54 protein-coding genes, 3 tRNA genes and 1 riboswitch (1 of these 58 running past the window's edge) are annotated in these 55,370 nt (G+C 73.0%); of the genes, 40 read left to right on the top strand and 17 right to left on the bottom strand.

What is annotated here, in order from left to right:
* A protein-coding gene (locus AB0F62_RS22100; RefSeq protein ID WP_361801505.1) for a TIGR03619 family F420-dependent LLM class oxidoreductase crosses the window boundary here: on the top strand, positions 1-462 show its 3' end. 501 nt of this gene lie to the left of the window's left edge; the window shows 462 of its 963 coding nt (coding positions 502-963); its start codon lies off the left edge, out of view; its stop codon occupies positions 460-462.
* A 146-nt stretch (positions 463-608) separates the two neighbouring features.
* Positions 609-2,105, top strand: a complete 1,497-nt coding sequence (locus AB0F62_RS22095; RefSeq protein WP_361801502.1) for a cellulose binding domain-containing protein — start codon at positions 609-611, stop codon at positions 2,103-2,105.
* A 96-nt stretch (positions 2,106-2,201) separates the two neighbouring features.
* On the opposite strand, the gene AB0F62_RS22090 is transcribed toward AB0F62_RS22095, so the two are convergent.
* Positions 2,202-2,885: a TetR/AcrR family transcriptional regulator gene (locus AB0F62_RS22090; protein ID WP_361801499.1), complete on the bottom strand. Its 684-nt coding sequence runs from the start codon at positions 2,883-2,885 to the stop codon at positions 2,202-2,204.
* A 260-nt stretch (positions 2,886-3,145) separates the two neighbouring features.
* Here AB0F62_RS22090 and AB0F62_RS22085 point away from each other — a divergent pair, with 260 nt between their 5' ends.
* The 7 genes from AB0F62_RS22085 (at position 3,146) to AB0F62_RS22055 (ending at position 9,298) form a co-directional block, all read left to right on the top strand.
* Entirely contained in the window at positions 3,146-4,030 is an 885-nt protein-coding gene (locus tag AB0F62_RS22085) for a phosphatase PAP2 family protein (protein WP_361801496.1), read from the top strand.
* Positions 4,031-4,079: 49 nt separating this feature from the next.
* The gene (locus AB0F62_RS22080) at positions 4,080-5,204 is read left to right on the top strand and encodes a hypothetical protein (RefSeq protein ID WP_361801493.1); all 1,125 of its coding nucleotides are present in this window, start codon (positions 4,080-4,082) and stop codon (positions 5,202-5,204) included.
* Entirely contained in the window at positions 5,195-6,739 is a 1,545-nt protein-coding gene (locus tag AB0F62_RS22075; protein WP_361801490.1) for a hypothetical protein, read from the top strand. The genes AB0F62_RS22080 and AB0F62_RS22075 overlap by 10 nt, the downstream gene beginning before the upstream one ends.
* The gene (locus tag AB0F62_RS22070; RefSeq protein WP_361801487.1) at positions 6,736-8,061 is read left to right on the top strand and encodes an AAA family ATPase; all 1,326 of its coding nucleotides are present in this window, start codon (positions 6,736-6,738) and stop codon (positions 8,059-8,061) included. The genes AB0F62_RS22075 and AB0F62_RS22070 overlap by 4 nt, the downstream gene beginning before the upstream one ends.
* Positions 8,062-8,139: 78 nt before the next feature.
* Positions 8,140-8,511 (top strand): hypothetical protein, encoded by a 372-nt coding sequence (locus AB0F62_RS22065; RefSeq protein ID WP_361801484.1) that lies wholly within the window; start codon positions 8,140-8,142, stop codon positions 8,509-8,511.
* A 112-nt stretch (positions 8,512-8,623) separates the two neighbouring features.
* Positions 8,624-9,172, top strand: a complete 549-nt coding sequence (locus AB0F62_RS22060; RefSeq protein ID WP_361801481.1) for a bifunctional DNA primase/polymerase — start codon at positions 8,624-8,626, stop codon at positions 9,170-9,172.
* Positions 9,173-9,225: 53 nt separating this feature from the next.
* Positions 9,226-9,298 (top strand) — tRNA-Lys (locus AB0F62_RS22055).
* A gap of 90 nt (positions 9,299-9,388) precedes the next feature.
* On the opposite strand, the gene AB0F62_RS22050 is transcribed toward AB0F62_RS22055, so the two are convergent.
* Both AB0F62_RS22050 and AB0F62_RS22045 read right to left on the bottom strand, forming a co-directional pair.
* On the bottom strand, positions 9,389-10,621 hold the full coding sequence (locus AB0F62_RS22050) for a M6 family metalloprotease domain-containing protein (RefSeq protein WP_361801478.1): 1,233 nt from the start codon (positions 10,619-10,621) through the stop codon (positions 9,389-9,391).
* Between the two features lie 3 nt (positions 10,622-10,624).
* The gene (locus tag AB0F62_RS22045) at positions 10,625-11,794 is read right to left on the bottom strand and encodes a M6 family metalloprotease domain-containing protein (RefSeq protein ID WP_361801475.1); all 1,170 of its coding nucleotides are present in this window, start codon (positions 11,792-11,794) and stop codon (positions 10,625-10,627) included.
* A gap of 396 nt (positions 11,795-12,190) precedes the next feature.
* Here AB0F62_RS22045 and AB0F62_RS22040 point away from each other — a divergent pair, with 396 nt between their 5' ends.
* The gene (locus AB0F62_RS22040) at positions 12,191-14,029 is read left to right on the top strand and encodes an EAL domain-containing protein (protein WP_361801472.1); all 1,839 of its coding nucleotides are present in this window, start codon (positions 12,191-12,193) and stop codon (positions 14,027-14,029) included.
* Between the two features lie 66 nt (positions 14,030-14,095).
* Positions 14,096-15,190 (top strand): LLM class flavin-dependent oxidoreductase, encoded by a 1,095-nt coding sequence (locus tag AB0F62_RS22035; protein WP_361801469.1) that lies wholly within the window; start codon positions 14,096-14,098, stop codon positions 15,188-15,190.
* A 179-nt stretch (positions 15,191-15,369) separates the two neighbouring features.
* Here AB0F62_RS22035 and AB0F62_RS22030 read toward each other — a convergent pair whose 3' ends face one another.
* Positions 15,370-16,854 carry an NAD-dependent succinate-semialdehyde dehydrogenase gene (locus tag AB0F62_RS22030; RefSeq protein WP_361801466.1) on the bottom strand — a complete coding sequence of 495 codons (1,485 nt, stop codon included), beginning with the start codon at positions 16,852-16,854 and terminating at the stop codon, positions 15,370-15,372.
* Positions 16,855-16,995: 141 nt separating this feature from the next.
* On the opposite strand from AB0F62_RS22030, the gene ehuB reads away from it, so the two are divergent.
* The 5 genes from ehuB to AB0F62_RS22005 all read left to right on the top strand — a co-directional run bounded on the left by ehuB (position 16,996) and on the right by AB0F62_RS22005 (position 21,044).
* Positions 16,996-17,913, top strand: coding sequence for an ectoine/hydroxyectoine ABC transporter substrate-binding protein EhuB (gene ehuB / locus AB0F62_RS22025; protein WP_361801463.1), 918 nt, complete (start codon positions 16,996-16,998; stop codon positions 17,911-17,913).
* 78 nt (positions 17,914-17,991) lie between these two features.
* On the top strand, positions 17,992-18,639 hold the full coding sequence (ehuC, locus tag AB0F62_RS22020; protein WP_361801630.1) for an ectoine/hydroxyectoine ABC transporter permease subunit EhuC: 648 nt from the start codon (positions 17,992-17,994) through the stop codon (positions 18,637-18,639).
* On the top strand, positions 18,639-19,274 hold the full coding sequence (ehuD, locus tag AB0F62_RS22015) for an ectoine/hydroxyectoine ABC transporter permease subunit EhuD (RefSeq protein WP_361801460.1): 636 nt from the start codon (positions 18,639-18,641) through the stop codon (positions 19,272-19,274). The genes ehuC and ehuD overlap by 1 nt, the downstream gene beginning before the upstream one ends.
* Positions 19,264-20,073: an ectoine/hydroxyectoine ABC transporter ATP-binding protein EhuA gene (ehuA, locus tag AB0F62_RS22010; protein WP_361801457.1), complete on the top strand. Its 810-nt coding sequence runs from the start codon at positions 19,264-19,266 to the stop codon at positions 20,071-20,073. Before ehuD ends, ehuA begins: the two co-directional genes overlap by 11 nt.
* Before the next feature lie 215 nt (positions 20,074-20,288).
* Complete coding sequence (locus AB0F62_RS22005; RefSeq protein ID WP_361801454.1) at positions 20,289-21,044, top strand: IclR family transcriptional regulator C-terminal domain-containing protein; 756 nt, start codon at positions 20,289-20,291, stop codon at positions 21,042-21,044.
* A gap of 63 nt (positions 21,045-21,107) precedes the next feature.
* On the opposite strand, the gene AB0F62_RS22000 is transcribed toward AB0F62_RS22005, so the two are convergent.
* From AB0F62_RS22000 to AB0F62_RS21980, 5 genes are all read right to left on the bottom strand, one after another.
* Positions 21,108-21,180, bottom strand: a tRNA-Lys gene (locus tag AB0F62_RS22000).
* 11 nt (positions 21,181-21,191) lie between these two features.
* A complete protein-coding gene (locus AB0F62_RS21995) occupies positions 21,192-21,497 on the bottom strand; it encodes a hypothetical protein (protein WP_361801451.1) in 306 nt (101 codons plus the stop codon).
* Between the two features lie 152 nt (positions 21,498-21,649).
* Positions 21,650-21,799 (bottom strand): hypothetical protein, encoded by a 150-nt coding sequence (locus AB0F62_RS21990; RefSeq protein WP_361801448.1) that lies wholly within the window; start codon positions 21,797-21,799, stop codon positions 21,650-21,652.
* Positions 21,800-22,091: 292 nt separating this feature from the next.
* The gene (locus AB0F62_RS21985) at positions 22,092-22,463 is read right to left on the bottom strand and encodes a hypothetical protein (RefSeq protein WP_361801445.1); all 372 of its coding nucleotides are present in this window, start codon (positions 22,461-22,463) and stop codon (positions 22,092-22,094) included.
* A gap of 111 nt (positions 22,464-22,574) precedes the next feature.
* Positions 22,575-22,844, bottom strand: coding sequence for a hypothetical protein (locus AB0F62_RS21980; RefSeq protein WP_361801442.1), 270 nt, complete (start codon positions 22,842-22,844; stop codon positions 22,575-22,577).
* On the opposite strand from AB0F62_RS21980, the gene AB0F62_RS21975 reads away from it, so the two are divergent.
* The 6 genes from AB0F62_RS21975 to AB0F62_RS21950 all read left to right on the top strand — a co-directional run bounded on the left by AB0F62_RS21975 (position 22,762) and on the right by AB0F62_RS21950 (position 30,818).
* The gene (locus tag AB0F62_RS21975; RefSeq protein WP_361801627.1) at positions 22,762-23,160 is read left to right on the top strand and encodes a helix-turn-helix transcriptional regulator; all 399 of its coding nucleotides are present in this window, start codon (positions 22,762-22,764) and stop codon (positions 23,158-23,160) included. The genes AB0F62_RS21980 and AB0F62_RS21975 overlap by 83 nt on opposite strands.
* Positions 23,123-23,195, top strand: a tRNA-Lys gene (locus tag AB0F62_RS21970). The genes AB0F62_RS21975 and AB0F62_RS21970 overlap by 38 nt, the downstream gene beginning before the upstream one ends.
* Before the next feature lie 135 nt (positions 23,196-23,330).
* The gene (locus AB0F62_RS21965) at positions 23,331-25,451 is read left to right on the top strand and encodes a SpoIIE family protein phosphatase (RefSeq protein WP_361801439.1); all 2,121 of its coding nucleotides are present in this window, start codon (positions 23,331-23,333) and stop codon (positions 25,449-25,451) included.
* Between the two features lie 109 nt (positions 25,452-25,560).
* On the top strand, positions 25,561-26,685 hold the full coding sequence (locus AB0F62_RS21960; RefSeq protein ID WP_361801436.1) for a PP2C family protein-serine/threonine phosphatase: 1,125 nt from the start codon (positions 25,561-25,563) through the stop codon (positions 26,683-26,685).
* A 405-nt stretch (positions 26,686-27,090) separates the two neighbouring features.
* On the top strand, positions 27,091-28,893 hold the full coding sequence (locus AB0F62_RS21955; RefSeq protein ID WP_361801433.1) for a cellulose synthase catalytic subunit: 1,803 nt from the start codon (positions 27,091-27,093) through the stop codon (positions 28,891-28,893).
* Positions 28,890-30,818, top strand: coding sequence for a kelch motif-containing protein (locus AB0F62_RS21950; RefSeq protein WP_361801430.1), 1,929 nt, complete (start codon positions 28,890-28,892; stop codon positions 30,816-30,818). Before AB0F62_RS21955 ends, AB0F62_RS21950 begins: the two co-directional genes overlap by 4 nt.
* Before the next feature lie 21 nt (positions 30,819-30,839).
* Here the strand turns inward: AB0F62_RS21950 and AB0F62_RS21945 are convergent, their stop codons facing one another.
* Positions 30,840-31,874, bottom strand: coding sequence for a glycoside hydrolase family 6 protein (locus tag AB0F62_RS21945; RefSeq protein WP_361801428.1), 1,035 nt, complete (start codon positions 31,872-31,874; stop codon positions 30,840-30,842).
* Between the two features lie 173 nt (positions 31,875-32,047).
* On the opposite strand from AB0F62_RS21945, the gene AB0F62_RS21940 reads away from it, so the two are divergent.
* The 3 genes from AB0F62_RS21940 (at position 32,048) to AB0F62_RS21930 (ending at position 33,965) form a co-directional block, all read left to right on the top strand.
* Positions 32,048-32,788: a GAF and ANTAR domain-containing protein gene (locus AB0F62_RS21940; RefSeq protein ID WP_361801425.1), complete on the top strand. Its 741-nt coding sequence runs from the start codon at positions 32,048-32,050 to the stop codon at positions 32,786-32,788.
* 146 nt (positions 32,789-32,934) lie between these two features.
* Positions 32,935-33,288, top strand: a complete 354-nt coding sequence (locus AB0F62_RS21935; RefSeq protein ID WP_361801422.1) for an STAS domain-containing protein — start codon at positions 32,935-32,937, stop codon at positions 33,286-33,288.
* 128 nt (positions 33,289-33,416) lie between these two features.
* Positions 33,417-33,965 carry a hypothetical protein gene (locus tag AB0F62_RS21930; protein ID WP_361801419.1) on the top strand — a complete coding sequence of 183 codons (549 nt, stop codon included), beginning with the start codon at positions 33,417-33,419 and terminating at the stop codon, positions 33,963-33,965.
* Positions 33,966-34,042: 77 nt separating this feature from the next.
* Here AB0F62_RS21930 and AB0F62_RS21925 read toward each other — a convergent pair whose 3' ends face one another.
* The gene (locus tag AB0F62_RS21925; protein ID WP_361801416.1) at positions 34,043-35,113 is read right to left on the bottom strand and encodes a Gfo/Idh/MocA family oxidoreductase; all 1,071 of its coding nucleotides are present in this window, start codon (positions 35,111-35,113) and stop codon (positions 34,043-34,045) included.
* Positions 35,114-35,160: 47 nt separating this feature from the next.
* Here AB0F62_RS21925 and AB0F62_RS21920 point away from each other — a divergent pair, with 47 nt between their 5' ends.
* Positions 35,161-36,312, top strand: a complete 1,152-nt coding sequence (locus tag AB0F62_RS21920) for an ROK family protein (RefSeq protein WP_361801624.1) — start codon at positions 35,161-35,163, stop codon at positions 36,310-36,312.
* A gap of 56 nt (positions 36,313-36,368) precedes the next feature.
* Positions 36,369-37,313, top strand: coding sequence for a hypothetical protein (locus AB0F62_RS21915; RefSeq protein ID WP_361801413.1), 945 nt, complete (start codon positions 36,369-36,371; stop codon positions 37,311-37,313).
* On the opposite strand, the gene AB0F62_RS21910 is transcribed toward AB0F62_RS21915, so the two are convergent.
* Complete coding sequence (locus AB0F62_RS21910) at positions 37,297-38,703, bottom strand: hypothetical protein (RefSeq protein WP_361801410.1); 1,407 nt, start codon at positions 38,701-38,703, stop codon at positions 37,297-37,299. The genes AB0F62_RS21915 and AB0F62_RS21910 overlap by 17 nt on opposite strands.
* 168 nt (positions 38,704-38,871) lie before the next feature.
* Positions 38,872-39,651: an HAD-IIA family hydrolase gene (locus tag AB0F62_RS21905; protein ID WP_361801407.1), complete on the bottom strand. Its 780-nt coding sequence runs from the start codon at positions 39,649-39,651 to the stop codon at positions 38,872-38,874.
* 193 nt (positions 39,652-39,844) lie between these two features.
* On the opposite strand from AB0F62_RS21905, the gene AB0F62_RS21900 reads away from it, so the two are divergent.
* Positions 39,845-40,819 (top strand): hypothetical protein, encoded by a 975-nt coding sequence (locus AB0F62_RS21900; RefSeq protein WP_361801404.1) that lies wholly within the window; start codon positions 39,845-39,847, stop codon positions 40,817-40,819.
* 4 nt (positions 40,820-40,823) lie between these two features.
* Positions 40,824-41,477 carry a class F sortase gene (locus AB0F62_RS21895; protein WP_361801401.1) on the top strand — a complete coding sequence of 218 codons (654 nt, stop codon included), beginning with the start codon at positions 40,824-40,826 and terminating at the stop codon, positions 41,475-41,477.
* Positions 41,478-41,501: 24 nt separating this feature from the next.
* On the opposite strand, the gene bcp is transcribed toward AB0F62_RS21895, so the two are convergent.
* Positions 41,502-41,969, bottom strand: a complete 468-nt coding sequence (gene bcp / locus AB0F62_RS21890) for a thioredoxin-dependent thiol peroxidase (RefSeq protein WP_361801398.1) — start codon at positions 41,967-41,969, stop codon at positions 41,502-41,504.
* A gap of 100 nt (positions 41,970-42,069) precedes the next feature.
* On the opposite strand from bcp, the gene AB0F62_RS21885 reads away from it, so the two are divergent.
* From AB0F62_RS21885 to AB0F62_RS21875, 3 genes are all read left to right on the top strand, one after another.
* A complete protein-coding gene (locus AB0F62_RS21885; RefSeq protein ID WP_361801395.1) occupies positions 42,070-42,393 on the top strand; it encodes a DUF3618 domain-containing protein in 324 nt (107 codons plus the stop codon).
* Positions 42,394-42,403: 10 nt separating this feature from the next.
* Positions 42,404-42,742, top strand: coding sequence for a co-chaperone GroES (locus AB0F62_RS21880; protein WP_361801392.1), 339 nt, complete (start codon positions 42,404-42,406; stop codon positions 42,740-42,742).
* Between the two features lie 5 nt (positions 42,743-42,747).
* Positions 42,748-42,811: riboswitch (guanidine-III (ykkC-III) riboswitch) on the top strand.
* Positions 42,812-42,843: 32 nt separating this feature from the next.
* Complete coding sequence (locus AB0F62_RS21875; RefSeq protein ID WP_089225959.1) at positions 42,844-43,164, top strand: multidrug efflux SMR transporter; 321 nt, start codon at positions 42,844-42,846, stop codon at positions 43,162-43,164.
* Positions 43,165-43,227: 63 nt separating this feature from the next.
* Here AB0F62_RS21875 and AB0F62_RS21870 read toward each other — a convergent pair whose 3' ends face one another.
* Positions 43,228-45,447, bottom strand: a complete 2,220-nt coding sequence (locus tag AB0F62_RS21870) for a transglycosylase domain-containing protein (protein ID WP_361801388.1) — start codon at positions 45,445-45,447, stop codon at positions 43,228-43,230.
* 272 nt (positions 45,448-45,719) lie between these two features.
* Here AB0F62_RS21870 and AB0F62_RS21865 point away from each other — a divergent pair, with 272 nt between their 5' ends.
* From AB0F62_RS21865 to AB0F62_RS21855, 3 genes are read left to right on the top strand one after another with little or no spacing between them, the layout of a single operon-like run.
* Positions 45,720-46,520 (top strand): ABC-2 family transporter protein, encoded by an 801-nt coding sequence (locus AB0F62_RS21865; protein WP_361801385.1) that lies wholly within the window; start codon positions 45,720-45,722, stop codon positions 46,518-46,520.
* Positions 46,513-47,316 (top strand): ABC transporter permease, encoded by an 804-nt coding sequence (locus tag AB0F62_RS21860; RefSeq protein WP_361801382.1) that lies wholly within the window; start codon positions 46,513-46,515, stop codon positions 47,314-47,316. The genes AB0F62_RS21865 and AB0F62_RS21860 overlap by 8 nt, the downstream gene beginning before the upstream one ends.
* Before the next feature lie 7 nt (positions 47,317-47,323).
* Positions 47,324-48,292: an ATP-binding cassette domain-containing protein gene (locus AB0F62_RS21855; RefSeq protein ID WP_361801379.1), complete on the top strand. Its 969-nt coding sequence runs from the start codon at positions 47,324-47,326 to the stop codon at positions 48,290-48,292.
* A 45-nt stretch (positions 48,293-48,337) separates the two neighbouring features.
* Here the strand turns inward: AB0F62_RS21855 and AB0F62_RS21850 are convergent, their stop codons facing one another.
* Both AB0F62_RS21850 and AB0F62_RS21845 read right to left on the bottom strand, forming a co-directional pair.
* Positions 48,338-49,450 carry an aminotransferase class V-fold PLP-dependent enzyme gene (locus AB0F62_RS21850; RefSeq protein ID WP_361801376.1) on the bottom strand — a complete coding sequence of 371 codons (1,113 nt, stop codon included), beginning with the start codon at positions 49,448-49,450 and terminating at the stop codon, positions 48,338-48,340.
* A gap of 26 nt (positions 49,451-49,476) precedes the next feature.
* A complete protein-coding gene (locus tag AB0F62_RS21845; protein ID WP_361801373.1) occupies positions 49,477-50,802 on the bottom strand; it encodes an SGNH/GDSL hydrolase family protein in 1,326 nt (441 codons plus the stop codon).
* Positions 50,803-50,975: 173 nt separating this feature from the next.
* Here AB0F62_RS21845 and AB0F62_RS21840 point away from each other — a divergent pair, with 173 nt between their 5' ends.
* The 5 genes from AB0F62_RS21840 (at position 50,976) to AB0F62_RS21820 (ending at position 55,299) form a co-directional block, all read left to right on the top strand.
* Entirely contained in the window at positions 50,976-52,283 is a 1,308-nt protein-coding gene (locus AB0F62_RS21840; RefSeq protein ID WP_361801621.1) for a DUF445 domain-containing protein, read from the top strand.
* Positions 52,284-52,429: 146 nt separating this feature from the next.
* Complete coding sequence (locus tag AB0F62_RS21835; RefSeq protein ID WP_361801370.1) at positions 52,430-53,254, top strand: class E sortase; 825 nt, start codon at positions 52,430-52,432, stop codon at positions 53,252-53,254.
* A gap of 47 nt (positions 53,255-53,301) precedes the next feature.
* Positions 53,302-53,628 carry a DUF6412 domain-containing protein gene (locus AB0F62_RS21830; RefSeq protein WP_361801367.1) on the top strand — a complete coding sequence of 109 codons (327 nt, stop codon included), beginning with the start codon at positions 53,302-53,304 and terminating at the stop codon, positions 53,626-53,628.
* A gap of 96 nt (positions 53,629-53,724) precedes the next feature.
* Positions 53,725-54,396, top strand: a complete 672-nt coding sequence (locus AB0F62_RS21825) for a YidC/Oxa1 family membrane protein insertase (protein WP_361801364.1) — start codon at positions 53,725-53,727, stop codon at positions 54,394-54,396.
* 45 nt (positions 54,397-54,441) lie between these two features.
* Positions 54,442-55,299, top strand: a complete 858-nt coding sequence (locus AB0F62_RS21820; protein WP_361801361.1) for a fumarylacetoacetate hydrolase family protein — start codon at positions 54,442-54,444, stop codon at positions 55,297-55,299.
* The last annotated feature ends 71 nt before the right edge of the window (positions 55,300-55,370 follow it).

Below are 55,370 nucleotides of genomic sequence, written 5' to 3'. Positions count from 1 at the left end.
CCGTCGCAGGTGAACCCCAAGCCGGTCCAGACCCGCATTCCGGTGCTGCTGGCCGCGAATGCGCCGGCCGCCGTCAAGCGCGCGGGCCGCATCGCGGACGGCCTGATCCCGATCGCCTCCTCGGCGCGGGAGCTGCGCGGCATCGTGTCCGCGTTCCACGACGCCGCCCGGGAGGCGGGCCGCGACCCCGGGGACCTCATGGTCGTCGACCAGGTGCCCTGGCCGACCCCGGTCACCCGTGAGCCGATCGGGGAGGGCCGGCCCTTCCTCGGCGGATCGCCCCGGCAGATCGCCGAGGACCTCATGGCCGCCCGCGAGAGCGGTGTGACCCAGGTGTACCTCGCCGGCGGCCAGGGCCTCGGGCTCGACGTGGGCCTGCACGCCGCCGACGTGGACGAATGGCTCGGGCTGCTCGGTGAGGTGATCGAGGCGGCCGACCGGCTCGGCGTCCTCGCGCCGTGAGGACGAGCCGGCGGTGGGCGCCGGCGGCCGCCGCGGAGCGCCGGCCTCATCCCGCGCTTAGCGTGATCTTAAGTGCGCCATAAGAAATCGAACGCCCGAACACCTCACGGCATTTGTCCGCATCGGCATCGCTAGCGTGCCGCCCCATGAGGAACTCACATCGTCGTCGTCCCACCCGCAAGGTCGCGCTCCTCGGGGGTGTGACCGCGGGCGCGGTCGTCGCGGCCGGGGCCTTCGCGCTCGCGGGTTCGGCCCAGGCCGCCACCGTCGGTGCCGCGTACAGCAAGACCAGCGACTGGACCACCGGTTACACCGGCCGCTACGAGATCGGAAACTCCTCCGACACGACGCTGTCCGGCTGGACGCTGACGTTCGACCTGCCCGCGGGCACGACCGTCAGCTCGCTCTGGAACGCCGCTTACACGGTGTCGGGGCAGCACGTGACGGTCCGTCCGGCGAGCTGGAACAAGGAGATAGCCGCCGGGAAGACGGCCGAGGTGGGCTTCGTGACGAAGTCCGCGGTGAAGGCGGGCGCCCCCGTCAACTGCCGGATCAACGGGGTGAGGTGCTCCGTCGACGACGGCGCGACCGCCTCCCCCGGCGGGCGCCCCACCGCCACCGCGAGCCCGACGGCGACCGCCACCCCCACGAAGACGCCGACCGCCACCCCCACGAAGACGTCCTCGCCGACGGCCACCGCGAAGCCCACCCCGACCGCGAAGCCGACCTCCGGTGCCGGCTTGCCGGCCTCCGCCGGCTTCGCGCCGTACGTCGACACCTCCCTCTACCCGGCCTTCGACCTGCTCGCCCACGCCCGGGCGACCGGCGTCAAGCAGTACAACCTGGCCTTCGTCACCGACGGCGGCGGCTGTACGCCCAAGTGGGGCGGGGTCGGCGACCTGGCGAACGACGGCGTCGCGGCCCAGATCGGCGACCTGCGCAAGGCCGGCGGCGACGTCCGGGTCTCCTTCGGCGGCGCGTCCGGGGCGGAGCTGGCGACGACCTGCTCCTCGGTCTCCGCCCTGACCGAGGCCTACGCCAAGGTCGTCGACACCTACCGGCTCACCAAGGTGGACTTCGACGTCGAGGGCGGTGCGATCGCCGACGCGGCCGCCAACACCCGCCGCGCGCAGGCCATCGCGCGACTCCAGGCGAGCCACAGCGGCCTGGAAGTCTCCTACACCCTGCCGGTGATGCCGACCGGACTCACCCAGGCCGGCGTCGACCTGCTCGCCGACGCCGCGTCCCGTGGCGTGCGGATCACCGCCGTCAACATCATGGCGATGGACTACGGCCCGGCCTTCAGCGGCGACATGGGCGACTACGCGGTCCAGGCCGCCACCGCCACCCAGGGGCAGCTCAAGGGCGTGCTGAGGCTGTCGGACGCCGCCGCCTGGAAGACCGTGGCGGTCACCCCGATGATCGGCGTGAACGACGTCGCGACCGAGGTCTTCAGGGTCGACGACGCGACCCAACTGGTGGGCTTCGCCAAGTCGAAGGGCCTGGGCTGGCTTTCGATGTGGTCCGGCACACGCGACAGGCAGTGTCCCGGCGGCGCCAAGAACGCCGCCGACGCGACGTGCAGTTCGATCCTCCAGGACACGGGCGCCTTCTCGAAGGCCCTCGCGGCCTACGGCGGCTGAGGCCGCACGCGACCAACCCCGCCCCCCACACGGGCGCCCCGGCCGGCAGTTCAGCACCCCCGCCCCGGCCGGGGCGCTCCCGTGTGCGCTCCGCGCTCAGGCGCGGAGCAGACCGTCCAGCATCGCGCCGAGCCCGGCCTCGTACTGCGCGGGGCCGGACTCCTGCACCGCGACGAGTTCGGGGGCCAGCCGCACGAGTGAGGGATAGCTGTCCGAGGGCAGGTCGGCGAGCCGGCCGCGGATCCTCTCGCGCAGACCGGCCTCGGCCTCCTCGCACTCCGCGCGCTTGCGGCGCACCACCCAGAGCGCGGCACCGACCGTGTACTGCATCAGCGCCACCTGGGCGCGCGCCGCGGCGACGGGGTCCAGCCCCGCGGCGCACAGCAGGCAGAGCATCCGGTCGATGACGGCGATGGCCTCGTCGCCGCGGAGCGGGCGGCTCGTCAGCAGCTGGAGCGCCGAGGGATGCTCGCTGAAAAGCCGGTACATACCGACACAGAGTTCAATAAGCTGCTCGCGGGGCACGCCCGAGCCGTCGGGCAGCTCGATCTCGCCGAGCAGCCGTTCGTTGACCGCGTCGATGATCTCGTCCTTGCCCTTGAAATGGGAGTAGACGGCCATCGTGCCGACGCCGAGCTCCTGGGCGAGCGCGCGCATGGTGAAGGCCTCGGGCCCGTGGCGGTCGAGGAGCGCGACCGCCGCGTCGAGGATGCGGTCCGGGTTCAGGGTGTTGCGGGGGACGCGGCGCCGTGGGGAGCGGGCCGGCGGAGTCACAGTCATGTGGGATGTGTGTCCGGTCGGGGGGAATCGTGGGTGAGCGGTTGGGCTGTTGAGCGGTTTTCTTGATTCTCCCGCGTTCCGGGGCAACCCGGGGAGGTTGCGGGGCGTCTTTTCGCACGTCTTCCCGAGCACAACCATTTGAATCCCGGACGAATCGGGGGTGAAGGGAATAGGCGGGGGCGGTGCCCGGGTTGGTTAGCGTACGTCGTACGGTAGTGCGCAGTGACTCTCGCAGGGAGAGATGGGGGGAGAACGGCCGGATGACCATGAGCACCACCGCCCCACGGGCGTCCGCCTACCGGGGCGGGCTCCGCTGGTGGACCGAGCTGCCGCTGATCGCGGTGATCTACGGTCTGTACACCGCGGGCCGCCTCCTCGTACGCGGCGACGTCGGCCGGGCGGTCGACCACGGCATCGCCATACTCCACATGGAGCGCGCGCTCCGCATCGACCCGGAGCGCTGGCTCAACTCCCTCTTCAGCAAGTACCGGGCGCTCGGTGTTCCCGCCGACTTCTGGTACGCCTCGCTCCACTACCTGGTCACCCCGGTCGTGCTGGTCTGGCTGTGGCGCCGGCGGCCGACCGTCTACCGCTTCGCGCGCACCTGGCTCATGGTGTCCACCCTCATCGGGCTGATCGGCTTCACCCTCATGCCGACGGCGCCGCCGCGCCTGCTCGCGGCCGGCCACGGCTTCATCGACACCATGGCGCAGTACGGCTCCTACGGCTGGTGGGGCGCCGAGGCCAGCGCCCCGCGGGGACTGGGCGGCATGACCAACCAGTACGCCGCCATGCCGAGCCTGCACGTCGGCTGGTCCCTGTGGTGCGGCATCATGCTCTGGCGCCACGGGCGCACGCCCTTCGTCCGGGCCCTGGGCGTCCTCTACCCCGTGGGCACGGCGCTCGTGGTCATGGGCACCGCCAACCACTATCTGCTCGACGCCGTCGCCGGCGTCGCCGTCATGGGGATCGGCTTCCTGGTGACGCGCCCCGCGCTGCGTGTGGTGGACGTCATACAGGACAGGGCGCGCGCCCGGCTCGCGATACCGCGGCAGGCGTCCTCCACGGTCGTCGCGACCTCCCGCGACATCGCCCCCGCCGAGGTGGGGGTCGTACCGGGCCCGGCGGTCGAGCCACGGCGCTGACACCCCGGCCGGCGGCCGCGGACCGGGACCGTCCTCATCGGGGCCCCCGTTGTCGGTGGGGAGTGCGAGACTTGCGCGGGTGAGCACTACGCACGATCTGCGAGAGCGGCTGGACGCGTTGCGCGGTCCGAAGTCCGAGCCGCGCCCGATGGACGCGCGCGCCCTGGCGGCGCTGGCCGCCAACCCCGGGTGCCGCCGCCGGGCCCTGCTGGACGCCGCCGGGGTGGACAAGGCGGCCGTGGCACGCGTGCTGGGCAACCCCGCGCCGTTCGGGCAGTCGCAGTTCGCGTTCGTCCGGGGACACGCCTTCGAGGCCCGGGTGAAGGCCGACGGCTGCGCCGAACTGCTGCGGCTGCTGGGCGCGCCCGAGCACGCGGAGGCGGCGCTGCCCGATCTGACCGCCCCGGGTCCCGAGAGCCGTGTGGCGCGCACCCGCCTGGCGCTCAAGGCGGCGACCGCGGCGGGCCGGTGGACGCTGCTCGACCATCCGCTGCTCGTGCTCGAGGTCGCCGACTCGCCGGTCTACCTCGAGCCGGACGCCATCGCCGTGCGCCCGGACGGCTCGTGGACGGTGGTGGAGGTCAAGTCGTTCCCGATCCTGGACGGTTCCGCGGACGCCGTGAAGGTCGGCGCCGCGGCCCGCCAGGCGGCGGTGTACGTACTCGCGCTGGAGCGGCTGGGCTTCGGCGACCCGGGCCACCGGGTCCTGCTGGTGTGCCCGAAGGACTTCTCCAACCTGCCCGCCGCCGAGTTCGTCGACGTGCGCAAGCAGCTGTCGGTCACCCGGCGGCAGCTGGCCCGGCTGACCCGGATCGAGGAGATCGCCGACTCCCTCCCGGAGGGCACGACCTTCGATCTGCGGCCGGCCGACGACGGACGGACGGCGACCCGCCCCGCCGCGGAGATGTCCGACGCCGTGGACCGGCTGCCCGCGGCCTACGCGCCCGAGTGCCTGGCCAGTTGCGAGCTGTCCTTCCACTGCCGCGCGCAGGCCCGGGCCTGCGGCGCGGTGGAGGCGCTCGGCAGAGGTGTGCGCGGGGAGCTGGGCGCGCTGACCGACGTGGAGCAGGTGCTGGCCGCCGCGCTGGGCACGGAGGGCGATCAGGCCGATCCCGCGGTCGCCGCGCTGCGCCGGGCACACGCGCTGCGGGCGGAGGCGCTGGGATGTCGCTGATCTCGGTGCTGGCCCGCGCGGAGGCCATGGCGACGGGCTGGGCGACCCCGCTCGCGACGGTACGCCACCGCCATCTGTCCGACCGGCCGCTGGTCTTCGTCCCGCTGACCACGGCGGGCGAGGTCGGCGCCCCGCTGGGCGCCCTGGTCGGCACCGACCGGGACGAGCCCCGGCTGCTGGCGGTGCCGCAGCCGCGCGACCGCGATCTGCGCTTCGCCTTCCTGGCCGAACTGGCGCAGGTCGTGCTGCCCTACCTGGAGTCCTACGCGGACGACACCGAGACCGAGCCGGCCACCCGCAACAGGGAAGAGTCGGAGGTCTGTGCCGACGCCCCCCAGATCGTGGTGGCGAACACCGCCGCGGTGGAGTACGTGCGCCTGCTGGGCCGCTCCACCCGCTTCCGCCGCACCGCCGAGGACGATCCCGACGAGCCCCATCCGGTGCCCGCCCGGGTGCCGCTGCTCGGCCGCTGGCTCACCCACTACGGGGAACGCGCCCGCACCCCCGGCTCCGCGCTCCTGCTGTCCGCCACCGAACTGCTCACCCGGCACTGGGCGACCGGCCAGAGCAATCTCGAGGACCAGCATCTGGGCGCACTGCTGGCCTGGATCGACCGCCCCCCGGGCGAGGGCGTGACGGGCGCGGAGGCCGCCCGGCGCGCGGAGTCCCACCGCGGGCCGGACGGGCTGCTGGAGTGCCCTCCGGCCGGCCCGGCCACGGACCCGGTGTTCGACAACACGGTGCTCGCCCCGGCCACCGCCCGCTACGACGCCGGGATCCCCGGTGCCGGTGAGGAGATCGCCCGTCTGCTGGCCGGGCAGATGCGGCCCACCTGGGACGCGGTGTGGCGGGCCCTCGACCTGGTGCGCGAACTGCCCGAGGGCGCGCACGTCGCGGACCGCTGGAAGCGGGACCGCTGGTCGTACACCTCGCACCGGGACCGGGTGGGCGCCGGGGAGCCACCGCAGCCCCGCCGCGACGACGCGGTGTCGGCGGCGGCGAAGCTCGCCGGGCGGGAGACCGCGCAGGTGCGGCTGGAGGCCCAGGAGGCGCTGGACGACGCGCTGGTGATGGCGGGGCGGCGGCTGGCCGGGGAGGCCTTCGCGGGCGAGGTGGACCGGGTGGAGATGGCGATGAGCGAGGGCAAGGTGCCCAAGCCCCGCCCCTTGGTGACGGTTCTCACACAGGACCGGCCGCATCTGGACGAGGACGCCAGGCTCCACCGCGCGCTGCCGGACGGCCGCACCCAGCAGGCGCAGTTCGTGGAGTGGGCCGGGCCCGGGGCCGTACTCCTGCGGGTGGTGAACGGCATGGGCCGCGGCAAGGTCCCCGACCCCGGCACGGTGCCGGAGGAAGGAGACCGGGTGTGCTGGACGTTGTTCGAGCACGCGCCGCGCGGCGGCGCCGGGCTGCCGGAGCCGGAGGACACCCCGTGGACCCACGGCGGGCCCCCCGGCGCGGCGACCGCGGGCCCGACCGCCGGCGGTGCGACCGCCGAGAGCCCCGACCCCGCGACCTCGGAGGACTATCTGTGAGCCCGGTGAGCGACGCCGCCCAGGCGGCGGGCACCGCGACCGAGCGGATCCTGCACGACACCCTGCACGGGACCTACCGCGGCGTCGTCGTGGACTCACCTCCCGGCGCGGGGAAGTCCACGCTGGTGGTGCGCGCCGCCCGCGAGCTGGTCGCGGCGGGCGAGTCCCTGATGGTGGTCGCCCAGACCAACGCGCAGGTGGACGATCTGGTGGACCGGCTGGCCACGGCCGACCCCGGGGTGCCGATCGGCCGGCTGCACGGCAGCGACTCGCCGCCGGACCCGGTGCTGGACCGCCATGAGTCGGTGCTCAAGTCCACCAAGGCGGCCGACCTCGCCGGGGCCAAGGTGGTGATCGCCACCGCGGCCAAATGGGCCTTCGTCAAGGACGTCGAGCCCTGGCGGCACGCCATCGTCGACGAGGCATACCAGATGCGCTCCGACGCGCTGCTGCAGGTGGCGGAGTTGTTCGAGCGCGCGCTGTTCGTCGGCGACCCCGGGCAGCTGGACCCCTTCAGCGTGGTCGGCGCCGAGCAGTGGGCGGGGCTGAGCTACGACCCGTCGGCGAGCGCGGTGGTCACCCTGCTGGCCCACAATCCGGGGCTGCCCCAGCACCGGCTGCCGGTGTCCTGGCGGCTGCCGGCCTCCGCCGCGCCGCTGGTCTCGGACGCCTTCTACCCCTACACCCCGTTCCGCAGCGGCACCGACCACGGCGACCGGCGGCTCACCTTCGGCGTGCCCGGCGACGGCTCCGGCCCGGACCGGGTGGTGGACGAGGCGGCCGCGTCGGGCTGGGGCCTGCTGGAGCTGCCCGCCCGGCGGACCCCGCGGACGGACCCGGAGGCGGTGCGCGCGGTCGCGCTGGTCGTCCGGCGGCTGCTGGACCGCGGGGGCGTCGCGGTCTCCGAGCGCGGCACGGCACCGGTCGGCCCGGACCGGATCGCGGTGGGCACCGCCCACCGCGACCAGGCGGCGGCGGTCCGCGCGGCGCTGGCCGACCTGGGCGTGACCGGTGTGACGGTGGACACCGCCAACCGGCTGCAGGGCCGGGAGTTCGACGTCACCGTGGTGCTGCACCCGCTGTCGGGACGCCCCGACGCCACCGCGTTCCACCTGGAGACGGGGCGGCTGTGCGTCCTGGCCTCGCGCCACCGTCACGCGTGCATCGTGGTGTGCCGGGCGGGCGTGTCGGAGCTGCTGGACGAGCACCCCTCGACGGAGCCGGTGCAGCTGGGCGTGACCGTGAAGTTCCCGGACGGCTGGGAGGCCAATCACGCCGTGCTGGCCCACCTGTCCGAGCACCGCGTGACCTGGCGGCCCTGAGCCGGCCGACCGTCCGCCCGGGGCGCTCTTGCGCGGGGCGGGACAATGGAAGGCGCCGACGAACCTGGAGGTACGTTCATGTCCGAGCCGCAGTCGGCTCACAGCGCGGCGGGCAAGCAGCCCGCCCCGCGTCTGAAACCCGCACAGCTGCTGTTCGAACCCGCGGCGCTGGCCGAGGACGAGGAGCACTTCTTCGACCTGGAGTCCATGGAGGACCCCCGGGAACTGCTGGCCCGTTCGACGGAGCTCGCCCTCGCCTTCCGCGCCGCCGCGGACCGGGCGACGGAGTTCCAGGCCATAGCCGCGGCCCAGCTCGCCGACCCGAAGCGCTTCGACCGGCTGACCCCCGCCGCCATCGGCGAACAGGCGGGCTGGTCCGAGGATTACGCCAAGCGGATGATCGAGTTCGGCGAGGGCCTGATGCGGGGCGGGGACGCCGCGCAGGCCTGACGGCGCACCTGGCATATGCGTTCGGGGCAAGGTACCCGACACATGGCGGGCGTGTCCGGCCTTCGGGCGATGTCGCGTAGCGAAACGTTCACTCACGGTAGTTGTATGGGTCATGAGTGATTGGCAGTGGCACACATGGCCGGGGGGCGTGATGGAGTCCGCCTCCCACCCATATCGGCATGCGCAGTACCCCACCCCCGACGGGGCCGACTGGCTGGCGTCCGCCAGCGCCTTCCCGCGCAGCGTACGGGCGCTGTGGTCCGCGCGGCCCACGGCGCCCAGCGTGCTGCCCTGCGGGACGGCCTTCGACGTGGTGAACCTGCCGGCGCTGCTCGGCCGCCGGGTCCTGGAGCAGATGTGGTCCTCGGGGCCGGGCTCCGGCCCGGCCGCCGCGCTCCGCGGCCGGGTCCTGGTGCTCGCCGAGCCGGGCACCGCGGCGCGCCTCCCCTCGCTGCTGGCCTGGGAGGAGTGGCGGCTGACCGTGCCGCCGGTGCTGTGCCACGGCCGGGGGGACTCGGTGGCGCTGCCCCCGCCGTACGGCGAGACCCCGGACGGCCGCTCCCGCTGGCTGGTCGCCCCGGACACCCGCCGCCCCTGGCTCCCCGGGGCCGATGTCCTGCTGTGGGCCTGCGTCCGGGCGGCCCGCGCGGAGAGCCGCTGATTATCGATTTTCACCCGCCCGCAAGCGGATGCTAATGTCTACGACGTCAGCGAGCGCCGCTAGCTCAACTGGCAGAGCAGCTGACTCTTAATCAGCGGGTTCGGGGTTCGAGTCCCTGGCGGCGCACTCACGGCAAGGCCGTTGACCTGGGCGCTCTCCCATCGGGAGGGCGCCTTTCGTCATGATCGGGCACTTTCGCCGCAGGTCCGGCGGGGTCTAGGAGCCGTCCCACAGCCGGCGTGCGGTCGTGATCCGCACGGTCCACCCGTCGTCGTCCGGGTCGCGGCCGAGCACCTCGACGGTCAGCCCGCGCCCGGCGTCGGTGAAGCGCCCGCCGGAGGCGAACGGGGCGTCGTTGAGCGAGTTGAAGGTCGCGCTGCTGTACTCGCAGGCGGTGCTGCGCGGATTGGCGTCCTCGACGGTGACGGGCCCGTGCCCCGAGTCGACGTCGGTGCGGACCCGGTAGATCAGCACGCCCTCGCGGCAGGCCTCGCTGTCGTTCCCGCGGGCGGCGCGCGCCTCGACGACGTACGCGTGGGTCCGCCCGAGCGGGATGACGGCCGCCTTGCGGCCGCCGGGCACCTCGACCGGCGTGAGGTGCACCGAGCGGGCGCCCGGGTCGCGGACGCAGACGACCTGCCAGTCGTCGATCCAGCCCAGGCGCCATTTGTGCCAGGCGAAGAGGTCGCCCTGCAGTCCCCAGTCCAGGGACATGCCGTCCCACTGGCCGGCGAGGGTGTCGGTGTGCCCGAAGTCCTTGACGGAGTACAGGTCCGGCAGCCCGAAGGCATGGCCGTTCTCGTGGCTGAGCACCCGCGCGCCGGACTGGTCGTGGCCGTAGACCAGCGACACCCGGTCCAGGCCGGCGCCGTCGTCGGTGGTGACGGCCGAGGCGCCGGTCCACGTCACCGAGAGCACGGCCTGTTCGGCGGGCGGCCCGGCGTTGGGCGTGACGAGGACGTTGACCAGGTCGTACCCGGAGAAGTCGATCTTCCGGTCGGCGACCCGCAGCAGGTCCCGCATCATGGCCTTGTGCGTCCGCCAGCCGTAGCCGCGCCCTATCCCGTACGAGTGGAAGGGACGCGGCATGCGGATGTAGCGCAGCACCGGCGTGGAGACGTAGCGCAGCTTCCCGTACGAGGCCCGGTAGAACCACTGCCGCACGGCGGGGAAGAACTCCCGGTAGCGCTCGCGGGCGCTGTACGGGGCGCGTTTGTCCGGGAAGTCGATGAGCAGGGTGAGCGCCCGCACCTCGCCGGTGGCCGCGGCGAACTCGCGACCGGCCGAGCCGCCGAAGCCCTCCGACATCGTGACGCCCGGCGCGGCGCGCAGCGCGCAGGGACGGTCGGCGGGCGGGGCCGCGGCGGGCTCTCCCTCGCCGGCGGCGGTGCTGCCGGCCGCGAACAGGAGCATCGAGGCGATGACCGCGAGTGCCCGGGGACCACGCATCCCTCAGCCCTGGGTGACCTGGACGGTCCAGGATCCGTCGGAGTGGTGGTCGGCGACGTGGACGCGCGCCGAGCGGCCCAGGGCGAACGTCTCCCCCACCCCGAGCGGCGCGTCGGCGAGCGGGGGGTAGACCGAGGACTCCTGGCAGGCGGCGCTGCCCGGGTGGGCGTCGATGACGTCGACGGGGCCGTCCCCGGACTGCACGCCGGACCGGACGCGGTACATCAGCACGCCCTGGCTGCAGGTCAGGCGGTCGTTGCCCAGGGCGGCGCGGGCCTCGATGGCGACGACGCCGTCCAGCCCCGCGGGCAGCACCAGGAGCTTGGTGCCGCCGCCCTGCTCGACCGGGCTGAGACGGAAGGTGTGCGTGCCGCCCTCGGTGACGCAGCGCACCTGGGTGCGGTCGAGCCAGCCGAGCTTCCACTTGTGCCAGGCGAAGAGGTCCGGTGCCAGACCGAACTGACTGCCCATGAGGTCCCAGTCGCCGACGTGGGTGTCCCAGTCCGCGTTGCTGCCCACGGGCGGGCGGTAGTAGAGGTCGGGCAGGTCGAAGGCGTGCCCGGTCTCATGGGCCAGGACGTTGACGTCCGGGGGGTGGCTCTCGAAGACGGTGACGAAGCGCCGCAGGTCCGCGCCGTCGATGCGGACCGGCTTGCCGAGGTTGACGACCTTGGTGGCGTCCGGGTCGACGCCGGGCGCGTCGGGATCGGCCACGAGGTAGACGACCGCGTAGCGGGAGAAGTCCACCCGGCGGTCGGCCGCCACCACCGCGTCCCGCAGGAAGCGGGCCCGCATGGCCGGGTTCCAGTCGCGGCCGATGCCGTAGTCCGTGGACGCGGCGGGCATGCGCAGCCAGTACGGGAGGATGTGCGGCCGCAGCCTGAAGTTCCCGTACGAGGCGCGCTCGAAGAAGCGCGTGGTGGCCGGGAAGTGATCGGACGCCAGTTCCTCGGGACCCATGGCGGGGGCCGCGTCGGGGAACGCCAGGAACACCATCAGGGCGTCAACGTCGCCATGTGCCCGCGGATAGGCGGGGTTCCAGGCGCTGACGCCCTCGGAGTGGTGTGCCCGGGTCCGCGCCAGGGCGCAGAGCGACACGTCGCTTCCGCCGGCCGCGGGGCCGGTGACCAGGGTCCACGCGACGACGGCCGCGAAGACGCTGACAGCGGCCACCGCCGCGCGGAGGCCGTCGGGGGCATGCCCGCGGGCGCGCCGGCGGAACCGCCGATGCGCACGTATGGGTAGCCCTGACAGCGGCACGTGGACCTCCCGTACGGGGTCGGGACACCCACATCACGCTGCTACGGTTTGCACTGCTTTGCCCCGTTGTGCTGCGCCGCCCGGGTTACCGTCCGATCACTACAGTGCGTAATGAGTGACGAAAATCGATCAATCGAATTCAGTGGTCAATCACGAATGATCAAGAACGGATCCCACGTGCCGAGAATCACCATGACGGCGGTGGTCGCGGCAATTCCCCAACGTCTATGATCGGCACATTTCCAGCATGAACGCCGCCTCTTGGCGGTCATCGGATTCCTCCACGACCATGTGTGCGAGACGACAGCTATGCGGGAGCCAACGGTGGGCGGACCCTCGGGAGGCCCGGACCTCGAACCCGAGGCGACGGCCACGGCGGTCACTCAGCGTCATTCTTCGGCCTCGGAACGGTCAGCCTCGGAGGTCCGCGACTACCGGGCGGCCTTCAACGTGTCCCGGCTGCCGATGGCACTGGTCGGCTCCGACGGCCGGGTGCGCGAGGCCAATCCGGCGCTCGGCGCCCTGCTCGGCGCCGACCCGGTCCTGCTCGCCTCCCGCGCCGCGGCGGAGCTGGTCGGCCTCACCGGCGGCGAGGGGCCGGTGCTCGCCGAGAGCCCGGAGTACGCCGAATACGAGGACGTGCTGACCGGACGGCGCGGGGAACTGCGCCACACCAGACCCGTCCGCGGACCGGAGGGGCGAACGCTCTGGGCCGAGGTCGTCGTGGTGCCCGTCCCCGGCGGCGTCCTGATGTCCGTCGAGGACCTCGGCGAGACCCGCGAACTGCGCGAGCAGCTGCGGCACCTGAGGATGCACGACCCGGTCACCCGGCTCCCCAACCGCCGGCTGTTCTTCGAACGCCTGGCCACCGCGCTGGAGGGCGCCGACAGCCGCACCGGCCGGATCGGCCTGTGCTACCTCGACCTCGACGGCTTCAAGGCCATCAACGACACGCTCGGCCACCGGGTCGGCGACCGGCTGCTCCAGGCCGTCGCGGAACGGCTGTCGGACTGCGCGGCCCGCCTCGGGCGGAGCGGAACGCTCGTCGCGCGCCTGGGCGGCGACGAGTTCGCCGTCCTCGTCGAGGACTCCACCGGGACCGGGCAGGCCACCGGGCTCGCCGACTCCGTACTGACCGCGCTGCAGCGGCCGTTCGACCTCGCCGGACAGCGTCTGGCGGTCTCCGCCAGCATCGGCGTCGTCGAGCGCGAGGCGTCCGGGGCCACCGCCACGGGCATCATGCAGGCCGCCGACACCACGCTGTACTGGGCCAAGGCCGACGGCAAGGCCCGCTGGACGCTCTTCGACCCCGAGCGCAACGCCCACCGGATGACCAAGCAGGCGCTGTCCAGCACCCTGCGACAGGCCGTGGAGCGCGGCGAGTTCGTACTGGAGTACCAGCCCCTGGTGGAGCTCGGCAGCGGCAGCCTGCGCGGGGTGGAGGCCCTGGTCCGCTGGCACCACCCGCACTTCGGGCTGCTCGGGCCGAATCGCTTCATCCCGCTGGCGGAGGAGAACGGCTCCATCGTCCAGCTGGGGCGCTGGGTGCTCGCCGAATCGTGCCGCCAGGCGCGGCAGTGGCAGAAGGACTGGCCCGACGACCCGATCTTCGTCAGCGTCAACGTCGCCGTGCGCCAGGTCTGGGACTCCGACCTGGTCGCCGACGTCGCGGAGATCCTCGACGACACCGGGCTGCCCCCGGAGCTGCTGCAGCTGGAGCTCACCGAGTCGGCGGTGATGGGCTCGGCCGGCCGGCCCCTGCAGGCCCTGCACGCCCTGCAGGAGATGGGCGTGCGCATCGCCATCGACGACTTCGGCACGGGCTACTCCAACCTGGCCTACCTCAGCCGGCTCCCGGTCTCCGCGCTCAAGCTCGACGGCAGCTTCGTGCACGGCTTCCGCGACGGCCGCCACCCCAACCCGGCCGACGAGACGATCGTCGAGGCGCTGGTGCAGCTCGCCCACCGGCTCGGCCTGACCGTCACCGCCGAGTGCGTGGAGAACGCCGAGCAGGCGGAGCGGCTGCGGAGGATCGGCTGCGACACCGGGCAGGGGTGGCTGTACTCGCGGCCCGTGCCGCCCGAGGGGATCGCGGCGCTCCGCGGATACGGACCCGCCGCCGGCCCCGGCCCCGGCCCCGGGGAATAGGCGGGGCCGGTCGCCGGTTGGTCGTTGCCGAAGGCAAGGAACGGCCGCAGGAGGCGACGCAGGCACGTGGACACGAACGACCCGGTACGAGGGACCGCCCTCGGCAACGCACCCGTCCCGCTGTCCGTACTCGACCTGGCGGGCGTCGGCAGCGGGCTGACCGCGAGCGACGCCCTCACCGCCGGAGTCGCGCTGGCCCGGCTCGCCGAGGCCCGCGGCTACCAGCGCTACTGGGTGGCCGAGCACCACTCGATGCCCGGGGTCGCGTCCTCCTCCCCCGCGGTGATCCTCGCGCACCTCGCCGCCCACACCGAGCGCATACGCCTCGGCTCCGGCGGCGTCATGCTGCCCAATCACGCCCCCCTGGTCATCGCCGAGCAGTTCGGCACCCTGGAGGCCCTGGCCCCGGGCCGGGTCGACCTCGGCCTCGGCCGCGCTCCCGGCACCGACGGCGCCACCGCCGCCGCGCTGCGCCGCACCGACCGGCTGAACGAGGGCGCCGACGAGTTCCCGCAGCAGCTCTCCGAGCTGATCCGCTTCCTGGACGACGACTTCCCCGACGGCCATCCCTACGCCCGCATCCACGCCATCCCCGGTCCCGTGCAGGGCACCGTGCCCGGCGGCGTGCAGTCCCCGGCGCGCCCGTCGATCTGGCTGCTCGGCTCCAGCACCTTCAGCGCCCGGATGGCCGCGGTCCTCGGGCTGCCCTTCGCCTTCGCCCACCACTTCTCCGCGGCGAACACCGAGCCGGCGCTGGAGCTGTACCGCAGGTCCTTCCGGCCCTCCGAGGTGCTGGCCGAGCCCTACGCGCTGATCGGCGTCGCCGCGCTGGCCGCGGAGGAGGAGAAGGACGCCTACCGGCAGGTGCTCAGCGGCGCCCTGGGCATGCTGCGGCTGCGCATGGGGCGGCCGGGACTGGTGCCCTCCCCCGAGGAGGCGGAGGCGTACGACTTCAGTCCGGCCGAACGGGACTTCGTCGACTCATGGCTCGCCAATGTGGTGTACGGAACCCCGGACGCGGTCCGGGACGGCCTTGACGCGCTCGTACGGCGCACCGGGGCGCAGGAGCTCATGCTGACGGCCAACGCCCACACCCCCTCCGCCCGGCTGCGCTCCTACGAACTCGTCGCCGATGCCTACGGCCTGCCCGGCGGCGCGTGACCGACGGCCGCGCGTCGCACGGTCGGGGCACCGGTGCCCCGACCGTGCGACACCGGGATCAGCCGGTCGCGGTCTCCTTCTCCCAGGGCACCTCGCTCAGACGGCCCGCGCCCAGGAGCCGCACGAGGTTCCCGTAGTCGTCGTACCGGGGCGCGCCACAAGCGGGGACCGGAGCAGCTCTAGACGTCGACGGCGACGTACTTGATCTCCAGGTACTCGTCGATGCCCACATCGCCCCCCTCGCGGCCGACCCCGGACTGCTTGACCCCGCCGAAGGGCGCCGCGGGGGTGGATACGACGCCCTTGTTGAGGCCGAGCATGCCCGTCTCCAGCTCCTCCGCGTATCGGATGCCGCGCCGCAGGCTCTCCGTGAAGACATAGCCGACCAGGCCGAACACCGTGTCGTTGGCCAGCCGGATCGCCTCGTCGTCGTCCTCGAACGTGACGACCGGCGCGACCGGCCCGAAGATCTCCTCTTGGAGCATCGCCGCGTCCGCGGGCACGTCGGCCAGCACGGTCGGCGGGTAGAAGTAGCCGGGGCGGTCCGTCAGGGGGGCGCCGCCGGTGACCGCGCGGGCCCCGACGGAGACGGCGTCGCGCACCAGGCGGTCGACCTTCTCCAGGCCCGCGCCGTCGATGAGCGGGCCGACCTGGGCGTCGGGCTCGGTGCCGCGGCCCACGACCATGGAGCCCAGCTTCTCCGCGAGCCGCCCGGTGAAGGCCTCGGCCAGGTCGCGGTGGACGTAGATCCGGTTGGCGGCCGTACAGGCCTCGCCGATGTTGCGCATCTTGGCGATGGCCGCGCCCTCGACGGCCTTCTCCAGGTCCGCGTCCTGGCAGACGATGAGCGGCGCGTTGCCGCCCAGCTCCATCGAGGTGCGCAGCACCTGCCGCGCGCTGAGCTCGATGAGTTTCCGCCCGACGCCCGTGGAGCCGGTGAAGGAGAGCTTGCGCAGCCGGGGGTCGCCCATCAGGGGGCCGCTGATCTCGGCGGGGTGCGAGGTGGTGAGGACGTTGAGGACGCCGTCGGGGAGCCCGGCCTGGCCGAGGATCTCGGCGAGGGCGAGCATGGACAGCGGCGTCTGGTGGGCCGGCTTGACGATCATGGTGCAGCCGGCGGCCACGGCGGGACCGATCTTGCGGGTGCCCATCGCCATGGGGAAGTTCCACGGGGTGATCAGCAGCGCGGGGCCCACCGGCAGGCGCATCACCCAGATCCGCCCCTTGCCGTCGGGCGCCGTGCGCCAGCCGCCCTCGATCCGCACCGCCTCCTCGGAGAACCAGCGGAAGAACTCGGCGGCGTAGAGCACCTCGCTGCGCGACTCGGCGAGCGGCTTGCCCATCTCCAGGGTCATCAGCAGCGCCAGGTCGTTCTGCCGTTCGACGATGAGCTCATAGGCCCGGCGCAGGATCTCCCCGCGCTCGCGCGGCGCCGTGGCCGCCCATCCGTCCTGCGCGGCCGCCGCGGCGTCCAGCGCGGCCATGGCGTCCTCGGCGCCGGCGTCCGGCACGGCGCACAGCGGCTGCTCCGTGGACGGGTCCTCGACCTCGTACTCGCGCCCGTCGCCCGCCGGCCGCCAGCGTCCGCCGACGAGCAGCGCCTTCGGCACCCGCTCCACGACCAGCTGCTCGCGCTTGCCGTTCCAGGCGGTGGTGTCGCTCATGGCAGCTCCCTGCCTCTCGCGGACGTCTCGGACATCGAGTACCCCACCAGATTCGCATGAATGCCCCCGGTGCGCCGGGGTAGGCGCGGCCCTCGTGCGGTCACCGCGCCGTACGGAAGCGAACGACCGGAGGTCTGGTTCATGTCCGAGCGCAGTTCCCTGTCCCGCAGGGGTTTCCTCTCCCGTACCGCGGCCGTGGGCGCGATCGCGGCGGTCCCGGGGATGCTGGCGGCGTGCAGCCGCACGCAGGCCGGCACCGGAGCGCCCGCCGGCGACGGGGAGCTGCTCGCCCGGCTGAGAAAGCAGGGGTACGTCCGGGTCGGCTTCGCCGGCGAGGCGCCGTACGGGTACCGGGACGGCGACGAGCTCGCGGGCGAGGCGCCCACCCTGCACCGGGAGATCTTCAAGGCCCTCGGCATACCGGAACTGAGGCCCACGCTGACCGAGTTCGGCGCGCTGATACCGGGCCTGGCCGCCGACCGCTTCGACGTGGTCAGCGCCGGAATGGCGATCACACCCGACCGCTGCCACAAGGTGATCTTCTCCGAGCCCGAATTCGTCTCGCCGACCGCCCTGATGGTCCGCGAGGGCAACCCCAGGGGCCTGAGCGACCTGGTCTCGTGCGTCCGCGAGAAGGCCACGATCGGTGTGCTGAGCGCGGCGGTCGAGGCGGACTACGCGGACGCCGCGGGGGTGCCCCTGGCCTCGGTGAAGTCGCTGGCCAAGCAGCAGGACGGAGTGGACGCCCTGCTCGCCGGGCGGATCGACGCCTTCGCGCTGACCGGGATCTCGCTGCGCTGGCTGGCCCGCACCAACAAAAACGCGGCGGTGGAGGTGCTGGACCCCTTCCTGCCGGTGGTCGGCGGGCAGAAGCAGTACAGCCCGGGCGGCGCGGTGTTCCGGCGGGACGCGACCGGGCTACGGGACGCCTTCAACACCCAGCTCAAGAAGATCACCACTGATCCGGACCGCTACACGTCCCTGATCGGCAAGTACGGCTTCACCAAGGCGGAGGTCCCGCCGGCGACGCTGCGCACCGCGCAGCTGTGCAAGGCCTGAGGCGGCGCCTTGTCCTTGCATCCGTACGCCGTCCACGCCGGTGAATCCCCGTCCGGCTTCACGGAGTTCACACGCTCGCTGCCCAGCGTGGGGGCGGGTCTGTGGGTCACCGTGCAGGCCACCGTCCTGGGCGCGGCGCTCGCGCTGCTGCTCGCCTTCGTGCTCGGCCTCATGGCGCGCTCGCGGCGGGCGGTCGTCCGCGGGACCGCGCGGGTGGTCGTGGAGTTCTTCCGCGGCACCTCGCTGTACGTCCAGATGTTCTGGCTGTTCTTCGCGCTGCCGATCCTCGGTTTCAAGCTCGTGCCGCTGGCCTGCGCCGTCGTCGCCTTCGGGCTCAACTACGGGGCGTACGGCTCGGAGGTCGTCCGGGGCGCCCTCGACGCCGTGCCCCGGGGGCAGCGGGAGGCGGCCGTCGCGCTGAGCATGTCGCCGTGGCAGCGGATGCGCCTGGTGATACTGCCGCAGGCCTGGACGCAGATGATCCCGCCGTTCGGCAATCTGCTGATCCAGCTGCTGAAGTGCACCCCGCTGATGTCGCTGATCACCATCTCGGACCTCACCTTCCAGATGGACCAGCTCCGTTCGACGACCGGCGACACCGCCACCGCGTACCTGCTCCTGCTGGTCGTCTACTTCGTCCTGGCCTCCGCGCTGACGCTGGCGATGAACGGCCTGGAGTCCGTGGCCAAGGCGCGGCTCGGGCAGCCGGCGGGAGGTCGGGCCTGATGTGGAGCTGGGAGACGGCCCGCGAGGGCCTGCCGCTGATCCTGCACGGCTTCGGGATCACCCTGCTGGCCACGGTGCTCGGCTCGCTGCTCGCGATCGTGCTGGGCCTGGGCATCGCGGTGCTGCGGCGCACGCCGAGCCGCTGGGTGACGCTGCCGCTGCGGGCGGCCGTGGAGTTCGTGCGCTCGACGCCGGTGATGATCCAGCTGTTCGCGGTGTGGGTGCTCGTCCCGGGACTGGACCCGCTGGTGATCGGGATCACCGTGCTGGGCGTGCACTACGCGACGTACACCTCGGAGGTGTACCGGGCGGGCATCGACGCGGTGCCGAAGGGGCAGTGGGAGGCGGCCGTCGCGCTGTCGCTGCCGCGGGTGCGCACCTGGTCCGCCGTGGTGCTGCCGCAGGCGGTGCGGAAGATCGTGCCCGCGCTCGGCAACTACGTGATCTCGATGTTCAAGGAGACGCCCTTCCTGTCGGTCATCACCGTCGACGAGATGGTGCACGAGGCGAACCGCTTCGGCAGCGACCACTTCGCCTACCTGGAGGCGTTCACCATCGCCGCCGCGATCTTCCTGGTCGCGAGCTGCCCCACCTCGATCCTCATGCGGAAGCTGGAGAAGCGCCTTGCTCACTGACGAGACCCACCACTTCGCCGAGTCCGCCGCCGTGGCGCCGGCCGTCCGCTTCGACCGGGTGGTCAAGCGGTACGGGGACAGCACCGTGCTGGACCACCTCGACCTGGAGGTGCGCCGCGGCGAGCGGGTCACCCTGATCGGACCGAGCGGTTCGGGCAAGACGACCATCCTGCGGCTGCTGATGACCCTGGAGCGGGTCACCGAGGGCGTCATCCACGTGGACGGCGAGCCCTTCTCGCACATGCGGGGCCGCGGCGGCCGGCTCGTACCGGCCGACGAGCGGCATCTGCGCGGCACCCGCCGCCGGATCGGCATGGTGTTCCAGCACTTCGACCTGTTCCCGAACATGAAGGTGCTGCAGAACGTCACCGAGGCGCCGGTGCACGTCCTCGGAGTGGACCGGGACGAGGCCGTCGAGCGCGCCCGCGGGCTCCTGGAGATGGTGGGCCTCGCCGACAAGCAGGACGCCCATCCGACCCGCCTCTCCGGCGGCCAGCAGCAGCGGGTGGCCATCGCCCGCGCCCTGGCGATGCGGCCCGACATCCTGCTGCTGGACGAGGTGACCTCGGCGCTCGACCCCGAACTGGTGGCCGGTGTGCTGGACGTGCTGAGGGACATCGCCCGGGGCACGGACATCACCCTGCTCTGCGTCACCCATGAGATGGGGTTCGCCCGGGACGTCTCGGACCGCGTCCTGATGTTCGACGGCGGACGGGTCGTCGAGTCGGGTCCGCCGGAGCGGATTTTCGGCTCCCCGGAGCACGACAGGACCCGGGAATTCCTCGGTGCGGTGCTCTGACGAAAATTGGTCCGTGCCTTTGGCATATGCCAGAGTGGCGCGTTCCTGCGTATACGCCTGCGGGCCGCCACATAAAGCTTCAACGGGCTCTACCGCAAACCGCATTGAGGCTATCGTGGAATGCGGCCCAGCTGCCGGGCCCGCCTGTCGTGCCCGACAGTCGTGACCGGCAGCCACAGCAAGGACGCAAACGGTCACACCTGTAGGGGGACACCGTGGCGCTTGAGCACCGACAGGTCGCGCCGGTCTACGCGGTCCAGCACGCACTGCGCGTGCTCGAGACCGTGGACAAGCACCGGAACGGCGTCACCGCCGAGCAGCTCGCCCGCGAAGTCGGCGTACCCATCGGCTATCTCGGCCAACTCCTCGCCATGCTCAACCGCGAGCGCTACCTCAACGCCCTGCCCGGCGGCGGATACGCGGTCGGCGAATCGCTGGTCCTGCTGGGCAGCGCCAGCCGCGACCTGGCACTCGCCCAGAAGATCAAGAACGTCCTGATGGCGCTGCGCGACGAGGTCGGCGCCGCCGTGTACTTCAGCCGCTACGACGACGGCGAGGTCAAGGTCGTCGACTTCGCGGACGGCCCGGACGCGCCCAAGGTCAACGAGTGGGTCGACTTCCGCTTCGCCGCCCACGCCAGCGCGGTCGGCAAGTGCCTGCTCACCCAGCTCGACCACAACGGCCGCCGCGACCACCTGTCCCGGCACAAGACCGTACGGCTCACGTCCAAGACCACGATCAGCGAGAAGCTGCTGCTGACCAAGTTGGAGAGCCAGCCCGCCAGCGCCCCGACCCTGGATCTGCAGGAGTACGCGATCGGCACGGTCTGCGCCGCCATCCCGATCACCGTCGGCAAGACGGTCGGCTGCCTCGCCCTCTCCCTGCCGGTCACCCAGGCCCACCGCCTCAAGGGCGCCGCCGACACCCTCAACGAACGCGCGGCGCCCGTGCTGCTGTCGCTCACCCTGTAACGGGTGCGAGCACGAGAACACGACAGAGGGCGCCCCTCCCGAAGGAGGGGCGCCCTCTCGCTGTGCGCCGCCAGGGACTCGAACCCCGAACCCGCTGATTAAGAGTCAGCTGCTCTGCCAGTTGAGCTAGCGGCGCGTGCAGGACAATCATACGGGGTCCGAGGGGGTGCTCATGACCACTCCCTCCGCCCCCGGGTGCCCCTGCGCCTGGCCGGGGCCGAAGGCCCGGATGATCTCCTGGTCGACCGTGCCGCCCCTGCCGTCGGAGGCGGTGGCCCGTAGGGACGCAAGGCCCGCGGGGGTACGCGGGGTTCGCGGCTGCGCCGACCGGCGGTCGGCGGAGCCGGCGGCACGCCGCGGGGGCACGGGCCGCCGGACGTGCCCGTCGCCGCAGAAGGCGGACGGCGCCGCCGACGTGGCGCGCCACATCACCCCACCGCTCCCGGACGGCATGAATCAGCCATGGCGGATACCCGCCCCGCACGCGGGCATGCTGAAGGGCCCGGCAAGAGGGGGGAGGTATGCCGGGCCCATCAGCGTGGGGGGAGGGGGTGTGGCTATTGGGGGGGTGTGGTGTTGTCTTTGGGGGTCTGCCCGTTGGTCGATTACCAGATGATGTCGGAGGGAGCCACCGAGCGGTTGACATCGCCGGGCGCGGGCTGCGCGGAAGCGGTCGTGGCGCCGATCAACCCCAACGAGATGGCGGCGACGACGCCCAGTACTGCACGGAGGGCGTAGCGGCGAATCGAAGTCATGGCAGACCTGTCCTGGGGGTGCGAACTCGGGTTTTGCGGAGCGGGGGTGCCGGTCCGGCCTGGGGGAACCGTACGGCTGACTGAATTCTGTCGGACGGCAAGCCGCTGGTCTGTAGTTTTCACGTTCCGGAATCGGACATGGCCCTATGCGGACACATGGGACCGGATGGCCCCCGATGGGTCCATACGCGCGTCCCGCCACGTACTCTGAGCCCAGCCGGGGGTGACGTGAAGCATTGGGGGTGCGAGCAGTGACCGACGACGACCTTCTGCGCGCCCGGGCGCAGGAACTCTACGCTCTGGCGCTCCGCGACGCCGACTGGTCACGCGAAAGCGTCTGCGGGCTCACGGGCTGGACACGCGAAGAACTCGACGAAACGCTGCTCTGCCTCGCCGAGTTGGGTCTGGCCGCGCGCTTCCCCGCGTCACGCAGCGGCTGGTCCGTGCACTCTCCCGCCACCGCCATGGCCCAGTTGATCGAGGGCAGCCGCCGGCGCACCGAGGAACTGATCAACACGATCACGACCGCCCACACCGCGCTCAGCCACGTCGCCTCGGAGTTCCAGCCGGTCCACATGCGGCAGCTCGCGGAGGCGCGGATCGAGGTCGCCGCCCAGCCCTCCCAGATCGCGGCGATCCTCGACGAGGCGGCCAGCACCGTCACGGCCGAGATCCTCTCGATGCACCCCAGCGTGCCGCCGGAGCTCGTACACCTCTTCAAGGCCGACGACCGCAACCGCGAGGCGCTCGGCCGCGGCGTGCGGCAGCGTTCCATCTATCTGGCCACGGCGGCGGCCGTGCCGAACGTCCGCGCCCACCTCAGGAGGTTCGCCAACGACGGCGGCGAGGTGCGGACGGCAGCGACGATCCCGATGAAGATGATCATCGTCGACCACACGCTCGCGGTGGTGCCCGCGCTGGGGCTCGACGAGGGCGCCGGCGACGGCAGCTCGGGCTCCGCCATGGTCCTGCGCAGCCCCGCCATGGTCGCCGTGCTGCGCCAGATGTTCGAGCACTGCTGGGCCGCGGCCTCGGACCTGTTCACCGACGACGTCGGCGCCGCGCCCGCCGCCCGGCACCGGGAGGTCGTCCGCCTGCTCGCCTCGGGGCTGACGGACGAGGCGATAGGCCGCAAGCTGGGGCTCTCCGACCGGACGGTGCGGCGGATAGTGGCCGAGCTGATGCAGCAGATAGGGGCCGACAGCCGCTTCCAGGCCGGGGTGAAGATGGTCCGGCTGGGCTGGCTCGACGACGACCCCGCGCTGCTGGAGGACGTGGTCGGAAGCACCGCCTCTGGTCAGGTAGGATCCTCTCTGTCGGTGAGCGCCGCTAGCTCAACTGGCAGAGCAGCTGACTCTTAATCAGCGGGTTCGGGGTTCGAGTCCCTGGCGGCGCACAGCGAGAGGGCGCCCCTCCTTCGGGAGGGGCGCCCTCGCTCGTTTGTGCGGGAAGGGCGGCGGCCGGGGGGACTCGGTGCGAAAATATCCCGTAGCGATGATGTGAGAGCTCTACGGGGGCTCACGAGGAGGCCATGCGCGAGCACGATCCGCCGCCGCCCGGCACGGGCAGGGAGGCCCGGCCGAGTCCAGGGGCCGCCTCGCCCGGAGGCCTGCTCGACCTTCTCCAGGTGGCGGCGATGGTGCTGGACCGCACCGGCCACATCGTGCTCTGGAGCCCGGAGGCCGAACGCCTGTTCGGCTATTCGGCGGCCGAGGCGCTGGGGCAGAACGCCGGGCTCCTGCTCGTGGCGCCCGACCAGCTGGAACTGGTCACCGAGCTGTTCAAGCAGGTCAGGGCGGGTGCGGTCTGGCAGGGCGTGTTCCCCATCGTGCACGCCGACGGCACGACCCGCGATGTCGAGTTCCGCAACATGCGCATGCACGACGTGGACGGCGGCGTGTACGCGCTGGGCCTGGGCGCCGACCTCTCCAGTGTGCGGCGGGTGGAGACGGACATGGCGCTGTCCAGCAGCCTCGTCGACCAGTCCCCCATCGGGCTCGCCGTCTTCGACACGGACCTGCGGATCGTGCGGGTCAACCGGGCCATGGAGGAACTGCACGGTCTGCCCGCCGCGGCGATGCTCGGCCGCAGGGTGCGCGAGCTCTCGCCCGGGCCGGAGTTCCGGACGATCGAGGCGCGGATGCGGCAGGTGCTGGAGACCGGGGAGCCGCTGCTGGACCTGGAGACGGTGGTCAGGACCTTCGCCGACCAGGAGCACGACCACGCCTGGTCGATCTCGTACTACCGGATCCAGGACCCCACCGGGCGGGTGCTGGGCCTGGCCGCCTCCGTCGCGGACTTCACCGAGCGCCACCAGGCCGCCGAGGAGATCGCCGAGGCCCGCGGCCGGCTCGCGGTGATCGCCGAGGCCGGTACCCGGATCGGCACCACGCTGGACCTGCAGCAGACCGCGCGGGAACTGGCCTCGGTGGTGGTCCCGACGCTCGCCGACATCGCCACCGTCGACGTCCTGGACGTGGTGCTGCGCGGCGGCCCGGTGCCCAAGGTGCGCGCCCAGCAGTCCGCCGAGTTCCGGGCGCTGGCGGTCGCGGCCGCCGAGTCCAGCGAGGCGATCGGCGCCGTCGACCCGGTCGGGGAACTGGCCCGGTACGCCGACGACCGGCTGATCACCAAGGCCGTACGGGAGGGGCAGCCGGTGGTCGTGCACCGGGTGAGCAGCCGCATGCTGCGCCGTATCGCCCGCGACGACCGGGCCGCCGCCCAGCTGAAGCGGGCCGGGGCGCACTCCTACCTCGCCGCGCCCCTCATCGCCCGCGGCGAGGTGCTGGGAGTCGTCGGGATGTTCCGCACCCGCAACCTGAAGCCCTTCGACGACGAGGACCGCACCCTGGCCGTGGAACTGGCGGCACGGGCCGCGATATCCATCGACAACGCGCGGCTGTACGCGGGTGAGCGCAACGCCGCGCTCACCCTCCAGCGCAGTCTGCTGCCGCACGAGCCGCCGCGCGTCGACGGGATGGAGATCTCCGCCCGCTACATCCCCGCCGTCCGGGAGGTCGGCGGGGACTGGTACGACGTCCTGCAGCTGCGGGACGGCAAGGTCGGGCTGATCGTCGGCGACGTGATGGGCAAGGGCCTGCACGCGGCGGCGATCATGGGCCAGCTGCGCACGGCGACGCGGGCCTTCGCCCGGCTCGACCTGCCGCCGGACGAGGTGCTGGCCCACCTCGACAACATCACCGGCAGCGCCGAGGGCGACTTCATCGCCACCTGCGTCTACGCCGTCTGCGACCCCGCGACCGGCCGTTGCCAGTTCTCCACCGCGGGGCACCTGCCACCGGTACTGGTGCCGCCGGGCGGCCGCGCCGAGCTGATCGACCTGCCCAACGCGGTGCCGCTGGGCGTCGGCGGCATCCGCTTTCGCACGGTGGAGCGCAAGCTCGCCGAGGGCACGCTGCTGGCGATGTTCACCGACGGGCTGGTCGAGGACCGGCGGCAGTCGATCGACGTGGGGCTGCGCAACCTCATGCGCATCCTCAAGCTCAAGAGCCGCGGCCGCTCCCTGACCGACACCTGCGACGTCGTCCTGGGCAGCCGGCTTCAGTCACCCGACGACGACGTCGCCCTGCTGCTGGCACGGATGGGCGCGCCCGCCGCCGACGACGGCGGCGAGGACGCCGCCGTGCCGTGAGCCGCCGGCCGGTACGCGGGGGTCCTGCGGACCCCGGGAGACCCCGGGACGGCACTGCCCGGCGTACACCGGTTTCCCCCGGGATGCCCCCTCCGTTTATGTTCGATGAGTGACCTCCCGGCTCCGGAGACGGCCGTACGTCGGCGGGCCCGCCCTGCGGGTCCTCGACGCGCTCGTCCCGCTGGGGCGGGGGCTGCTCCTGCCGCTGGCCCTCATCGTCGTCATCGCGCTCGCCGACGGGCTGACCGGCCGCGAGACCTATCTGGCACCCATGATGGTGATGGCCCCGGCCGTGGCGGGCGTCTCCACCAGCTGGCGGCGGACGCTGCTGGTGGGAGCCGCCGGCCTGGCCGCGCAGATCGCGCTCCTCCCCTACGACGAGTTCAGGGGAGTGCCGGAGGCCGCCATCGTGGTACGCGGACAACTGGTCGCCTACTGCGCGGTGACCCTCTTCGCCACCTACATCGCCTGGCGCTACGAACAGGGCAGACGGATCTTCGCGGCCGTGCACTCGGTCGCCGAGGCCGCCCAGCGGGCGCTGCTGCCACCGCCCGGGCCCGAGGTCGGCGGCCTGCGCGTGGCCGTGCGCTACATGTCGGCGGCCGACGCCGCGCAGATCGGCGGCGACCTGTACGCCCTGGTGGAGACCCCGTACGGGGTGCGGGGCCTGATCGGGGACGTACGCGGCAAGGGCCTGGCGGCGGTGCGGACCGCGGCGGTGACGCTGGGCTCGTTCCGGGAGGCGGCGTACGACGAGCGGAGCCTGACCCGGGTCGCGGAGCGCGTGGACGCGAGTGTGGACCGGCATGTGGAGGCGGGCGACTTCACGACGGCGCTCTTCCTCCAGTTCGCCGACCCGGGCGAGGTCGCACTGCTGCACTACGGACACACCGCGCCGCTGCGCGTCGCGCCGGACGGCACGGTCGCCTCCCTGGACCCGCCGGACCCCTGGGTGCCGCTCGGGCTCTCCCGCTACGCCCGCGGCGCCCCCGCGCCGTGGCACGAGCGGCTCGACCCCGAGGACGTCCTGGTGCTGTACACCGACGGCGTCATCGAGGCCCGGGGCGCCATGGACGGCTCCTTCTACCCGCTCGCGGGGCGCGTGGGCAGATTCGCGGCGGGTGCCGCGGGCGATCTCGACGCCGCCGTCGAGCGGCTCTACGCGGACCTGCTGCGGCACACCGGCGGCACGCTCGACGACGACGCGGTCCTGCTGCTGCTCGCCCGTCCCTGAGGGGACCGGGGTGCGTCTCGCACCGGAGCACACAAGGGATTAAATCGCTCATATGACCGGTTAACAACTCGTTTCGCATCTTGCGATCAAGACGGGCATTCGGGGAGGCTGGGTCCGCAGGACATGTCTCCGCCAAACGGACCTATGCACCCTTACCGGGGAACAAGAGGGTCCGGTTTGGCGGCTTTTTCCGTGCGGGGACCCAGGGGACGGTCCTCGGGGGGCGAGGGGGTGGATTCAGGCGTTACCTCACGGTGGTCCGGTCGTTGACGAGTCATAGCCAGCCTCACGCGACCCTGAGGCCACAGAAACGCCCACGTATGCCCCGGGGGCGGGGGGCCGCAGCGCCCGGGGACACCAACACCGCCGCGACAGCGGCGCACATGCTTCGGGGGGAGCATCCACATGCCGCCGACACCCGGCGCCCAGCAGTACACCACCGACCCTCGTGCCGGCACGCCCGTGCCCGTCATACCCCAGCAGACCCGCCCCGGCCCCTCCCGGCCGGAGCCCGGCGCGGTGGCACCCCGGTACGACTACGAGCACTACAGCAGACTCGCGGGCCCGCTCACCGAGCCCGACCCCGGCGTCCCGTACCGGGTGAAGTACCGCAGCCTGCTCTCCGAGGAACCCCACCGGATACGCGCGGCGCTGCTGCTCTGCGCGGCCCCGGTGCTCTCCGCGGTGCTGCTCGCCTGGCTGATGCAGCCGGCCCACTGGACCCGCCGGGAGCACGCGCCCGGCTGGATGACCGCCTGCGACCTCGTGATGCTCATATCCATCGGCCTGATCGAGCTCTTCCGGCTGATCAACGTCACGTCGAACGCCCACGCGACACTCGTCGCGCGCGACCCGATACCCGTGGTCCCCGAACAGGGCACCAAGGTCGCCTTCCTGACCACCTTCGTCCCGGGCAAGGAGCCCCTGGAGATGGTGCGCGCGACCCTGGAGGCCGCGGTCCGGCTGCGCCACCGCGGCACGCTGCACATCTGGCTCCTGGACGAGGGCGACGACGCCGACGTCAAGCGCCTGTGCGAACGGCTGGGCGTCCGCCACTTCACCCGCAAGGGCGTCGAGCGGTGGAACCAGCCCTCCGGCGCCTTCCGCGCCCGGACCAAGCACGGCAACTACAACGCCTGGCTCGACGCCCACGGCGACGACTACGACGTCTTCGCCTCCGTCGACACCGACCACGTCCCGCTCCCCAACTTCCTGGAGCGGATGCTCGGTTACTTCCGCGATCCGGACATCGCCTTCGTCGTCGGCCCCCAGGTCTACGGCAACTACGACAGCGCGGTCACCAAGGCCGCCGAGAGCCAGCAGTTCCTCTTCCACGCGCTCATCCAGCGGGCCGGCAACCGCTACGGCTCGCCCATGTTCGTCGGCACCAACAACGCCGTCCGCGTCAGTGCCGTCAAGAGCGTCGGCGGGCTGTACGACTCCATCACCGAGGACATGGCCACCGGCCTGGAGCTGCACCGGCACCGCAATCCCGCCACCGGCCGCACATGGCGCTCGGTCTACACCCCGGACGTGCTGGCCGTCGGCGAGGGACCGTCCTCCTGGACCGACTTCTTCACCCAGCAGCTGCGGTGGAGCCGGGGCACCTACGAGACCCTCATCAAGCAGTTCTGGAAGGTGCCGTTCACCCTCTCCCCCGGGCGGCTGCTCAACTACACGCTGATGGTCGTGTACTACCCGATGACGGCCGTCAACTGGATCCTGGGCGGCCTCAGCTGCGCCCTGTTCCTCGGGCTCGGCGCCTCCGGCATCCAGATCGACTCCGAGGTCTGGATGATGCTCTACAGCGACGCCGCCGCCCTCCAGATCGGCCTGTACGTCTGGAACCGGCGGCACAACGTCAGCCCCCACGAACCCGAGGGCTCCTCGGGAGCGGCGGGCATGGTCATGTCGGCGCTCTCCGCGCCGATCTACGCCCGCTCGCTGATGGACGCGGTGCTCCGGCGCAAGAGCAGATTCGTGGTCACGCCCAAGGGTGATTCCGCGAGCCCCGACCGGCTGCTGTCCACCTTCCGCATCCACCTGTTCTGGCTGCTCGTCTTCGGCGGATCGCTCGCGGCGAGCTTCTTCAACAACCACACCCATGTGGCGATGCGCACGTGGGCGACGCTGGCGTTCGTCCTGGCGCTGGCACCGATGGCCGTATGGTCCCTGTCCCTCGTACGTTCCAGGAGCGCCGCCCGATGAGCTACCGACCCGGTCGCAGACTGCGGAAGATCGCCGTCGGGGGCACCGCCGTGGGAGTCCTCGCCGGCATGAACGCCCCGGCGATCTACGGCTACTCGGCCGCGAAATACCACGACTACAAGATCAACCAGCCCGGGTACAAGGCCGCCTACGGGCACTGGGACATGGTCGACGTCCCCGAGAAGTACCGCATCAACGCCATCCACGCCGCGCTGCTGCGCACCGGCAAGGTGCTGCTGATCGCCGGCTCCGGCAACGACGAGCGGAACTTCAAGGCCAAGTCCTTCAAGAGCGTGCTCTGGGACCCGGTGAAGAACACCTTCAAGGAGATCGACACCCCCAAGGACATGTTCTGCGCCGGCCACACCCAGCTGGCCGACGGCACGCTGCTGGTGGCCGGCGGAACCGCCCGTTACGAGAAGCTCAAGGAAGCCGTGGACCGGGCGGGCGGCGCCATGCTCATCAAGAACGAGGACCCGGACGCACCGCGGAACTTCCCCAAGGGCACGATCTTCGTCAACAACGAGAACGGCAGGGCCTTCCGCTCGGAGTTCCCCGTCAACGTCCCGCGTGCGAAGAAGACGGTCGACAAGAAGACCGGCCGGGTCACGGTCACCGCGAGCGAGGTGCGGGTGTTCGTGCAGTCCCTGGTGAAGGGCGAGAAGGGCATCGTCAACACCGCGGCCCAGTACGAGATCCGGGGTCTGGAGGGCGAGGACCGGAACAACTTCTACGGACTGGCCACCAAGCTCGGCCTGGACAAGAAGGACTTCCAGGGGATCAAGGAGACCTACGAGTTCGACCCGGTCGCCGAGCGCTACATCCCGGTCGACCCGATGAACGAGGCCCGCTGGTACCCGACACTGGTCACCCTCGCCGACGGCCGGGTGCTCTCGGTCTCCGGGCTGGACGACATCGGGCAGGTCGTCCCGGGCAAGAACGAGATCTACGACCCCAAGACCCGGAAGTGGACGTACACCAAGGAGCGCTACTTCCCGACCTACCCCGCGCTCTTCCTCATGAAGGGCGGCAGGATCTTCTACTCGGGCGCCAACGCGGGCTACGGGCCGGCCGACGAGGGCCGCGTCCCGGGCCTGTGGGACCTGCGCACCAACCGCTTCACCGAGGTCCCCGGCCTGAAGGACGCGGGGGACCTGGAAACGGCCGGCTCGGTGCTGCTGCCGCCCGCGCAGGACCAGAAGGTGATGGTCCTGGGCGGCGGCGGGGTCGGCGAGTCGCGCTCCTCGACCACCCGCACCGCCGTGGTGGACCTGAACGAGGCGAACCCGCGGTACACCGAGGGGCCCGACCTGCCCGAGCCCACCCGCTACCTGAACACGGTGATCCTGCCGGACGACACCCTGTTCACCACCGGCGGCTCCCGCGACTACCGGGGCCGCGGCGGCAGCGACATCCTGCGGGCGCAGATCTACGACCCGGCGGGCAACGCCTTCGTGGAGGCGGCCGACCCGGCGGTCGGCCGCAACTACCACGCCGAGGCGCTGCTGCTGCCCGACGGCCGGGTGGCGGTCTTCGGCTCCAACCCGCTCTTCGGGGACAAGGACGACACCAAGCCGGGCTTCTTCGAGCAGCGGATCGAGGTCTACACCCCGGCCTACCGCTACCGGGACTCCAGGCCCTCGCTCGGCGCCGGCCCGACGGCCGTGCGGCGCGGCGGCACGGCCACCTACCCGACCGCGTACGCGGAGCACATCGAGGCCGCGCGGCTGATCCGGCCGAGCGCGGTCACCCACGCCACCGACGTGGAGCAGCGGTCGATCGCGCTGGACGTCAGGAGCGGCAAGGGGTCGGTGAGCGTGACCGTCCCCGAGGACCCGTCGATCGTGCCGCCGGGCTGGTACATGCTCGTCGTCACCGACGAGGAGGGCACACCGTCCGAGGCGCGCTGGGTGCGGGTGACCTGACGGGAGCGGTCCGGCGCGCGGTCAGGAGGCCGCGCGCCGGGCCAGCCCAAGGGCGTACTCCGGCCACCAGGCCCCGGCCTGCGGCCCGCCCTTGCAGGTGCCGTCGGAGTCGCCGGGACGCTTGATCCACAGATAGGCGTCGACGAGTTCGTCGCCGGTGTCGGTGGTGGGCGGCGTGCCCAGGCCGCGGCCGGGCGGGTTGCACCAGGCCTCGTCATGGGCGCCGTCGAGGGGGCCGCGGCCGTTGCGGCTGGTGTCGATGACGAAGTGCTTGCCGTCGAGCCGGGCGGACAGCTTCCTGCCGTACTCCGCGTTCGCCGTGGTCGTGTAGAAGTTCGAGGTGTTCAGGGCGAAGCCGTCGGCCTTGCCGATGCCGGCCGCCCGCAGCGGGCCGGCCAGCCGTGCCGGGTCGCTGACCCAGCCCGCGTTGCCCGCGTCGAGGTAGACCTTGGTGCGGGGCAGCGCTTTGAGGGTGTCCACCGCATGGGTCAGCAGGGCGTAGCGCTCCTCGTGGAACTCGCGGGGCGTACAGCCGTCGACGATGTGGGTGAGGGCGTCCGGCTCCAGTATCACCAGCGCCTCGCGGTCGCCGATGCCGGCCGCGACCTCGTCCAGCCAGGCGCGGTAGCCGGCGCCGTCGTCGGCGCCGCCCCTGGAGTACTGACCGCAGTCGCGGTGCGGGATGTTGTAGAGCACGAGCACGGGGACGCGGCCGTCGCGGGCGGCGGCCTCGGTGTACCCCCGGGCCTGCCCGCGGGCGTCGTCCTGGCCGATCCACTCGGCGACGGGCCGGCTGGCGATCCGCTCCAGCAGCGCGGCGTCCGCCTCCCGGCCGTCCTCGCGCCACCGCGCGGCCTGGCGCGCGGCGGCCGTGTCGGGGTTGACCCAGAACGGTGCCCCGGCCGTCGTGGCCCCGGGGCTCTGGCCGCGGCCCTGTTGCCGGCTCCCCCCGGGTCCCCCGGTGGTGAAGCAGCCGCCCAGCGCCACGGAGAGCAGGCCGGCGGCGGACACCGCGCAGGCCACCCTGCGCAACGGGCCGGTGTTGGTGCCGAACATCCACTCCCCCTTGGATGGCGGGACGAGACCGGTCGCCGTCAATCCTGGCACACCGAACCGCCGAAGGGCCCTCAGAACAGGTCAGTTGCCGCCTTTACCGTCGAATGCCGCGCATCGCCGCCGTGGCAGAATCCCCCCGCGAAAGCCGTGACCGCCGAGGGAAGGAGCGGTGTGTGACAGAGCATCCCGTGCACGGGTTACGCGAGCTGAGGCTCGCGCAGGTCTTCGTGGAACTGGCCGACACCCTGGACGGCGACTTCGACGTCGGCGTCTTCCTGGGGCGACTGGCCGACCGCTGCGTGGAATTGCTGGACGTGACGGCCGCGGGACTGATGCTGGACGACGGGCAGGGCGCGCTGCGGACCGCGGCCGGCCGCGGCGGGGCGGGCGAACTCCTGGGGCGGCAGCGGGAGGAGGGGCCGTGCCTGGACTGCTACCGCGCCTCGACCGTGGTCACCGCCCCGGACCTGGCGCGCTGCGACGACCGCTGGCCGCGTTTCGCCCCGCTGGCGCGCGACCGCGGCTTCCAGGCGACCTATGCCGTGCCGCTGCGGCGCCGGGCCGAGGTGATCGGCGCGCTGAACCTGTTCCGCGGTGAGCCCGGGGAGCCACCGGGCGGTGATGTGGCGCTGGCCGGGGCGTTCGCGGACGCCGCCGCGATCGGGATACTGCAGGAACGGGCCAGGAGCCGGCAGGAGGTGCTGGCGGACCAGTTGCAGGCGGCGCTGGAGAGCCGGGTCGTCCTGGAGCAGGCCAAGGGCGTGCTGGCGGAGCGCTGGGGCGTGGGTGTCGACGAGGCGTTCACGGCGCTGCGGCGGTACGCGCGCACGCACCGGGTCCGGCTGACGGAACTGGCGCGGGGTGTCGTGACGGGTGCGGTGGACTCCGGCCCTCTGCGCGACGGCGGAGCATGATCCGTTCGCGGGGGAAAGTCAAGTCTGCTCCTCCGCCGCGCGTGTGACGGCCCGTCCGGCATAGGCTGGACCCACCACCCCGGACCCCGGTGGCGTCCCGCTGCCCGTAGCGCAGCCCCATGCTCCCGCTTCCGGAGACGGTTCCCATGTCCGACGACGCCACAGACCCCACGCCCCGGATCCACCGGCGCGCGGACGGCGCCAGCACCCTGGTGACGCTCGGCGGCGAGGTGGACGTGCTCACCGCGCCCGGGGTGTCCGCCGCGCTCGACGCCCTGACGGGGGCCGACCGCCCGGACATCGTGGTGGATCTGCGTCCGGTGGAGTTCATCGACTGCAGCGGGCTGTCCGCACTGGTGCGCGCCCGGCGCCGGGCCGAGGAGCACGCCGGGCGGGTACGGCTGGTGTGCCGGGACGAGTTCACGATGCGCACGCTGCGGGCGACCCGGCTGACCCAGTGCTTCACCATCCTCCCGGACTGGCCGGAGCCCGCGGCCTGACGCGCGCTGCGGGCGCGCGCCCCCGACACGCCCTAGCCCGGCCGCGTTCAGGTGTTCTAGCCTGACAGGGCGGCCCAGGACCCCGGTCGCCGGAAGTGCCTCCTATGCCTTCAGGACGTGGTCCGGCCATGGCCAAGCTCGCGGCCTCCTCACGACTGTCCCTGTCCGATCCGCACAGATCCGCAACCGACGTCTCCTGGACCTTCTCCCTGCGGCGTGCCCCCGGCAGTGACGCGCTGGCCGCCCGGATGAGCGGGGCGGCGCTGGAGACCCTGGCGTACGGCGCCGCGGCGGCGCGGGTGGCCGAGGCGGTCGGGGTCGCCTGCGGCTATGTCGTCGCCCACGGTCAGACACGCCGGTTCCGCGTCACGCTGGGCGTGGACGGCGCCCGTTGTTCGGTGTGCGTGACGGACACCGGCTACGGCCGGCCGCCCGCCGCGCCCGACGGCACGCCTCCGGAGCCGCCGTCCTCGGACGAGACCACCCGGCTGTGCCGGGAGCTGACCGGCACCGGGGACGGTGAGCCCCCCGACGGCGTACGGGTGCACCACACGGCGGACGGCACGGTGCTGGTGCGCTTCCGCGCCCGCCTGCCCGAGCCGGGCGGCACGGCGACGGCCCACCGTCTCTCCCCTGACGTGCCGGACCACTCCCGCGGTCCCGGCGCCCGAGGGTGAGGAGCGCCCGGCCGGCGGTTCCGGGAGGAGCGGAACCGCGGCCGGGCGCTGTACCCCCGGGGACGTGCGGGATGCGATCAGGCCGTCGGCTCGATCCGTACGGTGCGTCCCTCGCGGGCGGAGACGGCGGCCGCCTCCAGGACGGTGAGGGCGGCGGCCGCCTCGCGGGCGCCGACCGGCGGCGGGGTGCCGTCGCGCAGGGCGGCGGCGACCGCGGCGTAGTAGGCGGGGTAGTCCCCGTGGACGGTCGGCACGGGGCGCACGTCGTCGCCGGCGCCGAGCAGGCCCCAGGCGGACTCCGGTTCGGTGCCCCACTCGGCGCCGGGAGCGGGGCGCGCGCCGTCGCGCAGGTCGGCCTCCTGCGGGTCCAGGCCGTGCTTGACGTACCCGGCGGTGCTGCCGAGCACCCGGAAGCGGGGGCCGAGCTGCGCGGTGGTGGCGCTCATCCACAGGTGGGAGCGGACGCCGCCGGCGTGGGTGACGGCCACGAAGGCGTCGTCGTCGACCTGGGCGCCGGGCCGGCGCAGGTCCAGCTCGCCGTGGACGGAGACGGCGGGACCGAAGAGGGTGAGCGCCTGGTCGACCAGGTGGCTGCCCAGGTCGTAGAGGAGGCCGCCGACCTCGGCGGGGTCGCCGGACTCGCGCCACCCGCCCTTCAGGCTCGGCCGCCACCGCTCGAAGCGGGACTCAAAGCGCCACACCTCGCCCAGTTCGCCGCGCTCGACCAGGCCGCGCAGGGTGAGGAAGTCGTTGTCCCAGCGGCGGTTCTGGAAGACCGACAGCAGCAGGCCGCGCTTCTCGGCGAGGTCCGCGAGGGCGTGCGCCTCGGCCGCGGTGCCGGCGATCGGCTTGTCGACGACGACCGGGAGCCCCGCCTCCAGGGCGGCGGTCGCGAGCGGGACATGGGTCTTGTTGGGCGACGCCACGACGATCAGGTCGAGCTCGCCGGCGCGCTTCCACAGCTCGTCCGGGGTGTCGGCCAGGCGGACGTCCGGGTACTCGGCGCGGGCCTGCGCCCGGCGCTCCGGGCTGCCGGTGACAACGGTGTCCAGGACGAGGCCGTCGGTGGTGGCGATCAGCGGGGCGTGGAAGACCGAGCCGGCCAGGCCGTAGCCGACCAGCCCGACACGAAGGGGTGCGGGAGCCATGCGACCACTTAAGCAACGCTGTTGCCAAAGTGCAAGCGGTGCCCACAATGGGAGATGTGAACAGGGCAATCTCCGGCGCGAACCTGCCCGCGCTGCGCAGCCACAACGCCGCCCTCGTCCTCGGCCTGCTGCGGACGGCGACGGCGGGCGAGGGCGCGGGCATCAGCCGGCTGGAACTGGCGGAGCGCACCGGGCTGACCCCGCAGGCCGTCAGCAAGATCACCGCACGGCTGCGCGCCGACGGGCTGGTGGACGAGGCGGGCCGCGGCGCCCCCACCGGTGGCAAGCCGCGCACGCTGCTGCGCCTGGCGCGCCGTGCCCGGTACGCCGTGGGGGTGCACCTGGACCGCGACGAACTGACCGTGGTGCTGGCCGACCTGGCGGGCGGCGTGGTGGACGCCCGCACCGTCCCGCTGGACCTCGGCCGCCCGGCCGGGCGGGTGCTGGAGTCGGTGGCGGTCCTGGTCCGGGAGACCGTCGCCGGGACGCCCGGCGCGGACGGGGCGGTGCTCGGCGCCGGGCTCGCCTGCCCCGGCCCGCTCGACCACACCGCGGGGGTACTTCACCGCGTCACCGGTCTGCCCGGCTGGGAGGGCTATCCGCTGCGCGACGCGCTGGCAGACCGGCTCGGGCTGCCCGTCGTACTGGACAAGGACACCAACGCCGCCGCCCTCGCCGTGCTCCCGCCCGGCGGCGACGCCGACGGCGGCACCGGGGCGGACCGGGACGCCGGGGACTCGTTCGGCTACCTGCATCTGGGAACCGGGCTCGGCGCGGGCCTGGTGCTCGGCGGCGCCCTGCACCGCGGCGCCCGCACCGGCGCCGGGGAGTTCGGCCACCAGGCGGTCGCCCTGGACGGGCCGGTGTGCGCCTGCGGGAACCGGGGCTGCCTGGAGGCCCTGTGCCTGGCCGCCGTGGGCCGCGGCGCCCCGCAGGAGGCGGCCCGGCTGCTCGGCGTCGGCGCCGCCAACCTGGTCTCCCTGCTGGACATCGACCGGGTCGTACTCGGCGGCCGTACCGTACTGGCGGATCCCGCGCTGTTCACGCGGGAGGTCGCCGCCGCGATGGACCCGCGCACGCTGCGCGCCGCCGGCCGCACGGTGCCCGTCACCGTCGCCCCGGCCGGGCGGCGCGTGGTCGCCGAGGGTGCCGCGCTGCTGGCGCTGGCCCCGCTCTTCGGCCAGACGGCGGTGGGCTAGCCGCCCGTACGGGTGCGGAGGCGGGCCGGCACCGTGCCGCGCGGACATATCAACCGATGACCGTGACAGCTTCGCTGCCCATGAGGTGGTGCAGCGCTCTGGCCTTGGCCGCGACCGCGGCCGCCCTGACGACCCCCCGCGCGGCCGGGGAGGAACCCTTCCCGGTCACCGCCCGGCTGGTGGGCGGCCCGCACGCGTACACGGCGGGGGCCGGGGCCCGGGAGTTCCGGGTGGAGCTGGCCAACCGCTCCCGCGAACCCCTGCGCGACGTGCACCCGGTCCTGGTCTTCGTCGACCGCGGCCGGAAACTGACGGCCGATCAGATCCTCCTCGAGTACGAGGTGACGACCGCCCGGAGCGCCGGGGGCGAACAGGACCGCGCCTGGCGGCCGGTGTCCGTCGAGCACACGGACAACGACGAGAACATCGCCGTGGTGGGCGGCGAGAACGGCCCGGGCACCACCCTGCCGCCGGGCCGCGCGGTGGCGATCGCGCTGCGGCTGCGCTTCACGGCCCGGACGCCCGCCGGACGGGTCAGGGCGTCGGCCACGATCATGGAGCGGCGCGGCCGGGACGGCGACTGGGTCGGGGAGTCCGCCGGCTACGACTTCGACGTCGTCCCGCCCCGGACCGGCACCGCCGGACCCCAGTCGCCCCGCCCGGACCTGCCCGGCGGCGGTGAGACCGGCGGGGACGGCGGCACGCCCACCGCGCCCGGCGCGGGGCCGGGTACGGAAGGCGGCGGACGACCGAGTGCCGGCCCGGCCGGATCCCCGGCGCCGGACACCTCCCCCGGCGCGGGTCCCGGCACCGGACCGGGCAAGGGCACCGGACCGGGCCCCGGCACCGGACCGGGCAAGGGCGACGAGGGCGGCGCGGGCCCCGGACCCGAACTCGCCGCCACGGGCAGCCGCCACCGGGCGCCCGCGCTGATGCTCACGGGCGCCGGCATGCTGCTGGTGGCGGGCGGCGCGGCCCTGCGGTTCAGCCGCCGAGGGTGAACCAGGTGCTGCGGGACTTCTGCCACTCGGGGTGGCTGAGGTCCTTGGCCTCCTTGCCGTCGCCGTACAGGTCGGCGGCACCGTTGTCGGTCAGCAGCTGCGCGCGGGCGCCGGGGACGGTGAGGTCCGGGACGTCCACGACGGCCTCCCAGGCACCCGGGTCGGAGGTGGGCAGGTCGAGCAGCTTGACGGGGGTGCCGCTCGCGGTGCCGTCCCAGGAGTAGAGGGCGTACGGGTCGCTGTTGTCGTCGGCGGCCCAGGAGCCGGCCAGGATCAGGTACTGCCCGGCGGCGTTGCGGCGGATGTCGCGGACGCTGAGGCCGCCGAGGTCGAGGGTGATCGGGGTGCCGAAGGTGGCGTGGACGGAGGTGTTGGGCTTGCCGCCGACGAGCTTGTCGAGGTTGGTGACCGGCACCAGCAGCGCCTTGCCGCCGGAGGCCGGGGGCACCAGCGGGGCGCGGAAGCCGATGTAGGCGGTGCTGGTGGAGCCGGGGGCGAACTCCATGCCCTCGGCGTTGAAGCCGTCGATGGCCTTGGGTATCTCGCCGGAGGCGGCGCCCGCGGCGAAGCCGTAGCGGTTGCCGGCCGCCTTGTCCCAGGCGATCAGGTCGGCGCGCAGGCCCTCGTAGTATCCGGAGACGGTCAGCTGGGTGCCGGCGCCGCTGCCGGTGACGGTGGTGGCGAAGAGGGTGGAGCGGTCGGCCTTGATCTCGCCGTCCTTGTTGTTGCCCATCGAGCCGGTCCAGTAGATGGTGTCGCCCGCGCGGGTGCCGGCCTCGATGTCGATCTCGGAGGAGGCGCCGGCCTTGGAGCCGATGTCCCAGGTGCGGACGGGGGCGCCGGAGCCGTCCCGCGCGTACAGCCGCAGCACGTTGCTCTCGTCGTCGGCGACGACCATGTAGCCGCCGCCGACGTCCACGGCGGCGGAGGCGTCGCTGGAGCCGGTGGTGTACCGGGTGTCGGCGGCGTGGCCGACGGCGGCGGAGGCGGCGTAGTGCAGCGTCTTGGTGGCGGTCTTGCCGCCGAGGCCGGTCACCTTGACCGTCAGATCGGCATAGCCGCGGGCGCGGGGGGCGACGGTGAGGCTGCGGGTGCCGCCCGTACCGGTGACGGTCACGTCGCCGGTGCCGGCCACGGAGGTCTTGGTGCTGGCCGAGGCGGCGACGGTCAGCGCGGAGGCGTCCGCGCCGCTCTGCGCGACGGTGACCGCGACGGCCGGGTCGGCGGTGCCGCCGACCGCTCCGGAGAGGTAGGAGGCGGACAGGGAGATCGTCGGGGTGCCGTAGGAGGCGGCGCCCGCGGGGGTCCCCAGGAGCGGAACCAGCGTGGCGGCAAGCGCGGTGGCGACCGCGCCGGAGACGAGGGTGGCCGTGCGGGTGCGGGACAGCATCGGTGGACGCCCTTCCAAGATCGCTGCGGAATGCGGGGAGAGCCTGCTCCGCGATCGCGAACTCCCGCCTCCCTCAGGGTGTTCGGCGGGTGAACGCTGCCCGGCGCCGCACCGCCGCCCCGATCCCGAAGGACGCCCCCGGCCCTCCCGGCCGGGGGCGCGCCGCCGTCAGACGAGGTCGACGAGATCCGCGATGGAGTCCACGACCGTGGTGGGCCGGTACGGGAAGCGGTCGATGTCGCCCGTCTTCGTCAGGCCGGTGAGCACCAGGAACGTCTGCATCCCCGCCTCCAGGCCGGCCAGTACGTCGGTGTCCATGCGGTCGCCGATCATGGCGGAGGTCTCCGAGTGCGCGCCGATGGTGTTGAGCCCGGTGCGCATCATCAGCGGGTTCGGCTTGCCGACGAAGTACGGGTCCTTCCCCGTGGCCTTCGTGATCAGGGCGGCCACCGAGCCGGTCGCGGGCAGCGCGCCCTCCGGCGAGGGCCCGGTGTTGTCGGGGTTGGTGGCGATGAACCGGGACCCGGCGTTGATCAGGCGGATGGCCTTGGTCAGGGCCTCGAAGGAGTAGGTCCGCGTCTCGCCGAGGATCACGAAGTCGGGCTCGTGGTCGGTCAGGACGTAGCCCGCGTCGTGCAGGGCCGTGGTCAGGCCGGCCTCCCCGATCACGTAGGCCGTCCCGCCGGGGTGCTGGTCGTCCAGGAAGCGGGCCGTGGCCAGCGCCGAGGTCCAGATGTTCTCGGCCGGCACGTCCAGGCCGATGCGGCTGAGCCGCGCCGCCAGGTCGCGGGGCGTGTAGATCGAGTTGTTCGTCAGGACAAGGAACGGGCGGCCCGAGTCCCGCAGCCGCTTGATAAAGGCATCCGCACCGGGCACCGGGATGCCCTCGTGCATCAGGACGCCGTCCATGTCGGTGAGCCACGATTCGATGGGCTTGCGCGCTGTCATGGCTGCGGACTCTAGTCCGGCCGAGTGACCTGTGCACGTGCGAGCCGTGTCCGGCCTGGGTCCCCGGTCCGGCCGATCCCCCCGACTCGTACGGAGCACCACCGCATGCGGCGGCCCGCGCGGGAAGGGACCTTCGAAAGACCGGGGCCGACCAATCCGACGACGTGAGCCCGGGTGAGTGGAGGTTGTGATCATGGGCTCTGTCATGGGAGCCGCCCGCGTTCCCCTGTGCGCCGCCGCCGCGGCGACGCTGATCGCGATCTGCGGTCCCGTCGCCCTGGCCGACGACGGGCCGGGTGGTGACGACTCCAGCGGGACGTCGTTCCGGTTCGGCGGGGGCGGGGGCGGGGGCGGCGGCGGAGGCGGAGGCGGAGGCGGCGGGGACCAGAACGACAACGGGAACAACCCCCTCCTGCAGTTCGGCTCGAAGGGCGACGACGACCGACAGGACAGCGGACGCGACACCAGCGGACGGGACGACGAGGACGAAGACGAGGACAGCGGACGCGACAACGGCGGCCGCGACACCAGCGGCCGGGACAACGACGACGAAGACGAGGACAGCGGACGCGACAACGGCGGCCGCGACACCAGCGGCCGGGACAGCGGACGTGACGACAGCGGCCCGGACACCAGCGGCCGGGACGACACAGGCGGAGTCGGCGGCGCGGGCGGCGCGGGCGGCGCGGGCGGAGTCGGCGGGGTCGGCGGGGTCGGCGGAGTCGGCGGCGCGGGCGGAGTCGCCGGCCCGGTGAAGATCACCCCCGGCACGGCCGGCCCCGGCGGTGACGTGGACGTACGGACCGACCAGTGCGACCGGGCCAAGACGGGCACCGTCAACTCCTCGGCGTTCGTCACCCCGGTCACCCTCGCCCCGGCGAGCGACGGCGGGATGTACGCCTCGGCCGTGGTCCGCTCGGGCCTGACCGCCGGCTCGTACCGGGTCTCCATCACCTGCGACGGCAAGTCCCACGAGGGCACCCTGGTGGTCACCGAGGACAACGGCGCCTTCCCGTCCGCGCCCGTCCCCGCGGGCGGCGGGGCCATGGCGACCCAGCAGGCCGCGGAACAGCGGCAGGCCGGGGTGCCAGGCGTCGTGGTGGCCGGGGTGCTGGCCGTGGCAGGGGCCGCCGGACTGGTGGTGCACCGCCGCCGCACCCGGGACTGACCCGGTGCAGCCACGTACCGTCGCGGCCCTCGCGGCCGCCGTGGTGCTCTGCGCGGCGTGGCTGAGGGGATACGTCGACCCGGCCCCGCCCGGCTCGGGGGTGGGCGCCCCCGCGGCCGCCGCCACGGCGGACGCGGAGTCCGGCGCGGCGGGGCGGCCCGCCCAGGTGTACGCGGCCCACACGCCGCTGCCCCCGGCGCGTCCGCTGCGGATCGACATCGCCTCGGCCGGCATCCACGCCAAGCTGGTGGAGCGCGGGCTCACCGCCGACGGCGCGGTGGACCCGCCGCCGTTCAGCACCCCGAACGTGGCGGGCTGGTACGGCCGCGGGCCCGCCCCCGGCGACGCGGGCGCGGCGCTGATCGTCGGACACGTCGACACCCGCACCAAGGCGGCGGTCTTCTACGCCCTGAGCACGGTGACGCAGGGCGACCTGGTGGAGGTCACCCGGTCGGACGGCTCGATCGCCGAGTTCGCCGTCGAGGGCGTGGAACTCGTCGACAAGACCGGATTCCGCCCGGACCGGGTGTACGGCTCGGGGGTCCGCCCCGAACTGCGGCTGATCACCTGCGGCGGCACCTTCGACCACGCCACGCAGTCCTACTCGGCGAACGTCGTGGTGTACGCGGCGCTGACCGGCTCGCACACCAAGGCCTGAGCACCACCGGCAGCCGACGGGCGGTCAGACGCCCAGGTCGCGGATGAGCTTGGCGACGTGCCCGGTGGCCTTGACGTTGTACCAGGCGTGCTCGACCTTGCCCTGCTCGTCGACGACGACCGTGGAGCGGATCACCCCGGTCACCACCTTGCCGTACAGCTTCTTCTCCCCGAAGGCGCCGTACGCGGTCAGCACCGACTTGTCGGGGTCGGCGAGCAGCGCGACCTTCAGCGACTCCTTCTCGCGGAACTTCGCCAGCTTCTCCGGCTTGTCGGGCGAGATGCCGATGACGTCGTATCCGGCGCCCGCGAGCAGGTCGAGGTTGTCGGTGAAGTCACAGGCCTGCTTGGTGCAGCCGGGGGTGAGGGCGGCCGGGTAGAAGTACACGATGACCTTGCGGCCGGCGTGGTCGGCGAGGGAGACCTCGTTGCCGTCGGCGTCGGGAAGGGTGAAGGCGGGGGCGGTGTCGCCGGGCTGAAGGCGCTCGCTCATGGTGCAGTTCTCCGATTCGGGGTGCCGACGGGCATCGGCACGGGCGGGCTGACAGACTGTCTGCACGGTACCGGTCGACAAGGACGATGGAGGCGGAGCAGTGTCGGATGGCAGGAGCCCTGCTCAGATCGAGGCGGACATCGCCCTCAAGCGGCAGGCGCTGGCCGCGACGCTGGACGAGATCGCGGTGCGGGTGCACCCCAGCACGATCGCGGCGGACGCCAAGGCGAAGGTCGCCTCCGCGGTGGACCGCACCGCGGGCCGCGCGTACGTGGCGGTGAACCGGGGCGTGACCGAGCTGCGGGGCCACTTCGTGGCGGAGGACGGAGCGCCGCGCGTGGAGCGCATCGTGCCGGTCGCGGTGGCGGCCGTGGCACTCGTCGCCGTGGTGGCCGGGCTCTCCCTGCGCCGGCGTCGCCGGTAACGTCGTACCTGTGAGTTCGAATACGCATGACAAGCTTCCCATCCGCATGCTGCACGACCGTGTGCTGGTGCGCTCCGACGTGCCCGAGGGCGAGCGGCGCTCCGGCGGCGGCATCCTGATCCCCGCGACGGCGGCCGTCGGCAAGCGGCTCTCCTGGGCCGAGGTGGTCGCGGTGGGGCAGAACGTACGGACCGTCGAGGTCGGCGACCGGGTGCTCTTCGACCCCGAGGACCGGGCCGAGGTCGAGGTGCGCGGCACGGCCTATGTGCTGATGCGGGAGCGGGACCTGCACGCGGTGGCGGCGGAGCGGCTGCAGGGCACCGAGGACTCCACCGGCCTCTACCTCTGAATTTGTTATCGTCGGGTTCGTCCCCTGACGAGACGCGCCGTACCAGGGCCCATGCAAAGACGACGCCCCCTGAACCCGTGAGGATCGTGGAGGTGCCCGTCATGGCATGGGTCCTGTTGTGTGCCGCCGGCCTGCTCGAGGTCGGCTGGTCGATCGGCATGAAGTACACCGACGGCTTCACCCGGCTGTGGCCCAGCGTCGGCACGGGGCTCGGCATCGTCGCCAGCATGCTGCTGCTGTCGTACGCGGCCCGGACGCTGCCGATCGGCACCGCCTACGGGGTGTGGGTCGGGATCGGGGCGGCCGGCGCGGCGGTGCTCGGCATCGTGGTGCTGGGCGAGCCGGCGACCGCCGCCCGGATCTTCTTCATCTGTCTGCTGCTGGTGTCCGTGGTCGGCCTGAAGGCGACCTCGGGGCACTGAACCGCACACGCGGCGCCGGACCGCGTCGAGCGCCGCCGGGGAGCCCGGCGGCGCTCCGCGGCGTTATGGCACGTCCCCGCCGCCGGGGTCGCCGTCGAGGCCGCCGATCGGCAGCCCGCCGTCCTCCGAGCCGCCGTCCGTGCCGGGGCTGGACGGTCCGCCCGGCTCGGTCGGCTCCTCGGTGGGCGGCGCCTCCGTGGTGGGCGGCGCGGAGGTCTCCGGCGGTGCCGTGGTCGGCGGCGCCGACGTGGGCGGGGCCGAGGTGGCCGGCGGGGCCGTGGTCGGCGGCGCCGAAGCGCCGGGCTCCAGGCGCAGCTTGAAGTTCTTCGCCGGCTGCCCCTTGAGGGCGCCCGCCGTGTACTGGGCCCAGATCTGCGTGGGGTAGCCGCCGCCGTTGACGCGGGCCAGCCCCGTCGTGCCGTACAGCTTCTTCTGAGCGCCGGTCTGGGAGTCCTGACCCATGACGGCGACCACGGTGGCCAGGTCCGGGGTGTAGCCGGCGAACCAGGCGGCCTTGTCCTCCTCCGCCGTGCCCGTCTTGCCCGCGGCGGGACGGCCCGCGGCCTGCGCGGCGGTGGCGGTGCCGCCGCGCACCACCGAGCGCAGGATCGAGGTCGTGGTGTCGGCCGCCTCGCGGTGGATGGCCTGCTGGGGCCGGCGCGTGGGCAGGTGGACCTCCTCCCCGTTCTTGGTGATCTTCACCACCATGGTGTACGGGACGTAGCGGCCGTGGTTGGCGAGCGTCGCGTAAGTCTGTGCCATGTCCAGCGGGCTGGCCGTCATCGTGCCGAGCGCCATCGCCGGGGTGCTCACCAGCTTCACCTTCTCCGGCATGCCCAGCGCCCGCACCGTGTTGTTGACGTTCTTGGGGCCGACGTCCTGGGCCATCTGGGCGTAGACCGAGTTCACGGACTTGTCCATGGCGCTGGTGACGGTGATCGGGCCGTAGGAGACGCCGTCCTCGTTCCCCGGGGCGTAGCCGGTCGGCCCGTCCGGGCCGACGACCTCGCGCTTGTTCCTGCCGTCGTAGACCGTGTACGGGGTGATGCGCCGGTCGTTCTGGGTGGTGGAGTCGTTCTGGACGGCGGAGGCGAAGATGAACGGCTTGAAGGTGGAGCCGACCTGGTAGTCGCTGCGGGTCGCGTTGTTGACGAACTGCTTGGTGTAGTCGATGCCGCCGTACATCGCGACGACCCTGCCGGTGGCCGGGTCGATGGACGCCCCGCCGACGCGCACGTACTTGTCGGTCGGGTGCTTCTTCGGGTCGAGCTTGTCCAGCAGCTGGTCCTCGGCCGCCTTGACGAAGGCCTTCTCCTTCTTGCGGTCGATGCTGGTGGTGATGCGGTAACCGCCCGAGCGCAGCGTCTCCTCGTCGAGGATCTTGCTCGCGTACAGGTAGTCCTTGACGGCCTCGACGAGGTAACCGCGCTGGCCGGACATCCCCGTGGCGGGCTTGGCCTTCAGGGGCTTGGGGAACTCCAGCGAGGCGCGCTCGCCCGCGCCGAGCCAGCCCTCCTTGACCATGCCGTCCAGCACGTAGTCCCAGCGGGCCTTCGCCTGGGCCTTGTTCTCCGGGTGGGCCACGATGTCGTACTCGCTGGGCGCGTTGAGGAGGGTGGCCAGGTAGGCGCCCTCGGCGGTGTCGAGTTCGTCGGCGTCCTTGCCGAAGTAGGCCTGGGCGGCGGCCTGGATGCCGTAGGCGTTGCGGCCGTAGTAGCTGGTGTTGAGATACCCCTCGAGGATCTCCTCCTTGCTCTTCTCGCGGTCCAGCTTGATCGCGATGAAGAACTCCTTGGCCTTGCGGATCGCCGTCTGTTCCTGGTTGAGGTAGTAGTTCTTGACGTACTGCTGGGTGATGGTCGAGCCGGACTGCTTGCCCTTGCCGGTGACCGTGTTCCACCCCGCGCGCAGCATCGCCTTCGGGCTGACCGCGGACTCGTGGTAGAAGTTCCGGTCCTCGGCGGCGAGGGTGGCGTGCTGGGCGTCCTTGGACACCTGGTCCAGGCCCACGTTCTCGCGGTTCACCGCGCCGTCGCGGGCGAGCTGGGTTCCGTCGGAGTACAGGTAGACGTTGCTCTGCGCGACCGCGCCCGCGTTGGCCTTGGGGATGTCGACCAGCTGGTAGCCGATGATGAACGCCCCCGCGCACGCCAGCACGATCAACAGGAGCGTGCCGAGCACCGCGCGCCAGCTCGGGATCAGTCTGCGGGCACCGGTGCGCTTCGGCTTCGTGCCGGAAGGCCGGTCGTCCCAGCCGCCGGGGGAAGCGTTGCTGCTGCTCATGTCTGTACTGACTCCTCCGCGGCCGCCGAGGGTTGTGCCGCGGCGGAACATCTTGGGTCAATCGTGCCGTACGACCCGCCGGACACTCTCCCACCATCAGGACAAAAGGGGTCATCGCCGCGCATCCGTGACAAGCCTGTGACAGGCCGAAGGTGTGACCCCCTCCACCCCGGCGGGTGAAAACTCCGTGGCACACGGCGGTCACCGCGAGTAGGGTCGGGCGCTTGCGCGCGAACGGGTGGGCCCGTTCCCCGGAACCGGGAGGAGGGACCATGCACCTGTACGCCACCGTGGCGGCGAGCGGATTCCGGCGCCACGCGACGTACCGGGTGGCCACCGCGGCCGGTGTCTTCACCAACACCGTCTTCGGCTTCATCACCGCATACACCTACATCGCCCTCTGGCACGAACGACCCCACCTGGGGGGCTACGACCAGTCCATGGCGTTGACGTACGTCTGGATCGGCCAGGCGCTCTTCGCGACGTCCTCGCTCATGGGCGGCGGATTCCAGGACGAACTGATCGAACGCATCCGCAACGGCGACATCGCCGTCGACCTCCACCGCCCCGCCGACCTGCAGGCCTGGTGGCTCTCCGCCGACCTCGGCAGGGCCGGCTACCAGCTCCTCGCCCGCGGCGCACTGCCCATGGCCTGCGGCGCCCTCGCCTTCGACCTCGCCCTGCCGGCCTCCGCCGGCACCTGGGCCTGCTTCCTGCTGTCCGTCGCCCTCGGGGTCGTCGTCAGCTTCGCCCTGCGCTACCTCGTCGTCCTGAGCGTCTTCTGGCTCATGGACGGCACCGGGATCGTGGCCGTCTCCGGCCTGTCCACCCTCTTCTTCTCCGGCATGCTGCTGCCCCTCAACGCCTTTCCCGGCGACCTGGGCCGCATCGCCCTCGTGCTGCCCTGGTCGGCGCTGCTCCAGGTCCCCGCCGACATCCTGCTCGGCCGGCACACCGGCACCGGGCTCGCCGGGGCACTGGCCTTCCAGGCCGGCTGGGCGGTGGTCCTGCTCGGAGCCGGACGGCTGCTGCAGTCCGCGGCCACCCGCAAGGTGGTGGTCCAGGGTGGGTGAGGCACTGCGCGCCTACGGACTGATCGTGTGGATGTGGACCCGCTCGACGATGGCGTACCGCACGTCGTTCGTGATGACCGCGCTCGTCAACTTCGCCATCACCGGGCTGGACTTCGCCGCGATCCTGCTGATGTTCTCCCAGACCGACCGGCTCGGCGGCTTCTCCCTCCCCGAGGTCGCCTTCCTCTACGGCACCGCGAGCACCGCCTTCGGCCTGGCCGACCTCGCCCTGGGCAGCATGGACCGGCTCGGCCTGCGGATCCGCGACGGCACCCTCGACACCCTCCTGGTGCGGCCCGCGCCCGTCCTGGCCCAGGTCGCCGCCGACCGCTTCGCGCTGCGCCGCATCGGCCGGGTCAGCCAGGGACTGCTCGTCCTGGGCTGGGCGGTGACCCGGCTCGACCTCGACTGGACCGCGCAGAACCTGCTGCTGCTCCCCCTGATGCTGCTCAGCGGCGCCGGCATCTTCTGCGCGCTCTTCGTGGCCGGGGCGGCCTTCCAGTTCTGGGCCGGCGACGCCTCGGAGGTGCAGAACTCCTTCACCTACGGCGGCACCACCCTGCTGCAGTACCCGCCGACGGTCTTCACCAAGGACATCGTGCGCGGCGTCACCTTCGTGGTGCCGCTCGCCTTCGCCAACTGGCTGCCCGCCCTGCGCATCCTGGGCCGCCAGGACCCCCTGGGCCTGCCCGGCTGGGTCGACTTCGCGCCGCCCCTGGTCGCCGTCGCCTGCTGCGCCCTGGCGGGCGTCGCCTGGCGGGCCGGCCTGCGTTCGTACCGGAGCACCGGGAGCTGACACCGACATGACCGACCTCATCGAACTCGACCGCGTCGAGAAGGTCTTCGACGTACGCCGCCGCACCGGCGGCCTGCTGCGCCGCGAACGCCGCCGGGTGCGGGCCGTGGACGGCATCTCCTTCACCGTCCCCGCCGGCGAGATGATCGGCTACATCGGGCCCAACGGCGCGGGGAAGTCCACCACCATCAAGATGCTCACCGGCATCCTCACCCCCAGCGGCGGCCGCCTGCGGGTCGCCGGCATCGACCCCTCCCGCGAACGCACCCGTCTCGCCCGGCGTATCGGCGTCGTCTTCGGCCAGCGCACCACCCTGTGGTGGGACCTGCCGCTGCGCGACTCCTATGAGCTGGTCCGCCGCCTGTACCGCATCGACGACGCCCGCTACCGCCGCAACCTCGACCGGTGCGTCGCCCTCCTAAACCTCGCACCGCTCCTGGAGGTCCCCGTCCGGCAGCTCTCCCTCGGCCAGCGCATGCGCGGCGACATCGCCGCGGCCCTGCTCCACGACCCCGAGGTGCTCTACCTGGACGAGCCGACCATCGGGCTGGACGTCGTCAGCAAGGCCAAGGTCCGCGAGTTCCTGAGGACCGTCAACACCGAGCAGGGCACCACCGTCCTGCTCACGACGCACGACCTCACCGACATCGAGCAGCTGTGCAGCCGCGTCATGGTCATCGACCACGGCCGGCTGATGTACGACGGCGGCCTCGACGGGCTGCACGCCGCCGGCGAGAGCGAGCGCACCCTCGTCGTCGACTTCGAACGGGAGCTGCCGCCCGTCGAGCTGCCGGGCGCCCGCTGCGACCGGGTCGAGGGGCCCCGGCAGTGGATCGCCTTCCCCTCGGCGGCCAGCGCGGCGCCGCTGGTCGCGGAACTCGCCGCGCGCCACGGCATCGTCGACCTGTCCGTGCGCGAGCCCGCCATCGAGGACGTCATCGCCCGCATGTACGCCGCCACCACCGCCCCGGCCTGAGCCGGCCCGGGCGGGGCGCCCACGGGAGGGGCGCCCGCGCGCCGGTCAGCGCAGCGCGGCCAGCGCCGCGCGCACCCGCTCCACCGCGCCCACCGTGGTCGACGCGTGCGCCGACAGCCGTACGGAGTCCGCCCGCACCGACGGGGTCACCCCCTGCTCGTGCAGGGCCTTGGCGATCCGGGCCGGATCCACGTCCGGCACCGCGAAGGACACGATGCCCGCCCGCTCGGCGCGGGCCACCGGGGACAGCACCTCCCCGCCGGCCGAGCGGACCACGTCGATCAGCCCGTCGACCCGCCGCGCCACATGGTCCTCGATCGCCGCCACCCCGACGCCCTCGACCAGTTCCAGCGCCACCGCGAAGGCCGCCGCCGTCACCGGGCTGAGATTGGTGATGCTCCAGCGCAGCGCGTCCGGCGCGACCGCGTGCTCGGTGTCGTCGAAGACCGCCACGTCCTCGACCCCGGTCCACCCCGTCAGCGTCGGCTCCAGCCGCTCCAGGGCCCGGTCCGACAGCGCCGCGAAACCGGTCGCCCAGCTGGCCCGCAGCCACTTCTGGCCGCCCGCCACGACCACGTCCGCCGCCTGCCACGGCAGCTCGGCGACGCCGAACGCCTGCATCGCGTCCACCACGAGCAGCCGGTCGCCGATCACCTCGCGCAACGCCGCCAGGTCGGCCCGGTAGCCGGTACGGAAGTCGACGGCGCTCACGGACACCGCCACGACCTCGTCCGTCAGCGCCTCGCGCACCGCGTCCGGGGTGGGCGCGCCGTCCAGCCAGCGCGGCACCGCACGGCCCAGCGCGGCGGTGCGCCGCCACGGGTAGTGGTTGGCGGGGAAGTCGGCGGACGGCACCAGGACCGCCCCGCCGGGCAGGCCGAAGGCGGCGTGGAAGAGCCCCGTGGAGGCGTTGGGCAGCAGCGCCACGTGCCCGATGTCGGTCCCCGCGAGCCGGGCGGCGGCGGCCCTGGCGCGCGGCTCGGCGCGCATCAGGTCGTTGACGGTGGTGTGGTCGGCCTCCGCCGACTCCGCCAGGGCGGCCGCCGTGACGTCCAGCACATCCCGCGAGGGCGGCCCGTAGCGGGCGAAGTCCAGGTAGCCCTCGGGCTCGCCGAAGTGCTCGGCATAACCGGGCAGACCGCCCGCGTGATCCGTCATGGGTGTCGTCGTCCCGTCCGTGCTCGTCACACCTTTGCCGCGGCGCCGCTCGTGAGCAGCGACAACCGCACAGTCTCCGCCATGCGCAGGTAGCCGGCGTCACTGGGGTGCAGATGGTCGCCCGAGTCGTAGGCGGCACGCAGCGCGGTGGGGCGGTACGGGTCACGCAGCGCCCGGTCGAAGTCGATCACCGCGTCGTACACGGTGCCCGCCCGGATCGCGGCGTTCACCCGCTGCCGCACCTCCTCCGCACGCGCGTTGCAGCCGGGGTGGCCGCCGCACGGCGCGAGCGTGGCACCCAGCACCCGCAGGCCGTGCGCGTGACCGCGGGCCACGATCTCCCGCAGCCCGGCGAGGATGTCGTCCGCGCTGTCCCGCTGGGGCGGCCGCAGCGCGTCGTTGATGCCCAGCTCGACGACGAGGGTGCGGACACCGCTCTGCGCGAGCACATCGCGGTCGAGGCGGCTCAGCGCACTGGGGTTGCCGCCGTTCTCGCCGTCGCGCAGCACCCGGTTGCCGCTGATGCCCTGGTTGAGGACACCGAGCCGCAGCCCCCTGTCGCCGGAACTCCGCAGCCGGGCCGCCAGGCGGTCCGGCCAGCGGCGGTTCGCGCCGGGCGTGGCGGTGACGCCGTCGGTGATCGAGTCGCCGAACAGCACGACCGACCCGGCCGCCTGCCGGGTGAGGACGTCCACCGCCGTGACGTACCGCCAGTACGGCGTCGGTGTGGTGTACGCCGAGCCGTCGGTCCGCGTGGTGCGCTCACCACGTGCCATGAACGAGGTCTGCTGCGCCCGCGGGTGGTACGTCACCGGGCCCGAGCCCTCCGGGGTGAACGTCGTCACCAGCAGGTCGGCCGCCTGCGGCACGGCCAGTCGCACCGGATCGCTGACGATGCTGCCGCCCGCGGGGATCCGCACCTGCGTCCGCCGCCCGAAGGTCAGCTCGCGCATCGTGCCGGGGACCGCCACCGGGGACCCCGGGGCCGACGCGACGGCGACCGTCGCACGGCCGACCGGCAACGGCGTCCGTCCGAAGAGGTTGGAGAGGTGGACGCGCACCGAGGTGCCCCCGATGCTGGTGTGCACGATGTTGCGAATCGACCAGCCGGGATAGCCGTCCGGAGTGCCCGGCTCGCCCCCGGCCGGGGACGCGGACCAGGTGCCCACCCACGATCCGGACGCCGCAGGCGCCGCCTGTTGGGGCACACCGGGCAGTCCGACGCCCGGTACCGGCCCATCGGAACGGCCGAAGGCGTCGGTACGGCCGGCGGTGACGAAGATCGCGGCGGAGATGATCGCGACCAGCGCGACCATTCCGGCGAGCAGCGCATAACCGGTCGATCTGGCCATGCCGTGCTTCACTCCTGGGATCAAGGGGCGGGAAACCGGCGCGATCCGCTGCCGCCATGATCCCATGGGGGCGTCGGGCCTGCCCGTCTGCACTGTCGGACGCCGGGAACTCGTTGTTCGTTCCACTCGATGAGTGTGGTGTGGACGATACGCGGAAGGAGCGGATGAAGCGGATGGAAACGGCTCCGGTGACCGGATCGGCCGAAGGCCAGACCCCGGCGTTCTCGTACAGCCCCGCGGACGAGGACCGCCGGCGGGGGGTGCGGCGCATGAAGCTGATCGCGACCGGCCTGCTGCTGGCCGCCACGGTCGTCTACGCGCTGGCCAAGTGGGCGGAGTCCACCGGGGCCGGGGCGTGGTCCGGATACGTCGCGGCCGCCGCCGAGGCGGGCATGGTCGGCGCGCTCGCCGACTGGTTCGCGGTGACCGCGCTCTTCCGCAGGCCGCTCGGCCTGCCCATCCCGCACACCGCGATCATCCCCACCAAGAAGGACGCCCTCGGCCGCACCCTCGGCGACTTCGTCGGCGAGAACTTCCTGTCCCCGCAGGTCGTCCGGACCCGGCTGCGCAAGGTCGGCATCGCCCACCGGCTCGGCGCCTGGCTCGAGCACCCCGAGCACGCCGACCGCGTCACCGAACAGGGCGCCGCGGCCCTGCGCGGCGCCCTGACCGTGCTGCGCGACTCCGACGTCCAGGCGGTGGTCGGCGAGGCCATCACCCGGCGCGCCGACGCCCAGGAGATCGCCCCGGGGATAGGGAAGATGCTGGAGCGGATCGTCGCCGACGGCGGTCACCGGCGGGTGGTCGACCTGGTGTGCGTCCGGGCCCACGACTGGCTGGTCGAGCACTCCGACTCGGTGATGAACGCCGTCCAGGAGGGCGCCCCCGGCTGGACCCCGCGCTTCGTGGACCGCCGGGTCGGCGAGCGCGTCTACAAGGAACTGGTGCGCTTCACCGCCGAGATGCGGGACATGCCCGAGCACCCCGCCCGCGGGGCGATCGACCGCTTCCTCGCGGACTTCGCCGTCGAGCTGCAGTCCGACCCGGACACCCGGACCCGCGTCGAGCGGCTGAAGCGGGAACTGATCGCGCGGAACGAGGTCCAGGACCTCATCGAGTCCGCGTGGGGCTCGGTCCGCGGCATGATCGTCGCCGCGGCCGAGGACGAGCGCAGCGAACTGCGGCTGCGGGTCCGGGCCTCGCTGCTGTCGCTGGGCGCGCGGATGACCGAGGACCCGCGGCTGACCGCCAAGATCGACGGCTGGCTGGAGGACGCGGCCACCTACGTGGTCACCACCTACCGCGACGAGATCACCGCGCTGATCACCGACACCATCGCGGGCTGGGACCCCGAGCAGACCACCCGCAAGATCGAGGCCAACGTCGGGCGGGACCTGCAGTTCATCCGGATCAACGGCACCGTGGTCGGCGCCCTCGCGGGACTGGCCATCTACACCGTGTCGCGGCTCTTCGCGGGGTGACGCGGGGGCCGCGGCCGAGCGCGCCGCGAGACCGCGCGTCCGGCACCCGGGCACCCGTACCGCGGGCATCCATGCTCCGGGCACCCGTACCCCCGTCGCCCGGCACGAGCCTGGGAATCTGACGTACCGTCAATTACCGTGCCGGCATGCCCACCCGCGCCCGCGCCCATGTCCGTGCCCGCACTCGTGCTCGCGCCCGCACCCACCCCCGTGCCGACGCCCACGCCCGTGCGCCGCTCCGCCGGTCGGGACGCGCGCTGTGGAGCGCCGGCGAAGCGGCCCTCACCCTCGGCGCCGTCCTGCTGCTCCTCGTCGCCCACCAACTGTGGTGGACCAACCTGCGGGCGCGCGCCGACGCCGGCGACCGGGTGACCGCCCTGGAACGACAGTGGGACCGCACCGACACCACTGCCACCCCGCCCACCGATACATCGGATGAATCGACGGCCACCGACGACACCACACCCCGCACACGCCCCCACGACAACGGCATCCGCGCCCGAACCGGCACCACGCACGCCACCCGCGCCTACGCCGTCCTCCGCATCCCCCGCATCGGCGTCACCGCACCCATCGCCGAAGGCGTCAGCCGCGCCACAGTCCTCAACCACGGCTACGCCGGCCACTACCCGCACACCGCCGGACCGGGACAGCCCGGCAACTTCGCCCTCGCCGGCCACCGCAACACCCACGGCGAACCCTTCCGCCGCATCGACCGGCTCCGCCCCGGCGACACCCTCGTCGTCGAGACCGCCACCACGCGCTACACCTACGTCGTCCGGCAGACCGTCCCCCGCACCACACCCACCGACGGCACCGTCATCGCCCCCGTCCCCCACAGCACCGTCCACCCCCGACGGCACATGACCGGCCCCGGCCACTACATCACCCTCACCACCTGCACCCCCGAATTCACCTCCACCCACCGCCTGATCGTCTGGGGCGGGCTCGCCCGCGCGGAACCACGCTGACCCCCCGTACGTCATCCCCTGCGGAACGGACGGAAGGAGGAGCCCACATGACCCGCAGAACCACCGCGGCCGCACGCGCGCACGGCGCCGCACTCCTGCTCCTCCTCACCGCACTCCTGCTCACCGCGCTCCTGCTCACCCACACCGGACTCACCGGCGCCGTCGCGGCCGCCACCACCACCGCCGCCGTCGCCCTCCTGCTCGGCTGCGCCCGCCGCCTCACCGCCGGGGCGCCCCCCGTCCCCCGCGGACGCGTCCGCACCGCGCTGCGCGACCGGCAACGCCGCACCGCCTTCCTCCCCCAGCGCGACCCCGACGCCTCCGGCCGCCCCCGCCCCAGAGCCCCAGGCCGCCCCCTCCCGACGGCCGCCTAGGGGCACCGGCACCGCGCCACCCACCGCCCCACCGCGCCCCGTCACGCCGCGCCCGCCCGACCGGCACGACGACACCCCGCGGAGGGTCCCACCCCCATGTCCGTGTTCACGCACGCCCTGCTCTCCCTCACCCACGCCCTCACCCCCCTCACCGGACGCGACGCCGCACCGGTCGCCGCCATCGTCCTGTGCACCGTCCTCGTGAGACTCGCCCTCCACCCGCTCGCCCGCGCCGCCGCCCGCGGCGAGAAGACCCGCGCCGCCCTCGCCCCGCGCGCCGCCGAACTGCGCCGCAAGCACGCACGCGACCCGCAGCGACTCCAGCGCGCACTGACCGACCTCTACGCCGACGCGGGCTCCACCCCCTTCGCCGGCATACTCCCGACCCTCCTCCAACTCCCCGCCTTCTTCGTGCTCTACCACGCCTCCTCCGCCGCCCGGATCGCCGACGACCACGCCGGCGCCCTCCACGCCGCGATCCTCGTCGTGATCGCCGCCGTCGCCTTCTGGTCCTACCGCCGCGCCCGCAAAGCCGCCCCCGACGCCCAGGGCCTCGCCAAGCACCTGCCGCTGCTCTCCTTCGGCACCCTCGTCACCGCCGCGATCGTCCCCCCGGCCGCCGGCGTCTACCTCGCCACCACCACCGCATGGACCGCCGCCGAACGCGCCCGGCTGCACCGTCCACACCATGGTCAAGGGGTTGCGGACGCCACCCCCACCGCTGGAGGATCAGCCAAGACCTCCGATGACCGTCCCCATCGGACATGACCACCGACCCACCACCACCCCGACCACACCACCCCGGAGAGTCTTGTGAAACTGCTGCGAGTCGGCCCCGCCGGAGCCGAACGCCCGGCCCTGCTCGACCAGAACGGCGCCCTGCGCGACCTGTCCTCCCTCACCACCGACATCGACGGCCCCCTGCTCGCCGACCCGGACGCCCTCACCCGCATCCGTACCGCGGCCGCCGACGGCACCCTTCCCGTCCTCGACCCCGCCGGCCTGCGCGTCGGCCCCCCGCTCACCCGCATCGGCAAGATCGTCTGCATCGGCCTCAACTACCACGACCACGCCCGCGAGACCGGCGCCGCCGTCCCCGCCGAACCCATCCTCTTCATGAAGGCCCCCGACACCGTCGTCGGGCCCGACGACACCGTCCTCGTCCCCCGCGGCAGCCACAAGACCGACTGGGAGGTCGAACTCGCCGTCGTCATCGGCCGCGAACTGCGCTACGCCGCCGACGAGCGGGAGGCCCTCGCCGCCGTCGCGGGCTACGCCGTCGCCCACGACGTCTCCGAGCGCGCCTTCCAGATCGAGCGCGGCGGCCAGTGGGACAAGGGCAAGAACTGCGAGACCTTCAACCCGCTCGGCCCCTGGCTGGTCACCGCCGCCGAGATCCCCGACCCCCAGGCCCTGGGCCTGCGGCTGTGGGTCAACGGCGACCTCAAGCAGGACGGCACCACCGCGGAACAGATCTTCCCGGTCGCCGAAGTCGTGCGCTACGTGAGCCAGTTCATGACGCTCTACCCCGGCGACGTCATCAACACCGGCACCCCGGCCGGCGTCGCCCTCGGCCGCCCCGAGCCCAAGCCGTACCTGCGGGCCGGCGACGTCGTCGAGCTCGAGATCGACGGGCTCGGCCGCCAGCGCCAGGTCCTCAAGGACGCGTAGCCCCTCCTCCGTCGTGGGGGGGGGGGGGGGGCGCCGGCCCCCCGGGGGCCCCCCCGCCCGGACCGGCCCCG

Source organism: Streptomyces sp. NPDC026673, assembly GCF_040638135.1.
Lineage (GTDB): Bacteria > Actinomycetota > Actinomycetes > Streptomycetales > Streptomycetaceae > Actinacidiphila.
The sequence above is the reverse complement of the archived record's forward strand: the minus strand, read 5'-3'. Positions and strand labels throughout refer to the sequence as shown.

Bases quoted from the DNA above. Each gene is read 5' to 3' on its own strand.
- AB0F62_RS22075 (WP_361801490.1), top strand. From the start codon at position 5,195: ATGTCGCTGATCTCGGTGCTGGCCCGCGCGGAGGCCATGGCGACGGGC.
- AB0F62_RS21935 (WP_361801422.1), top strand. From the start codon at position 32,935: ATGTCCGACGACGCCACAGACCCCACGCCCCGGATCCACCGGCGCGCG.
- AB0F62_RS21975 (WP_361801627.1), top strand. From the start codon at position 22,762: ATGGTCCTGCGCAGCCCCGCCATGGTCGCCGTGCTGCGCCAGATGTTC.
- AB0F62_RS21855 (WP_361801379.1), top strand. From the start codon at position 47,324: ATGACCGACCTCATCGAACTCGACCGCGTCGAGAAGGTCTTCGACGTA.
- AB0F62_RS21850 (WP_361801376.1), bottom strand. From the start codon at position 49,450: ATGACGGATCACGCGGGCGGTCTGCCCGGTTATGCCGAGCACTTCGGC.
- AB0F62_RS21950 (WP_361801430.1), top strand. From the start codon at position 28,890: ATGAGCTACCGACCCGGTCGCAGACTGCGGAAGATCGCCGTCGGGGGC.
- AB0F62_RS21945 (WP_361801428.1), bottom strand. From the start codon at position 31,874: ATGTTCGGCACCAACACCGGCCCGTTGCGCAGGGTGGCCTGCGCGGTG.
- AB0F62_RS21920 (WP_361801624.1), top strand. From the start codon at position 35,161: ATGGGAGATGTGAACAGGGCAATCTCCGGCGCGAACCTGCCCGCGCTG.
- AB0F62_RS22050 (WP_361801478.1), bottom strand. From the start codon at position 10,621: ATGCGTGGTCCCCGGGCACTCGCGGTCATCGCCTCGATGCTCCTGTTC.
- AB0F62_RS21845 (WP_361801373.1), bottom strand. From the start codon at position 50,802: ATGGCCAGATCGACCGGTTATGCGCTGCTCGCCGGAATGGTCGCGCTG.
- AB0F62_RS21825 (WP_361801364.1), top strand. From the start codon at position 53,725: ATGTCCGTGTTCACGCACGCCCTGCTCTCCCTCACCCACGCCCTCACC.
- AB0F62_RS22085 (WP_361801496.1), top strand. From the start codon at position 3,146: ATGACCATGAGCACCACCGCCCCACGGGCGTCCGCCTACCGGGGCGGG.
- AB0F62_RS21910 (WP_361801410.1), bottom strand. From the start codon at position 38,703: ATGCTGTCCCGCACCCGCACGGCCACCCTCGTCTCCGGCGCGGTCGCC.
- AB0F62_RS22065 (WP_361801484.1), top strand. From the start codon at position 8,140: ATGTCCGAGCCGCAGTCGGCTCACAGCGCGGCGGGCAAGCAGCCCGCC.
- ehuD (WP_361801460.1), top strand. From the start codon at position 18,639: ATGTGGAGCTGGGAGACGGCCCGCGAGGGCCTGCCGCTGATCCTGCAC.
- AB0F62_RS21870 (WP_361801388.1), bottom strand. From the start codon at position 45,447: ATGAGCAGCAGCAACGCTTCCCCCGGCGGCTGGGACGACCGGCCTTCC.
- AB0F62_RS21900 (WP_361801404.1), top strand. From the start codon at position 39,845: ATGGGCTCTGTCATGGGAGCCGCCCGCGTTCCCCTGTGCGCCGCCGCC.
- AB0F62_RS21905 (WP_361801407.1), bottom strand. From the start codon at position 39,651: ATGACAGCGCGCAAGCCCATCGAATCGTGGCTCACCGACATGGACGGC.
- bcp (WP_361801398.1), bottom strand. From the start codon at position 41,969: ATGAGCGAGCGCCTTCAGCCCGGCGACACCGCCCCCGCCTTCACCCTT.
- AB0F62_RS21925 (WP_361801416.1), bottom strand. From the start codon at position 35,113: ATGGCTCCCGCACCCCTTCGTGTCGGGCTGGTCGGCTACGGCCTGGCC.
- AB0F62_RS22040 (WP_361801472.1), top strand. From the start codon at position 12,191: ATGCGGGAGCCAACGGTGGGCGGACCCTCGGGAGGCCCGGACCTCGAA.
- AB0F62_RS21915 (WP_361801413.1), top strand. From the start codon at position 36,369: ATGACCGTGACAGCTTCGCTGCCCATGAGGTGGTGCAGCGCTCTGGCC.
- AB0F62_RS21930 (WP_361801419.1), top strand. From the start codon at position 33,417: ATGGCCAAGCTCGCGGCCTCCTCACGACTGTCCCTGTCCGATCCGCAC.
- ehuB (WP_361801463.1), top strand. From the start codon at position 16,996: ATGTCCGAGCGCAGTTCCCTGTCCCGCAGGGGTTTCCTCTCCCGTACC.
- AB0F62_RS21955 (WP_361801433.1), top strand. From the start codon at position 27,091: ATGCCGCCGACACCCGGCGCCCAGCAGTACACCACCGACCCTCGTGCC.
- AB0F62_RS21830 (WP_361801367.1), top strand. From the start codon at position 53,302: ATGACCCGCAGAACCACCGCGGCCGCACGCGCGCACGGCGCCGCACTC.
- AB0F62_RS21875 (WP_089225959.1), top strand. From the start codon at position 42,844: ATGGCATGGGTCCTGTTGTGTGCCGCCGGCCTGCTCGAGGTCGGCTGG.
- AB0F62_RS21835 (WP_361801370.1), top strand. From the start codon at position 52,430: ATGCCCACCCGCGCCCGCGCCCATGTCCGTGCCCGCACTCGTGCTCGC.
- AB0F62_RS21865 (WP_361801385.1), top strand. From the start codon at position 45,720: ATGCACCTGTACGCCACCGTGGCGGCGAGCGGATTCCGGCGCCACGCG.
- AB0F62_RS22060 (WP_361801481.1), top strand. From the start codon at position 8,624: ATGAGTGATTGGCAGTGGCACACATGGCCGGGGGGCGTGATGGAGTCC.
- AB0F62_RS22030 (WP_361801466.1), bottom strand. From the start codon at position 16,854: ATGAGCGACACCACCGCCTGGAACGGCAAGCGCGAGCAGCTGGTCGTG.
- AB0F62_RS22095 (WP_361801502.1), top strand. From the start codon at position 609: ATGAGGAACTCACATCGTCGTCGTCCCACCCGCAAGGTCGCGCTCCTC.
- AB0F62_RS21840 (WP_361801621.1), top strand. From the start codon at position 50,976: ATGGAAACGGCTCCGGTGACCGGATCGGCCGAAGGCCAGACCCCGGCG.
- AB0F62_RS21965 (WP_361801439.1), top strand. From the start codon at position 23,331: ATGCGCGAGCACGATCCGCCGCCGCCCGGCACGGGCAGGGAGGCCCGG.
- AB0F62_RS22090 (WP_361801499.1), bottom strand. From the start codon at position 2,885: ATGACTGTGACTCCGCCGGCCCGCTCCCCACGGCGCCGCGTCCCCCGC.
- AB0F62_RS21995 (WP_361801451.1), bottom strand. From the start codon at position 21,497: ATGCCGTCCGGGAGCGGTGGGGTGATGTGGCGCGCCACGTCGGCGGCG.
- AB0F62_RS21990 (WP_361801448.1), bottom strand. From the start codon at position 21,799: ATGACTTCGATTCGCCGCTACGCCCTCCGTGCAGTACTGGGCGTCGTC.